Raw genomic sequence first — 56,754 nt, 5'->3', positions numbered from 1 at the left:
GGTGCCGTAGATCGGCACCAGCGCGCCATAGACGTCCGCGGGTGGATCCCACTCTGCGGTCCACAGGAAGCGCAGGCCGAAGGCCTCGATCGAAGGCCAGGCGCTGATTGCAAGCGACACGATGATGCCGCCAAGCAGCAGCAAGGTCACGATGGCGGCGCCGCGCGTCAGGCCACCAAACAGGATGTCACCGGTACGGCTAGGCGGCCGTACTGCGGATAGATCGGATGTAGTCGCCATGATGTGGTATTGGAGTTCGTTTAATAGGCGGCTGGCTGGCCGCGCCGACCGCTCGGGCCAATAGGCCCTTGCATTGCGTCGCGCTTGCCCGCGCGGGTTGCCGCGTTTGCTGCGCTGCTTCTACTGCTGCTTCTACTGCCTTGCTGTCTTCAATGCTGCCGGTCCGGCGCCCTTGGGGCGCCGGACCGGCACGGCGCGGCTGCCGTGGCGGCCCGCCGATCAGTTGTACAACGCCTTGCCCGAGCCGTCCTTGACCGAGTTCTTCCAGGTCGCGCGGATCTGGTTCACCACGGCGTCCGGCAGCGGTACGTAGTCAAGTTCGCTGGCCATGTTGCCACCGCTCTTGTACGCCCAGTCGAAGAACTTCAGCACTTCGGCGCCCTGCGCTGCCTTTTCCTGGTTCTTGTGCACCAGGATGAAGGTCGCGCCGGCGATCGGCCATGCCGTCTTGCCCGGTTCGTTGGTCAGGATCTGATAGTAGGTCTTGCTCCAGTCGGCGCCTGCTGCCGCTGCCTTGAAGCCGTCGTCACCAGGCTGAACCACTGCACCGGCAGCGTTCTTCATGTTCAGGTGGGTCATCTTGTTCTGCTTGGCGTAGGCGTACTCAACGTAGCCGATGGCGCCGTTCAGGCGTTGCACGAAAGCGGCCACGCCTTCGTTACCCTTGCCGCCAGTGCCACCGCCCGGCCAGTTGACCGTGGTGCCCTCGCCCACCGAGCTCTTCCAGTCGGTGCTGACCTTGGACAGATAGTTGGTGAAGATGAAGGTGGTGCCCGAACCATCAGCGCGGCGCACCGGCAGGATGTCCTGGCTCGGCAGCTTGGCGTGCGGGTTCAGTGCCTTGATGGCGGGATCGTCCCACTTCTTGATCTTGCCCAGGTAGATGTTCGCCAGCACGTCGCCGGTGATGGTCAGTTCGCCCGGCTTGATGCCTTGCAGGTTGATCACCGGCACCACGCCGCCGATCACTGTGGGAAACTGCACCAAGCCTTGCTTGGCCAGTTCTTCATCCTTCAGGGGCGCGTCGGAAGCACCGAAGTCGACAGTCTTGGCGCCGATCTGCTTGATGCCGCCAGACGAGCCGATGGATTGATAGTTGACCTTGTTACCCGTTGCCTTTTGGTATGCATCGGCCCACTTGGAATACACGGGCGCCGGGAAAGAAGCGCCAGCACCGGTAATTTCCGCCGCGAACGCAGTGCCCGCTACCACCAACGACACAATGCCTGCAACGGCAGTCTTGACCAGCTTCATATGTCCTCCAGAGACATGGTTGGGGAATGACAATTTTTTGACAAGTCGAACTTTAAGCTCCGACTATGACAATTCAATGACATCACGAGATCTTCTTCAAAGTCAGCGGAAGCAGCCTCCCACATCACATTGATCCACTCGTCGGCAACGCCCTCCCCGGCCCGCATCCCGCGGCAGACAAGCCTAAAACTTGCGGCTAATTGCCTTCCAACAAAAAATAACGCCGGGCGAAAAGCCCGGCGTTTTGGCAACAACTGGCGGCGATGACGCGGTTTCAGGCCCGCAAGGCGTCCGCCAGCGTCTGCGCTGCCTGCTCCGCGGTCTCGACCTTCTCCGCTTCGACCATCACGCGCACCACCGGCTCGGTCCCCGATGCTCGGATCAATACCCGGCCCCGGCCCTCGAGTTGCGGCTCGATCACGGCACGCGCCGCGCTCAGGCCCGCGTGGGACTGCCAATCAAAGCCCTTTTCGACGCGCACATTGATCAGCGTTTGCGGGAACAGCGAAACACCTTCCAGCAATTGCGACAGGGTCTTGCCGCTACGGCGCAACGCGGCCAGCACCTGCAGCGCGGAGACAATGCCGTCGCCGGTGGTGTGGCGGTCCAGGCAGAGCAGATGACCCGAGCCCTCGCCGCCCAGCGTCCACTTGCGCTTGTTCAGCTCTTCCAGCACATAGCGATCGCCCACCTTGGCGCGCACGAACTCCACGCCCTGGCGCTTGAGCGCGAGCTCCACCGCCATATTGGTCATCAGCGTGCCCACCGCGCCCTCCACGGCCTGGCCCGCCTGCAGGCGGTCCTGGACGATCAGGTACAGCAGTTCATCCCCGTTGAACAGGCGTCCATCGCGGTCCACCACCTGCAGGCGGTCCGCGTCGCCGTCGAAGGCCAAGCCGAGATCAGCGCCATTGGCCTTGACCGCTTCGATCAGTTTTTCCGGGGCCGTCGCGCCGTAGCCGGCGTTGATGTTGCGGCCATCCGGCTGGTTGCCGATCGAGATCACGTCAGCGCCAAGCTCATGGAAGACGTGCGGAGCAATGTGGTAAGCGGCGCCATGCGCACAGTCCACCACCAGCTTGAGCTTGTGCAGGTCCTGCTCGTAGGGGAACGTGCTCTTGCAGAATTCGATGTAGCGGCCCGCGGCGTCCTCGATGCGGCGCGCGCGGCCGAGATCGTCCGAGCGCACGCAGACCATCGGCTCTTCCAGCGCTTGCTCGATCGCCATTTCCACGGCGTCCGGCAGCTTGTCGCCATCGGCGGAGAAGAACTTGATGCCGTTGTCGTAGTACGGGTTGTGGCTGGCGGAGATCACCACGCCTGCCGACAAGCGCAGCGCACGCGTGAGATAGGCCACGCCCGGCGTCGGCAGCGGCCCGGTCAGCAGCACGTTGACGCCTGCCGAGGTAAAGCCGGCCTCTAGCGCAGCCTCCAGCATATAGCCGGAAATGCGCGTGTCCTTGCCGATCAGGACGGTCGGACGCGCCTGATCTTGCTGCTTCGCGCCATGGGCGAGCACCATGCCCGCCGCATAGCCCAGGCGCATCACGAAGTCGGGCGTGATCGGCGCCTCGCCAACCCTGCCACGAATCCCATCCGTGCCGAAATACTTGCGTGTCATATGATCATTCTCCCGTTGTTCGATGTTGCGGATGCCGAATGCTAAAGGCTAAGCGCGCAATGCTGGATGCCCGCAATCAAAACAAATGTTAACAGGCAATAGTTTCATGACGGATGGCCCACCAGATCTTGAGGGCATCCACAGTTTGTTCCACATCGTGCACACGCACGATATACGCACCCCGTTCCGCGGCGCATACCGCCGCTGCCAGGCTGGCGGCGATCCGCTGCTGCGGCGGCCGCCCGCCCAGGATCGCGCCGAGCGTCGACTTGCGCGACAGGCCAACCAGCAAGGGCAGGCCATCCACCGCCAGTTGCGGCAACTGGCCCAGCAGCCGCAGATTATGATCCGGCGCCTTGCCAAAGCCAAAGCCCGGATCGAGCGTGATGCGGCTTTCAGCCACGCCGGCGGCGCGCAGCGCGCCCACCCGCTCGCGCAGGAAACCAGCCACCTCTTGCACCACATCCTCGTACTGGGGTTGCTCCTGCATGGTCTGCGGATCGCGCTGCATATGCATCACGCATAGTCCGGCCTGCCCCGCCTGCGCCTCACTCACCGCCTCGACGGCGCCAGGCATGCGAAAGCCCCAGATGTCATTGATCAGGTCCGCCCCGGCAGCCAGCGCCGCACGCATGACTTCCGGCTTGTAGGTATCGATGGACAGCGGCCGGCCACAGTCGCGCAGCGCCTCGACCATCGGCACCACACGCGCCAGCTCCTCATCCAGCGGCAATGCCGCCGACCCCGGCCGGCTGGACTCGCCGCCGATATCGATGATGTCCACGCCTTCGGCAATCATGCGCTCGGCATGGCGCAAGGCGGCATCGCGGCCAGCATGCTGGCCGCCATCGGAAAAGGAATCGGGGGTGACGTTCAGGATGCCCATCACCAGCGGACGGCGGTCGCGCGCGAAGCGGTAGCGGCCGCACTGGAAACTCGAATCGGTTGAGATCGACGGCAAGATACGAAAGGACGAAAGCCAGGAAAGTGGAAAACCGCAGCGCGACGTACGCGCCTGCAATGAAAAAGCCGGCGCACAAGGCGCCGGCTTCAGGCTTGGTGAACGACCGCTACAACCACGACAACCGCGCCGGCGCGATCCGGATTACCGGAACGCCGACGACACTATCGTGCCGGCCATCCGCTCAGGCCGTGGCCGGAGCGTTGGTCGGGGCCACCGGCGAGCCGCCCGACGGCGTGTTGCCACCACCGTTCTGGCTGGACGCGCCACGCGGCGGCCGCGGCGGCTTGCCCGCCATGATGTCGTTGACCTGGTCCGCATCGATGGTTTCCCATTCCATGAGGGCCGCAGTCATGGCTTCGACCTTGTCGCGGTTTTCTTCGAGCAGGCGCTTGGCCAGGCCATATTGCTCGTCGACGATGCGGCGGATTTCCGCATCGACCTTGACCTGGGTAGCTTCCGACACCGTCTTGGACGACATCTTGCCGAACATGCCATCTTGCTCGGTATCCACGTACACCATGGTGCCCAGGGTGTCGCTCATGCCGAAGCGGGTGACCATGTCGCGAGCCGTCTTGGTGGCGCGCTCGAAGTCATTGGAAGCACCAGTGCTCATGGCGTTGAGGAAGACCTCTTCCGCCGCGCGGCCGCCAAACAGGATGGCGATCTCGTCAAGCATGTTGTCCTTGTACTTCGAGTACTTGTCGTGCTCCGGCAGCTGCCAGGTCACGCCCAGTGCCCAGCCGCGCGGCATGATGGTGACCTTGTGCACCGGATCCGCCTTGGGCAGCAGCTTGGCCACCACCGCATGGCCGGACTCGTGGTACGCGGTTGCGCGGCGTTCTTCCTCACGCATGACCGTGGACTTGCGCTCCGGGCCCATGTAGATCTTGTCCTTGGCGTCCTCGAAGTCCTGCATGTCGACCACGCGCTTGCTGCGGCGGGCGGCGAACAGTGCGGCTTCGTTGACCAGGTTGGCCAGGTCGGCGCCGGAGAAGCCCGGGGTACCACGTGCAATCACCGAGGCGTCGACGTCGTTGCCGATCGGCACCTTGCGCATGTGGACCTTGAGGATCTGCTCGCGGCCGCGGATGTCGGGCAGGCCGACATACACCTGGCGGTCGAAACGGCCCGGGCGCAGCAGCGCCTTGTCCAGGACGTCCGAACGGTTGGTCGCGGCGATCACGATCACGCCCGAGTTCGCCTCGAAACCGTCCATCTCGACCAGCATCTGGTTGAGGGTCTGCTCGCGCTCGTCGTTGCCGCCGCCCATGCCGGCGCCACGGTGACGGCCAACCGCATCGATTTCATCGATGAAGACGATGCAGGGAGCCTGCTTCTTGGCATTCTCGAACATGTCGCGGACACGGGCCGCGCCCACGCCGACGAACATTTCAACGAAGTCCGAGCCGGAGATGCTGAAGAACGGCACCTTGGCTTCGCCGGCGATGGCACGCGCCAGCAGCGTCTTGCCGGTGCCCGGAGGGCCGACCAGCAGCACGCCGCGCGGGATACGGCCGCCCAGCTTCTGGAATTTCTGCGGATCCTTGAGGAAGTCCACCAGTTCGATCACTTCTTCCTTGGATTCATCGCAACCGGCGACGTCCTGGAAAGTGACTGCATTCTGGTTTTCATCGATCAGGCGCGCGCGCGACTTGCCAAAGGAGAAGGCACCGCCTTTCCCGCCGCCCTGCATCTGCCGCATCATGTAGAACCAGAACACGATGATCAGCAGGGTGGGTCCGAGGTAATACAGGGCCTGCACCAGCATGTTGGGCTCGTCGTCTGCCTTGCCGGTGACCTGGACGCCGAACTTCATCAGGTCGCCAACCATCCAGATGTCGCCCGGCGAAATGATGGTGTACTTTTGCCCTTCCTTGGGCGTCACCACCAGATTGCGGCCTTGCACGTCAACCCGGCCCACCTTGCCGGCCTTGGCATCATCCATGAACTGCGAATAGGTGACGCCTTCCTGCGTGCGGGGCTTGTCGAACTGCTTGAAGACGGTAAACAACACCAGCGCGATCACGAGCCAGATTGCCGCCTTTTGAAACAGGTTGTTATTCAAGGCCAAACTCCTTTACGAACGCCTTGCCAACGGGATAGCTGCATTGTAATGCAGCGCCCGGCGTCGGGGTAAAAAGCAAATTCATCGAAGCGATAGGCACCGCTTCACCCCGCCGACTTGAGGAAACGCCCAAGAATGAAGGTCTCGGAAGACTTATCGCGTGACGCCTTGGGCTTGCGTTTCGCGACCACCTTGAACTGGCGCTTGAACTTCTCCACGATCTGGCTGTAACCGCTGCCATGGAAACACTTTACCAGCAATGAGCCCTCCGGCTTCAGATGGGCCTGGGCAAATTCCAGCGCCAGGTCACATAAGTAATCGATACGGGCCGCATCGGCAAAGGCTACACCGGACAAATTGGGGGCCATGTCCGACAAAACAAGATCAATCTTCGCGCCGCCGGACGCTTGCAGCACGATTTCCTCCAATTGGCGAAATACGTCCTCCTCGCGGAAGTCACCCTGGATAAATGTGACGTCGGCGACAGCCTCCATCGGCAACAGGTCGATGGCAATTACCGCGCCGTCGATGCCGCCGTCCTTGGCGCGCGAAGACGCCGCCAGCTTGTTGCGGGCGTACTGGCTCCAGCTGCCGGGGGCCGCGCCGAGGTCGACAATGACCTGGCCGGGGCGGATCAGCTTGTCCTGCTCGTCGATCTCCTTCAGCTTATACGCTGCGCGGGCCCGATAGCCCTCGCGCTGCGCCAATTTGACGTAGGGATCGTTGATATGGTCGTGCAACCACGCCTGATTGAATTTGTTCTTGGCCATTCCGGATACATCTGTATGGAGAAAAACGCCGCCGGCCCGCGGCCGCCCGTGCGTTTTTCACTCGTTTTGCTGTTTTTGCAGCCTGACCGCGCCAGTTTGACGGATAATACGCGCCGATTCGCTTTTTCGGCACTTCGGTGCCTTGGTTTGCGCACCACTTGCGCGCCCATTTGCGCCCTCGCCTGCGCTTTACTTATGCCCGCTCTTCAACTTATTCCCGCCCAGCGTTCAGAACTCCGCTCCCGTGCCCATGGCCTCAATCCGGTCGTGATGATCGGCGGCGAGGGTCTGACGCGTCCCGTCCTGGCCGAAATCGATCGTAGCCTGGCCTCTCACGACCTGATCAAAATCCGCGTATTCGGCGACGACCGCGAAAGCCGCATCGCCATGTACGAAACCATCTGCGAAGATCTGGACGCCGCTCCGATCCAGCATATCGGCAAGCTGCTGGTGGTATGGCGCCCGGGCCCGGCCGTCCTGAAGGAAAATCGTCCGCAGGAACTGGGCCGCCTGGCCCCGCGGGGCGGCGCCGCCCCGCGCACTGTCACGGTCAAGAAGCCTAGCGCCGCGCCCAATCGGCGCCCCAAGCGCTCGCAAGTGACGGTGCTGGGCAATGAACGCGTCACCGCCGGCGGCAACGTCAAGCGCGCGCGCGTCCGCCCGACCAGCCAGAAGAAGAAAGCGCTCGACTAATGTCGAAGCCATGCCAGCGCGCCCGCCTGGGCCGCTGGCATGGCAAGGGACGGCCACCTGGGCTCGCCCCTTCGGTCTCACTCGCCAGCCGAGCGCGGCGCCGCTGCGCGCCACACGGTGACCAGCGCCAGCACGCTGTGCACCAGGTAGAACACGCTGGACACCCCATGCAGCATGCCGAATTGCCCCTTATAGGGCGAGTCGGACACGCCCACGCCAAGCGCCGTCGCCTTCTCCTTCAGGTTTTCCATGAAGGGCTGGATACCGAAATACCCCGCCAGCACGCACAGCAGCATGCCCAGCACAAGCCAGCGCAGGCCGCGATAGCGTCCCGCGCCACGGCGGATCATCAGGTTGCACAGCGCCAGCTGCAGCACACCGACCACCACGCCGAGGATGGCCTCGGTCCGGAACAGCTGCCCGGCGATCAAGCCTGCCGTCTCGCGGCTGGGCAGCACGGAAAACAACGTCGGGGCCACCATGTAGCCCACTGTCCACAGACTGCCGGCCCAGACTACGGTCAGCAGGAGGAAGATCCGATGCGGCAGCGGCGGCAGGCTCGAATAGGAGGAAGAGAACACGCAGCCTCGTTCAGACGTAGCGAACCGTGATGACTTCGTATTCGCGCTCGCCGCCAGGGGCCAGCACGATCGCCACATCGCCCTCGAACTTGCCGATCAGTGCACGCGCGATCGGCGAGCTGACGGAAATCTTGCCGCTATCCAGGTCGGCCTCGTCGTCGCCGACGATCTGGTAGCTCACGGGCTTGCCCGATTCCAGGTCTTCGAGGTCGACGGTAGCGCCAAACACGATCCGGCCGTCGGTATCGAGCTGGGTCGGGTCGATGACCTGCGCCGCCGACAGCTTGGACTCCACCTCGATGATCCGGCCTTCGATAAAGGCCTGCTTTTCCTTGGCGGCGTCGTACTCGGCGTTCTCGGAGAGGTCGCCTTGCGCACGCGCTTCGGAAATGGCGTTGATCACGGCGGGACGTTCGACGGCCTTCAGGCGCTGCAGTTCCTCTTTCAGCAGCTCGGCACCGCGCTTGGTAATCGGAATGCTCATGTCTTCGTTCAACAAAAAAATGAGCCGCAGCGGAGCAGGAACCATGCGCCGGCATCACTGCCCGGGGCACTTCCGCTCAACCGCGGCTTTGAGGTTGTCAGGTTGTATCGACGGTTAGATCGACGAAATTGCTGTTAGTTTAGGCCAAGACGGCCGCCCGCAGCAACTGCGGGCGGCCCGGAGGCCTTCAGCCGTCCACTCTACCGTCTATCGGTCTTCGCGCTTCAGGCCAGCGAGGCGTGCAGGCTTTGCAGGTCATAGACCTCCAGGCTCTGCATGTGCTTGAGGCCCTCCACCGCGGCGCGCGCGCCGGCGATGGTGGTGTAGTAAGGCACCCGGCTGGCCAGCGCCGAGATACGAATCGAGCGCGAGTCGGCGATGGCGGTACGGGTTTCGTCCACGGTGGTGAACACCAGCGCCAGCTCGCCATTCTTGAGCATGTCGACGATGTGCGGACGGCCGTCCTTCACCTTGTTGACGACGCGCACCGGGATGCCGGCGGCTTCGATGGCCGACGCGGTGCCGCGGGTGGCGACAATCGGGTAACCCATGTCGTGCAGCATGCGCGCCACGCCAACCGCGTGCGGCTTGTCGCTGTCCTTGACGGTCAGCAACACGGTGCCCTTCTCCGGCAGGCGCGAGCCCGCGGCCAGCTGGCTCTTGAAGAGGGCTTCGCCGAAGGTCTTGCCCACGCCCATCACCTCGCCGGTGGAGCGCATCTCTGGTCCGAGCACCGGGTCGACGCCGGGGAACTTGTTGAAGGGGAACACCGCTTCCTTGACGCTGAAGTACGGGGGCACCACTTCATCGAACACGCCTTGCGAGTCGAGCGTCTGGCCCGCCATGCAGCGCGCGGCGATCTTGGCCAGCGACAGGCCGGTGGCCTTGGACACATAAGGCACGGTACGCGAGGCGCGCGGGTTCACTTCCAGCACGTAGACGATATCCTCGCCATTGACTTGCTGGATGGCGAACTGCACGTTCATCAGGCCGATCACATTGAGGGCCTTGGCCATCGCCGCGGTCTGGCGCTTGAGCTCGTCCACGGTGGCTTGCGCCAGCGAGTACGGGGGCAGCGAGCAGGCGGAGTCGCCCGAGTGCACGCCGGCTTGCTCGATATGCTCCATCACGCCGCCGATAAACACGCGCTGGCCGTCGCACAGGGCATCGACGTCGCACTCGATGGCGTCGTTCAGGAAGCGGTCCAGCAGCACCGGGGAGTCATGCGAGACCTTGACGGCCTCGCGCATGTAGCGCTCCAGGTCGCGCGGCTCATGCACGATTTCCATCGCGCGGCCGCCCAGCACGTACGACGGGCGCACCACCAGCGGATAGCCGATCTCGGTGGCCAGGCGCAGCGCTTCGTCCTCGGCACGGGCGGTGCGGTTGGGCGGCTGGCGCAGGCCCAGTTCATGCAGCAGCTTCTGGAAACGCTCGCGGTCTTCGGCGGCATCGATCATGTCGGGGCTGGTGCCGATGATGGGCACGCCGTTGGCTTCCAGGTCCAGCGCCAGCTTCAGCGGGGTCTGGCCGCCATACTGCACGATCACGCCGACGGGCTTTTCGCGGTCGACGATTTCCAGCACGTCTTCGAGCGTCAGCGGCTCGAAGTAGAGGCGGTCCGAGGTGTCGTAGTCGGTCGACACGGTTTCCGGGTTGCAGTTGACCATGATGGTCTCGTACCCGTCTTCGCGCAGCGCCAGCGCGGCGTGCACGCAGCAGTAGTCGAACTCGATGCCCTGGCCGATCCGGTTCGGGCCGCCGCCCAGCACCATGATCTTTCGATTGGTGGTGGGGTCGGCTTCGCACTCGCCGTGTTCGGCTTCATACGTGCCGTACATGTAGGCGGTGTTGGTGGCGAACTCGGCGGCGCAGGTGTCCACGCGCTTGTACACCGGGCGCACGCCGGCGGCATGGCGCGCAGCGCGCACGGCTGCAGGCTCGGCGCCCATCAGCTTGGCCAGGCGGCGGTCCGAGAACCCCTTCTGCTTCAGGTGACGCAGCTCGGCGGCCGACAGGCTGTCCAGCTTGCGTGCCTTGACCAGGGTCTCGGTCTTGACGATGTCTTCGATCTGGGCAAGGAACCACGGGTCGATGTCGGTCTCGGCGTGCACTTCTTCCAGCGACATGCCGATACGGAAGGCGTCGCCCACGTACCAGATGCGGTCCGGGCCGGCTTCGCCGATTTCTTCGACGATCTCGTCGCGGTCGGTGGACTTGTCATCCAGGCCGTCCACGCCCACTTCCAGGCCGCGCAGGGCCTTCTGGAAAGATTCCTGGAAGGTACGGCCCATGGCCATCACTTCACCCACGGACTTCATCTGCGTGGTCAGGTGGCTGTCGGCCTGCGGGAATTTCTCGAACGCGAAACGCGGCACCTTGGTGACCACGTAGTCGATCGACGGCTCGAACGAGGCCGGGGTCGCGCCGCCGGTGATCTCGTTCTTCAGCTCGTCCAGCGTGTAGCCCACCGCCAGCTTGGCGGCAACCTTGGCGATCGGGAAGCCGGTGGCCTTGGAGGCCAGCGCCGACGAACGCGATACGCGCGGGTTCATCTCAATCACGATCATGCGGCCATCGGCCGGGTTGATCGAGAACTGCACGTTGGAGCCGCCGGTATCGACGCCGATCTCGCGCAGCACCGCCAGCGAGGCGTTACGCAGGATCTGGTATTCCTTGTCGGTCAGGGTCTGGGCGGGCGCCACCGTGATGGAGTCGCCGGTGTGGATGCCCATCGGGTCCAGGTTCTCGATCGAGCAGATGATGATGCAGTTGTCCTTTTTGTCGCGGACCACTTCCATCTCATACTCTTTCCAGCCCAGCAGCGACTCTTCGATCAGCAGTTCGCGGGTCGGCGAGAGATCCAGGCCGCGCTTGCAGATTTCCTCGAATTCTTCGCGGTTGTAGGCAATGCCGCCGCCGGAGCCGCCCAGCGTGAAGGACGGGCGGATCACGATCGGGTAGCCGCCGGTCGCGGTTTCCTTGGCGATCTGCGTCTGCACGGCCAGCGCTTCTTCCATCGAGTGGGCGATGCCGGACTTGGCCGAGCCCAGGCCGATCTTGGTCATCGCTTCCTTGAACTTCTGGCGGTCCTCGGCCTTGTCGATGGCTTCCGGCGACGCGCCGATCAACTCGACGTTGTACTTTGCCAGCACGCCATGGCGATGCAGGTCCAGCGCGCAGTTCAGCGCGGTCTGGCCGCCCATGGTCGGCAGGATGGCGTCGGGACGCTCTTTTTCAATGATGCGCTCGACCACTTCCCAGGTAATCGGCTCAATGTAGGTCACATCGGCCGTGTTGGGATCGGTCATGATCGTGGCCGGGTTCGAATTCACCAGCACGACCTTGAAACCTTCCTCGCGCAGCGCCTTGCAGGCCTGGGCGCCGGAATAGTCGAACTCGCACGCCTGCCCGATGATGATGGGGCCGGCGCCGATGATCAGGATGCTCTTTATGTCTGTGCGCTTTGGCATTGCACGCTCTCATTATTGGCCGGCCCGCACCATCGCGCGGGCCGCACCGGATATCAGGATTCGATTCAGTTCAGGGTGGCCGTCGCCAGCTTGGCGCCGAAGCCGATGAACATGGCGCCTACCCCGCTCGCCATGCCCGCCGACAGGCGTCGTCGGCGGCGAAATGCTTCGGCCAGCCTGGCGCCCACGAAGATGATCGCGGTCAGGTAGGCGAAGCTGCACAACTGGCACACCAGCCCCAGCGCGACAAACGACAGCGCCGGGTAGCCGAACTGCGGATCGACGAACTGGATGAAGAAGGAGATGAAGAACAGGATGGCCTTGGGGTTGAGCAGGCTCACCACCAGTGCCTTGCGGAACGGGCTGACCGCGCGGTCCACAGGCGTTTGAACCTGCGCCGCCGTCCCGCCATCGCTGCCACGGCTCAACCATGCGCGCACGGCACCGCGCAGCATCTGGAAACCGATCCAGCCCAGATAAGCGGCACCGATGGTCTTCACCACGTAGAACAAGGCGGGGCTGGCCTTGAGCAGCGAGGCCACGCCCGCCGCCGACAGCACCATCAGGATGGCGTCCCCCAGGAACACCCCGCAGGCACCCTTGTAGCCTTCGCGCACGCCGCGTTGCGCCGCAACGGATAGCACATACATCGAGTTCGGCCCCGGCAGCAGCACGATAAAGATCGTGCCGAGCACAAAGGTCCAGAAATCGGTAATGCCCAGCGCGGTATGCATGAAGGCGTTCATCGGGTCGTCCTGCGGTCTGCTTGTCTACGTAACGTCTCGTCTTGGCTTGAACGTGCTTACTGGCGTGCGTCCGCCATCATCTTGGTGAAGCGGTCGAACAGGTAAGCCACGTCGTGCGGGCCCGGCGAGGCTTCCGGGTGGCCCTGGAAGCAGAATGCCGGCTTGTCGGTCAGCGCGAAGCCCTGCAGCGAGCCGTCGAACAGCGACACGTGGGTGGCGCGCACGTTGGCGGGCAGGGTGTCGGCGTCCACCGCAAAACCGTGGTTCTGCGAGGTGATCACCACGCGGCCGTCGTCGAGGTCCTTCACCGGATGGTTCGCGCCATGGTGGCCGAACTTCATCTTCAGCGTCTTGGCGCCGGCGGCCAGGGCCATGATCTGGTGGCCCAGGCAGATGCCGAACGTCGGGATGCCGCGGGCGATGAACTCACGGGTGGCACGGATCGCGTAGTCGCAGGGCTCGGGATCGCCTGGGCCGTTCGACAGGAATACGCCGTCCGGGTTGAGCGCCAGGGCATCTTCCGCGCTGGCTTGCGCCGGCAGCACGGTCACCTTGCAGCCGCGTGCGGCCAGCATGCGCAGGATGTTGAACTTCACGCCGTAGTCAAAGGCCACCACGTGGAAACGCGGCGACTCCAGCTTGCCGTAGCCCTGGCCCAGCACCCATTCGGTCTGGTTCCATTCGTACGGTTCCTTGACCGACACCACCTTGGCCAGGTCCATGCCGGCCAGGCCGGGGAAGGAACGCGCCAGGTCGATGGCCTTTTGCACATTGTCCTCGCCAGCGAGGATGCAGCCGTTCTGCGCACCCTTCTCGCGCAGGATACGGGTCAGCTTGCGGGTATCGATGCCGGCAATCGCCACCACCTTTTCCTGCTTCAGGTAATGGCCGAGGGAATGTTCCTTGCGGAAGTTGGAGGCCAGGAGCGGCAGATCCTTGATGATCAGGCCGGCGGCATGGACTTTCGTGGCTTCGACATCCTCAGTATTGACCCCGACATTGCCGATATGCGGATACGTCAACGTGACGATCTGCCGGGAATAGCTGGGGTCGGTGAGGATTTCCTGGTAACCGGTCAGCGCGGTGTTGAACACCACTTCGCCGATGGTATGGCCGGAAGCGCCAATGGAATAGCCACGAAAGACCGTGCCGTCTGCAAGCGCGAGAATGGCGGACGGAAAAGACGGTAACACGGGTAGGCTCCTGCTGGATTCACCCCGTGACCGACCTGCTCAACGCCTCTTGCCCCGTTTGTCCGGCGGGGCGACAGGCAGCGCGCGGATTGTCGATTTCGTCGACTGGGCGCGATGCTTGTCGCCGGGGCCGTTCGCTCGGTGCTCGATACGCCACATAAAACAATGCGGCGGAGCCAGGGCGAAATGGGGGCGGCGGAAGGTGGAATTCGGTAGGCGCTAGGGTGAGGGGTTCTGAAAGCGAAACTTTTGGATTATACCCCGCGCCACCCATTTTCTCAAGTTATCAAGGACTTGCGGACGCCTCCACCCTCCTCAACGGGCCCGGCAGCCCGGCGGCATGCCGGGCCGATGGCGTCATTCGCCGGCCGGCACCACCGCTGTCACCTCGATCTCCACCTTGGCGCGCGCCTCCACCAGATCGGCCACTTCCACCGCCGTCATGGCCGGAAAATGACGCCCGATGGTGGCGCGATAGTGCTCGCCGATGGCGCGGTAGGCCGCCACATATTCCACCTTGTCCTTCACATACCAGGTCATGCGCACGATGTGCTCCGGACGCGCGCCGCCCGCCGCCAGCACCGCCACGATATTGCGCAGCGCCTGGCCAACCTGCTCGGCGAAGTCATCGGTCTCGAACTCGCACAGGCCGTTCCAGCCGATCTGTCCGCCGACGAAGAGCAGGCGGCTGCCCACCTGCATTTCGGTCATGGTGCCGTTCGAGTAGCCGCGTGGCGCGGCCCAGTCTGGTGGCTGGAGAATCTTCATGGTCGGTTTTCCGTAAGGTAAGAAGTGGTCAGGATCTAGGATTGGGATCTTGTTTTTTTGTTTGGCCGGCTTCGCCCTACGCCCCGGACGGGTACATCGGTGCGGCCGCCGGGGCATCGGGCGCCAGGAAGCGCTCCATGGCCGAGCGGACTTCCGGCGGCAGCGCGCGCGACGTCATCTGCGCGGTATCCACGCATACCAGCCGCTGCGCGATCTCCACCCGCACGTCCCCTGCCGGCCCGACAAAGCGCACCCGCAACGAAAAGCTGCTGCGACCCAGCTGCGTCACGCGCAGCTCCCGCGTCAACAATTCGCCCAGGCGACTGGGCGCGACAAAGCGGGTGGACAATTCCGCCGTCGGCACGCCGGCCCGCCCTGCGCCATGCATTTCGGCGAACGACCAGCCGAGCGCGTCGCGGAACCAGTCCTCGACCAAGTCGTTGAGCATCTCAAAGTAGCGCGGAAAGAACACGATGCCGGCAGCATCGCAATCCTTGAAGCGCACCCGCGCGCTGTTGCTGAAGAACGCGTTCACGGCTGCCTCGCACCCTCCGGTGCCCCGCCCTGCTCGGCCATCTGCCGCAGACGGAAACGCTGCAGCTTGCCGGTCTCGGTGCGCGGCAGCGCATCGACAAAAATCACCTTGCGCGGATACTTGTACGGTGCGATCTCGGCCTTGACGTAGGACTGCAGTGCCGCGCAAGTCTCGTCGCTTGCCGCCACGCCCGGGCGCAGCACCACATAGGCAGCAACAATCTGGCCGCGCTCGGGGTCGGGCATGCCGACCACGCCGCACTCGGCCACCGCCTCGTGGCGCATCAGCGCGCTCTCCACTTCCGGCCCGGCGATGTTGTAGCCGGCCGAGACGATCATGTCGTCGGAGCGTGCCTGGTAGTAGTAGTAGCCGTCGGCATCCGCCTTGAAGGTATCACCCGGCAGGTTCCAGCCGTCCTTTACATAGTTGGCCTGGCGCGGGTCGTCCAGGTAGCGGCATCCGGTGGGACCACGCACCGCCAGCTTGCCAACCGTGCCATGCGGCACGGGTTGCATCTGCTCGTCGACGATCTGCGCGATATAGCCGGGCACCACCTTGCCGATGGCACCGGGCCGCACGTCCGCGCCCGCGCTGGAAATAAAGATATGCATCATCTCGGTGCCGCCGATGCCGTCGGTCATCTCGATGCCCGTGGCCGCCTTCCAGCTCTGGCGCGTGGCGTCCGGCAGCGCCTCGCCTGCCGACACGCTCTTCTGCAGGCTGGACAGATCGTAGCCCGGTGCCAGCGCTGCCATCTGCCGATAGAAGGTCGGCGCGGTGAACACGATGGTGGCGCGCCAGGCCTGGATCAGCGCCAGCAGGCTTTCGGGCGTGAGCCGTTCGGCCAGCACGGTGGAAGCCCCGACCCGCAGCGGGAAGCACAGGATGCCGCCAAGGCCAAACGTAAAGGCCAGCGGCGGCGTGCCGCAGAAGATATCGTCCGGGCCGGGCTTGAGGACGTGACGCGGAAACAGGTCGCACATCGCGATCACGTCACGATGGAAATGCACCGTGCCCTTGGGCTGCCCCGTAGTGCCGCTGGTGAAGGCAATCAGGCAGATATCATCGGCCGCGGTATCGCAGGCTTCGAAGCGCTCGGGCTTGTTCGCCATCGCGGCTTCTACCGAACCGGCGCCGCTGCCGTTGAAGTACAGCGCCTGGGTCAGGCTCGGGCAATGGTGCTCGCCGCCTGGCTTGAGATTGGCCTCCAGCTCCTCGCGCAGGCGTTCGTCGCACAGCGCGGCGCTGACTGCCGCACGGTCGATCACCTGCTTGAGCTCCTTCGCGCGCAGCAGCGGCATGGTCGGCACTGCGATCAGGCCCGCCTTGACCACGGCCAGCCAGCACGCCGCCATCATCAGGTTGTTTGGGCCGCGCAGCAGCACCCGATTGCCCGGCACCAGCTTCATGTCGCCGGTCAGCACATGGGCAATGCGATTCGATAGCGCAGCCAGTTCGGCATAGCTGACGGTACGGTGCGCACCGTCTTGCTCGTAGCGGATTGCCACGCGCTCGCCGCGCCCCTCGCGCACGTGGCGCTCGACCAGTTCGAGCGCGCAGTTCATGCGCTCCGGATACCGGGTATCGGCGTTGAACAGGAACGCCGGCCACTGCTGCGGGGGCGGCAAGCGGTCCAGTGCATAGGTATCGAGGTGGGCTGTGCTCGCCATGGTTGTCTCCGCTTCCTTCATTCTGGTGATGCTGGTAAAGGTGGTGCGTTCTCGCTAAGCGCGGTGCTGCGCCAGCGTTTCGCGCGCGATGATCAGCTTCTGCACTTCGGTGGCGCCCTCGTAGATCCGCAAGGAACGGATCTCGCGATACAGGCTTTCCACGCGCGTGCCGACCTTGACGCCAAGGCCACCGAACATCTGCACCGCGCGATCAATCACCTGTTGCGCGTTCTCGGTGGCGACCATCTTGGCCATGGCAGCTTCGCGCGTGGTGCGCACGCCGGCCACATCGCGCAGCCACGCGGCGCGGTAGGTCAGCAGCGCCGCCGAATCGATGGCGGTGGCCATGTCGCCGATGGCGGCCTGCGTCAGTTGCAGGTCCGCCAGCACGCCGCCGAACATCGGCCGCGCGGTGGCACGGGCCAGTGCTTCGTCGAGCGCGGCGCGGCCAAAACCCAGCGAGGCGGCAGCCACCGACGCGCGGAAGATGTCCAGCGTCATCATGGCCACCTTGAAGCCCTGCCCTGCCTCGCCAAGCCTTGCGGTGACGGGCACCCGGCAGTTCTCGAAACGCAGCGTGGCAAGCGGGTGCGGCGCCATCACGTCGATGCGCTCGGCGATGGTCAGGCCGGGGGTGTGCGCATCCACGACAAAGGCGGAGATGCCGCGCGCACCCGGCGCCTCGCCGGTGCGGGCAAAGACGCAATAGAAGTCGGCGATGCCGCCGTTGGAGATCCAGGTCTTGACGCCATCGAGCACGTAGTGATCGCCATCCAGCACAGCACGGCATTGCATCGCGGCGACATCGGAACCGGCATCGGGCTCGGACAACGCGAACGCGGCAATCGCCTCGCCGCGCGCCACGCGCGGCAGGTAGCGTTCGCGCATGGCGTCGCTGCCGGCCAGCGTGATCGCGCCGCTGCCCAGGCCTTGCATGGCGAAGGCGAAGTCGGCCAGGCCATCATGGCGGGCCAGCGTTTCGCGCAGCAGGCACAGCGAGCGCGAGTCGAGCGTGTCGAGCGCGCCGCCGTAGGCGGCTGGCACGCAGTAGCGCAGCCAGCCGGCCGCGCCGAGCTGGCGCACCAGCGCTCGGCAGGCGGCATCGGTGTCGCTGTGGTCGACCTTGAGCGAGGCCGTGGCCCACGCATCGAGCCGTTGCTCTAGTTCACGGTGCGCGTCGTCGAAGAACGGCAGGCAGAGATAACCTTTGTCGGACATGGCTTGCTATTCCTTTCAGTCGCCTTCGAACACCGGGCGCGTCTTGGCCACGAACGCGTCGTAGGCGCGGCGGAAATCCCGGGTCTGCATGCAGATGGCCTGCGCCTCGGCCTCGGCCTCGATGGCTTCGTCCAGGCCCATATTCCATTCCTGGTGCAGCAGCTTCTTGGTCACGCCGTGGGCGAACGTCGGGCCAGCCGCAATCTGCGCGGCCAGTGCCTGCGCCTCGGCGAGCACAGCGTCCGGCGCATGCAGCGCATTGAAGAAGCCCCACTGCAGCCCTTCCGCCGCGGTCATCGCGCGGCCGGTGTAAAGCAGCTCGCTCGCACGGCCCTGCCCGATCACGCGCGGCAGCAGCGAGCAGGCGCCCATATCGGCGCCGGCCAGTCCGACCCGCACGAACAGGAAGGCGGTCTTGGCCTGCACCGTGCCCAGACGCATGTCCGAGGCCAGCGCCATCATCGCGCCGGCGCCAGCGCAGATGCCGTCGACGGCGCTGACGATGGGCTGCGGGCAAGCCCGCATGGCCTTGATCAGGTCGCCGGTCATGCGCGTGAATTCCAGCAGCTCCGGCATGGTCATGCGCGTGAGCGGGCCAATGATCTCGTGCACGTCGCCGCCGGAGCAGAAGTTGCCGCCGGCGCCGGTGATGACCACCGCCTTGATATCGGTGGCGTAGCACAGGCCGCGGAACAGGTCGCGCAGCTCGGCGTAGGAATCGAACGTGAGCGGGTTCTTGCGCTCGGGGCGGTTCAGCGTCACAGTGCCGACCTTGCCGTCGGCCGAGACCGACCACAGGAAGTGCCGCGGCTGGTAGCCGGCGAAGCTGCGCTTGTGGTGGCGCATGTCCAGTGCTATCTCACTCATCTCGTTTCTCGCTTGTTCGTTCTGATTCTGGTTGGCTTGCATGCGTTGGCGATCAACCCGCCATGACTTCGCCGCCGGCCACGGCGATCGACTGCCCGGTAATCGCGCTGGCCGATGGCTGGCACAGCCACGCCACGGCGTCCGCGACTTCGTCGGGCTGCACCAGCCGCCCCTGCGGATTGCCCTTGGCCAGTTCGGCGCGGGCCTGCGCCTCGGTACGGCCGGTCTTGCGCACGATGTTGGCGACCGCGTCGCGCACGATGTCGGTTTCCGTATAGCCGGGGCAGACCGCATTGACGGTGACACCACTGCTCGCCGTTTCCAGCGCCAGCGCGCGGGTCAGGCCAATCACGCCGTGCTTGGCCGCGCAATAGGCGCTCACATAACCATAGCCAACCAGCCCGGCCGTGCTGGCCACATTGATGATGCGGCCCCAGCCGTTGGCGAGCATGTGCGGCAGCGCGGCCTGCGTGCAGAGAAAGGTGCCGGTGAGGTTGACCTCGAGCATGGATTGCCATAGCGCAAGATCGGTCTTGCCGAACGGCGCGCTGCGCGCCTGGCCGGCATTGTTGATCAGCAGGTCGATGGGCCCGGCCTTGCCGGCGGCGTCGGCAAAGGCCGCTGCCACGCTGTCGGCCTGCGAGATATCCGCCGCCACAGTGCAAAGCATGGCGGGCGACACGACCGCCTCGGCCAGCGTATCGGCGGTGGCCGCCAGCGTAGCCGCGTCGCGGCCCAGCAGGGTTACGCTAGCGCCGTGCGAGAGCAGGCGGCGCGCGATGGCAGCGCCGATGCCGCGCCCGCCGCCCGTGACCAGCGCGTGCCGGCCCTGCAGGGAAAGATGCGCATTCATGCTCAGTGATCCTCCGGCTGGCGGGCTTGCTGGGCTTGACGGGCTAGTTGTGCCGCTCGCTCCAGATTGGTCTCGAGCTGGCGCTTGCCGGCCTGGTATTGCTTGGGCCAGGCCAGGTCGCGATGCCCCAGCCGCGCCGCCTCGTGAATGGTCCACGCGGGATCGGCCAGGTGCGGACGGGCAATCGCGCACAGGTCCGCGCGGCCGGCGGCGATGATGCTGTCGACGTGATCCGCCTCGAAGATCGCGCCAACAGCGATGGTGGCGATGCCGGCTTCGTTGCGGATGCGGTCGGCAAACGGCGTCTGGTACATGCGGCCGTACACCGGTGCCTGGTCCGGGCTCACCTGCCCGGACGAGCAGTCGATCATGTCGGCGCCCGCGGCCTTGAAGGCGCGCGCAATCTCGATCGCGTCGTCGGGCGTGATCCCGCCTTCGACCCAGTCGTGGGCCGAGATCCGCACGGACATCGGGCGCTCCTGCGGCCATACGGCACGCACGGCGGCAAAGACTTCCAGCGGGTAGCGCAGCCGCGCTTGCAGCGAGCCGCCGTATTCGTCGCTGCGCTGATTGGTCAGCGGCGAGATGAAGCTGGAGAGCAGGTAGCCGTGGGCGCAGTGCAGTTCCAACCAGTCGAACCCGGCTTGGGCAGCGCGCCGCGCGCTGGCCACGAAATCGTCGCGCACGGCGTCCATATCGGCGCGGCTCATCTCGCGCGGCACTTGCGAGATGCCCGGCATATACGGCAGCGGCGAAGCCGACAGCACGGGCCAGTTGCCTTCGGCGAGCGGATAGTCCATCTGCTCCCAGCCGAGTTGCGTGGAGCCCTTGCGCCCGGCGTGGCCGATCTGCATGGCGATACGTGCGTCGCTGTTGGCATGCACGAAATCGACAATGCGGCGCCAGGCATCGCGCTGCTCATCGTTCCACAAGCCCGGGCAGCCCGGGGTAATGCGCGCATCCGGCGAGGTGCAGGTCATTTCCGCCACCACCATGCCCGCGCCGCCGAGCGCGCGCGCGCCCAGGTGCGTCAGGTGGAAGTCGCCCGGCACGCCGTCCTCGCAGGAGTACATGGCCATCGGCGACACCACCACGCGGTTCTTCAAGGTGACATTGCGCACGCGGTACGGCGTGAACATCGGCGGCACGGCGCGAGCCTCGGCCGCCTGCCCGGTGCTGGTGGCCTTGGCGACGTTGGCAGCCGCCTGCCCCGCCAGCCAGCGCTCGAAACCCTCGACATAGCCGGGGTCTCGCACACGCAGGTTCTCGTGCGAGATGCGCTGCGAGCGCGTCAGCAGCGAATAGGCGAACTGCTCCGGCGCCAAGCCCGCGTAGCGCTCGACATTTTCGAACCACTCGGTGGAGTTGCGCGCGGCATTCTGGATCTTGAGCACTTCTACGCTGCGGGTGGCCTGGTAGCGCTCCAGCGCCTGCGGCAGCACGTCGGCGCCGCCCGCGCCGGCATCGCGGATATTGTTGGCCAGGTCGATGGCGTCTTCCAGCGCCAGCTTGGTGCCGGAGCCGATCGAGAAATGCGCGGTATGCGCGGCGTCGCCCATCAGCACCACCGGCACGCGGCGGCCATCGGCCAGCGTGTTCCAGCGCACCCAGGTGCCGCAGATCACGCGGGGGAAACGAATCCAGTTGGCGGAGCCGCGCAGGTGCGTGGCGTTGCTGATCAGCGCATTGCCATCGAGGTAGCGGGCGAACAGCCGTTCGCAATAGGCCACCCCCTCCTCCTGGCTCATCTGCTCGATGCCGGCGGCACGCCACACATCTTCGGGCGCTTCGACAATAAACGTCGACGTGTTGTCGTCGAAGCGGTAGGCATGGGCCTGGAACCAGCCGTGCTCGGTTTTTTCAAAGGCGAAGGTGAAGGCGTCAAACAGCTTGCGCGTGCCGAGCCAGACAAAGCGGCACAGCCGGGTATCGATATCGGGCTGAAAGGTCTCGGCATAGCGCCCGCGCACGCGGCTGTTGATGCCATCGGCGGCAATCACGATGTCGGCCTGGTATTGCCGCGCCAGTTCCTGGTCGTCCGTCACGTCGGTCTCGAACACCAGGTGCACGCCGAGCGCCTCGCAACGCGCCTGCAGGATGTTGAGCAAGCGCTTGCGACCGATGCCGATAAAGCCATGCCCGCCGGAGCGCAGGGTGCGCCCGCCGATATGGATATCGATATCGTCCCAGTGGTTGAACGCCGCGTTGATCTGCTCCGCGCTGACCGGGTCGGCCTGCTTGAGGTTGTCCATGGTGGCATCGGAGAACACCACGCCCCAGCCAAAGGTGTCATAGGGCCGGTTGCGCTCCACCACGTAGACCTCGTTGGATGGGTCCCGCAGCTTCATCAGCAAGCCGAAGTACAGGCCCGAGGGGCCACCGCCGATACAGAGCACTCGCATTTTTTCGTCTCCTGCGTGCCGGCGTGGCCCCTGGGATTCTGAGTTCCAGGAGAACCGTGCGGCACATGCGATGCGCCGGTAGCGCATCTAGATCATGCTTAAATATTTGATACTTAAAATATTAGTCGGCATGCGGCCCCCTGGCAAGGACAATCTTTTGCGCAGTGCAGCGCCAGCCGGAAGGCGGGCGCCCCTGCCTTCAGCCTTGCATCGCCGTGTGCAACTGCGCGAGTGCGGTGGGATCCTCAATCGTGGTCAGGTCGCCCGGGTCACGCCCTTCCGCCACCGCTTGCATGGCACGGCGCAGCAGCTTGCCGGAACGCGTCTTGGGCAGCGCGTTGACGAAGAACACGCGTGCCGGGCGCGCCACTGCCCCCAGTTGCTGGTCCACCGTCTTCATCACATCGGCCTCCAGCGCCAGCCGGTCTGGCTGGGTGGCGGTATGGCCCGCATCGCGCACGATCACAAAGGCCATCGCCACCTGGCCCTTGAGCGCATCGTGCACACCCACCACCGCTACCTCGGCCACTGCCGGGTGCGACGAAATGCTCTCCTCGATCTCGCGCGTGCCAAGACGGTGGCCCGCCACATTGATCACATCGTCGGTACGGCCGAGGATAAAGATATAACCATCCTCGTCCTGCACACCCCAGTCGAACGTGGAATAGCAGCGCCGTCCCGGCACGCCGGACCAATACGTCTTGACGAAGCGTTCGTCGTCGCCCCATACCGTGGTCATGCAGCCCGGCGGCAGCGGCCCGTCGATGGCGACCACGCCCTTTTGCCCCGGCGGGCATTCGGCCCCGGTGGCCTCGTCGACGATCTTCAGGTCGTAGCCGTACACCGGCACGCCCGGCGAGCCGAGCTTGGCCGGCAGCGGGTCAAGGCCGCGCTGGATCGCGATGATCGGCCAGCCCGTCTCGGTCTGCCAGTAGTTGTCCACCACCGGCTTGCCGATGCCCTGCTGGATCCAGCTCGCGGTGGGCTCATCCAACGGCTCGCCGGCCAGGAACAGCAGGCGCAGGCTGGACAGGTCGTAGCGCGTGAGCCAGGCCGGGTCCTGCTTCTTCAGCACGCGAATGGCGGTGGGCGCGCTGAACATGATGTTCACGCGGTACTGCTCCACCAGTTGCCACAGGATGCCGCCGTCCGGGCGGATCGGCGTGCCTTCGTACATGATCGTGGCCATGCCCGCCAGCAGCGGCCCGTAGACGATGTAGCTGTGCCCCACCACCCAGCCGATATCGGAACTGGAGAACATGGTGTCGCCAGCCTTGCCGCAGAAGATGTACTCCATCGAGGCCGCCAGCGCGACCGCGTAGCCGCCCGTATCGCGCTGCACGCCCTTGGGCTTGCCGGTGGTGCCGGACGTGTAAAGCACGTAGGACGGCTCGCTCGATTCGAGCCATACGCACGGCACGCGCGCCGTGCCAACGCGCTCGCGCCAGGCGCCATAGTCTTCATCGCGGCCAGGCGTGAGCGCCATCGGGGAAAGCTGGCGATCCACCAGCAGCACGCGCTCCGGCTTGTGCGTGGCCAGTTTCACCGCCTCGTCCAGCAACGGCTTGTAGGGCACTACCTTGCCGGCGCGCGAGCCGGCATCCGCACTGACGATCACGCGCGGCTGCGCATCGTCGATGCGCGCGGCCAGGCTCACCGAGGCAAAGCCGCCGAACACGACGGAATGAATGGCGCCAATGCGCGCGCAGGCCAGCATGGCAAACGCGGCCTCGGGAATCATCGGCATGTAGATCAGCACGCGGTCGCCCTTTACCACACCCAGCTGCTGCAGGATTGCGGCCATGCGGTTGACCTCGTCGTGCAATTCGGCATAGCTGCAGGTGCGGTGCAGGCCGGTTTCAGTCGATACGTAGATCAGCGCGGCCTGGTCCGCGCGCTCGGCCAGATGACGATCGACGGCGTTATGGCAAAGATTGGTGCGGCCACCGACGAACCACCGGGTGAATGGCGGGCAGCTGTCGTCCAGCACGGTGTCGAACGGGGTTTCCCAGTCGATGCGGCGAGCCTGTTCAGCCCAGAAGCCTTCGGGGTCGCTCAGCGAGCGGGCGTGCAAGGCACGGGTAGCCGTCATGGCTTGTCTCCTCCGCTTGGATGCGGGTTATTGGTTTGTTTGTGGGGTTGTTTGTTGGTTTATTGATTTGCTGTCGCTAGTTTGCCACCACCGGGGCGGCATGGCGCCTGGCATGCCGTGGCCGATCCGAGCCACTGGTTCCCGCAGTCTGCGCATGCCGCCTTACGCAAGGCTTACCCACAATGCGCCGCACCAGGCAAAAGGGCGTGCCATTGGCACGCCCTTGATCTGGCTCAAACCCACTACCGCTTTAGCGCGCGTGCGCCTTGGTCTTCGCCGGCCCCGCCGCTGATTTGCTGGCCGCCTTGGCACTGGCCGGCTTGGCGCTGGCCTTGGCTGCCGAAACGGTCGGCGCAGGCTTGGCCGATGACCTTGCCGTGGCCGCGGCGCCCTTGCGCGGCGCGGCCTCGACCGTCACGCGCTGGCGCGGCGCGGCGCGCCCCTTGGCCGTTCCCCGCGCCGGCTCGGCCCGCACCGGGACCAGCGCGGTAGCGGTGGGAGCCGGCTCGGGCGCGCTGACGAAGCGGGAGCGCGCCGGCACCATCAGCACCAGGCTCTGCCCCGCCACCAGCTTGGTGCCGGAGAGCTTGTTCCAGGACTGCACCTGGCCAGCCGACACGCCATAGCGATGCGCAAGCGTTGCCACCGTATCGCGCCGCCCGGCCCGCACCACCACGCGGCGTGCGTCCGGCACGTCTGGCTCCATGGCCATCGTGGCGCTTTCAGCCAGCGTGGCGCTGATGTCCTGGTTGTGATCCTCGGAGCGCGGCACCACCACCGTGGAGCCGGCCTTCAGCCGCATGCCTTTGGGAATGCGGTTGATCTCGCGAATCGTGTCCGCATCGATATTCAGCCGTGCCGCCAGTGCCTCGATGCGCTCGCGGTTATCCACCGTCACGGCCGTCCAGCTCGACAGGCCGCCACGGTAGGTGTTCAGGTTGTACTGGAAGCGCTCGGCGTTATCGAAGGGCAGCAGGATCTGCGGATTTGCCGCGCCCAGGATCACCGGCCGGTTGAAGGACGGATTGAGCGCCTTGAACTCGTCGAGCGGCAGGTTGGCGAGCTTGGCCGCCAGCTTGACGTCGATGTCGCGCGAGGTGGTCACCGTGACAAAGTACGGGTGATCCGGAATATCCGGCAGCTTCACCCCATACATCTGGGGATTGGCAATGATGTTCTTGACCGCCTGCAGCTTCGGCACGTAATAGCGCGTCTCGTTGGGCATGCTCAAGCTGGCGTAGTCGGTCGGCAGCCCGCGCGCCTGGTTGCGCGCGATGGCGCGCGACACCGCGCCCTCGCCCCAGTTATATGCCGCCAGCGCCAGTTGCCAGTCGCCGAACATGTCGTACAGCCGCTGCAGGTAGTCCAGCGCCGCGTCGGTCGAGGCCAGCACATCCCGCCGCTCGTCGCGGAACATGTTCTGCTTCAGGTTATAGCTCTTGCCGGTGCTGGGAATGAACTGCCACATGCCGGCCGCCTTGGCGGTGGACTCGGCCTGCGGGTTGAACGCGCTCTCCACGAACGGCAGCAGCGCCAGCTCCGTGGGCATTTTGCGGCGCTCCAACTCCTCGACAATGTGATAGAGGTAGCGGCTTGAGCGCCCCACCATCCGTTCCATGTATTCCGGGCGCTGCGCGTACCACTGCGTGCGATCGTCAACCAGCGTGCCTTCCAGGTCCGGCATGCCGAAGCCGCGGCGGATGCGGTCCCAGATGTCGCTCGACGGCCCGCGCAACCAGTCCAGGCTGTCGCGGTCCACGTTGATGACACCTGCGCTGTTGATCGAGTTGAGCGGATCAGGCTTGGAAATCGCGGGCCTGGAAGCGGAGGCGGTCGCTGTGGCGCCATCGGCGCCCTCGGGCGGAGTGGGCGTGCTGGCACACGCTGCAAGCAGCGCGGCACACGCAACTACCGCCAGTAATCGACCAATTTTCATTAAGTTCTCAAATCGTGACGCTAAAAATTTGCCTGATGCTAAGAAAAAGCGGCTTTCGCGTCAATGAAATTCTCCCTGCCGCGGCACTGGGCCGAGGCCGGCTGGGACGTATCGGGTACGTGAAAAACGCCGTCCCGGCCAAGCGCGCCCAAGGCTTGCGGGCGCACGGAAGGACGTAACGGCAAGCGGGGATCAGCGCAAATCAGCGGAAATTATCTTTCCAGCCACGCAGCGCGCCAAAGGCCGCTGCGTCATTGCCGGCCACCCCGCCGGCGTGGGCCGCCACCGCCTCGCGCACCGCGGGCACACGCGAGCGCAGGAAGGGATTGACCTCGCGCTCCTGCCCGATTGTGGTCGGCACGGTCGGTGTGCCGACCGCGCGCAACGCATCCACCCGTGCCTCCCAGGCTGCCAGCTCGGCATTATGCGGCTCCACCGCGCGGGCGAACCGCACATTGCTGCGGGTGTACTCGTGGGCGCAGTACACCCGGGTGGCGCCGGGCAGCGCCGCCAGCTTGTCCAGCGACGACAACATCTGCGCCGGCGAGCCCTCGAACAGGCGGCCGCAGCCGCTGGCAAACAGCGTATCGCCACAGAAGACCGAAGGCCCTGCGCCCGGCAGGTCCGCCACGTACGCGACATGGCCGGCGGTATGGCCCGGCACGTCGAGCACCTTGAGTTGCAGCGACGGGTGCACCACGTTCACGGTATCGCCCTCGCGCACCGCCACGGTACGTGCGCCGATGCGCTCGCCGGCCGGGCCAATGACCGGCAACGGGGCGCCATCCGGCGCGGTGGGATGCGCCGCCAGCAACCCGGCCACCCCGCCCTGGTGATCGCCATGGTGGTGGGTGATTACAATAGCGCCCAGCGTCAGCCCCTCGCGTGCCAGGAAGGCTTCGACCGGCGCGGCTTCGCCCGGGTCGACCACGGCGGCGCAGTGACCGTCGTGGATTGCCCAGATATAGTTATCCTGGAATGCGGGAATCGGCTCCACCTTCAACATGCGTGCTCCTATGTCCAAGCGTCCGATTATAAATTGGGAAGACTGGCTTGCCTCGCCTCCCGGGCAATACATGCTCGAGTGGGAGCAGGCGCAGTACGACCGGATCGTGGTGGATATCTTCGGCTACCACGCGGTGCAGCTCGGCCTGCCGCACATCGACACCCTGCGCGAGAACCGCATGCCGTTCTCCGCACTGGCCCTTGCCCCCGGCAACGGACCCCACGGCCCACGGGCACAGGCCGATTCGCGTCAGTTGCTGTGCCGCTTCGACGAACTGCCGTTCGAGACGCAAAGTATCGATCTGATCACCCTGCCCCACATCCTGGAGTTTTCGGAAGACCCGCACGAGGTGCTGCGCGAGGTGTCCCGCGTGCTGATGCCGGAAGGCCGGGTGGTGGTGACCTGCTTCAACCCCATGAGCCTGTGGGGCGCCCGCCAAGGCCTCAAACGGCTCGGCGCCGACCCCTTCCTGCCCAACGACAGCCAGTCCATCGGCTTCGTGCGCATCAAGGACTGGCTCAAACTCCTGGGTTTCGATATTATCCGCGGCCGGTTCGGCTGCTATTGCCCACCGTACCGCACCGAGCGCTGGCTGCAGCGCGCCGCCTTCATGGAGAAGGCCGGCGACCGCTGGTGGCCGATCTTCGGTTCAGTCTATATGATCTCGGCGGTCAAGCGCGTGCGCAATATCCGCCTGGTCGGCCCCGCCTGGAAGAGTCCCAAGGCTGCGCTGTCGCCAGTCGCCGCGCCGGTGGCAACCCCCACGGGCACCCACGGCAAGTCCCCCGGCGACGAGCATTAAGCGCCATCCAAGCGCTGCCGCCCCCCCAATCACCCCGGTTGGCCCCGCCTCATCGCGGTGCCACCCTTAGCTTAGCCAATACCCAATACCCAATGGAACCCAGCGAAATCGAAGACGTCATCATCTATTCGGACGGCGCCTGCAAAGGCAACCCCGGGCGCGGCGGCTGGGGCGCCGTGCTGGTGTCCGGCACCAACGAGAAAGAGCTGTTCGGCGGCGAAGCCCTCACCACCAACAACCGCATGGAAATGACGGCCGTGATCGAGGCCCTGCGCGCGCTCAAGCGCCGCTGCCGGATCAAGGTCTACACCGACTCCCAATACGTGCAGAAAGGCATCGGCGAATGGCTGCCGGGCTGGAAGGCCCGCGGCTGGAAGACCGCCGACAAGAAGCCGGTAAAGAATGCCGACCTCTGGCAGGAAATGGACAAGCTCGCGCAGCAGCACGACATCACCTGGCACTGGGTCCGCGGCCACAACGGCCACCCCGGCAACGAACGCGCCGATGCCCTTGCCAACCGTGGCGTCGACTCGCTCAAGGGATAAAGCCGGCCCCGTACCGCCTCATAGCGCCCCACACCGGCCCGACTTCCCCCGCCCCACCGGTTAGAATGCCCGCCATGCGACAGATCGTTCTCGACACAGAAACCACCGGCCTGAGCGCCGCCACCGGCGACCGCCTGATTGAAATCGGCTGCGTGGAGCTGCTCAACCGCCGCCTCACGGGCAGGCATCTGCACTTCTACGTCAACCCGGAACGCGATATCGACGAAGGCGCGATCGCGGTGCACGGCATCACCGTAGACTTCCTGGCCGACAAGCCCAAGTTCGCGGAAGTGGTCAACGAGATCCGGGACTTCGTCCAGGACGCCGAGCTGATCATCCACAACGCGCCCTTCGACCTTGGCTTCCTCGACATGGAGTTCAAGCTTGTCGGGCTGCCACCGTTTCGCGAGCACGCTGGCAATGTGATCGACACCCTGCGCGAAGCCCGCCAGATGTTCCCCGGCAAGCGCAACTCGCTGGACGCCCTGTGCGACCGCCTGGGCGTCAGCAACGCCCACCGTACCCTGCACGGCGCATTGCTCGATGCCGAGCTGCTGGCCGAGGTCTACCTCGCCATGACGCGCGGGCAGAACTCACTGGTGATCGACATGCTCGACGGCGGCGGCGCCGAGAGCGACGCAGTGGCCGCCACCGACCTCTCCCGCCTCGACCTGCCCGTGCTGATGGCCAGCGAAGATGAAGCCACCGCCCACCTGGCGGTGCTCAAACAGCTGGAAAAGGCGAGCGGTGGCAAAGTCGTATGGAAGGAAGCACCGCCGGCGAGCGAAGCCGCATAGACGGGGCAAGATTGCCGGCCGAAAGTAGCCAACGGATTTTTTGCAGAAATTTCCAGGAAGGGCTTTACAAGATACAACGGCGCTGACATAATCTTGTTTCTCTGCAGCACAGCAGTAACAGCGCAGCAGCAGGGGTGGTTAGCTCAGCGGTAGAGCACTGCCTTCACACGGCAGGGGTCACAGGTTCAATCCCTGTACCACCCACCAAATTAGTGGCTAGCAACTGCCTACGTTGCCGAAAAACCCAGACAGCGAAAGCTCTCTGGGTTTTTTGTTGCCCGGTATCGGCCAACGCGCCAGGCCGGGAGAGTCAGCTCGGCCAATCATTTGCCGAGCCCCTGCTGCTGACTCTGGTGCCGCTTACCCTGGTGCTGATTACGCTGCGTATCCGGGCAGGCCGACAGCCAGCTTGCCTTTTGCCAGCGTGATGCCTCGCCGGACCGCTGCGTGAAAGTCGGCGCTAAGGTCCTCGACGGCGATGGCGCGGCGAAAGAAGTCCGCCCACACGAACTCCGCAAAGGCGGTAGGCGTCTTGGTGTAGCCACCAGCGTCCCGGACATACCCGGCCAGCGACCGATATGGATCGTCGACCAGTTTCTCCAGGTGATGGGGAACCGCAGCGTAGCAGTGCCGCACGCCGTGTTCGTCCAGGGGATGAACCCATAGGCTCTTATCCATCTGCACCCAGAAATCGTCCTGCGCGCAAGCCGACAGATCGGCTTCCACGGTGAAAAATCCACTGGTGACGCCGGCCTCCAGGGCAGCCCGCCCGAGATGATGGTGATCGGTGATGTAAAGCTTGCCGCCCGGCCCGTTTACCGCCGGGATCGGATGGGCCTGCAGGAACTCGCGCTGCTCCGCAGGCTTTAGCGAGGCCAGGTGTTTCTTCTTGTCCTGCACTTCGATCATGCCCACCGTCAGTTGCGTCGGGTGGAGTTCGTGAATCAGGGATTCGCGGACCGCTGCCATGTTGCCCTCCTCTTCATTCTTCCGCACAGGTTCTGCACAAGGCAAGATTAGCAGGCATATCGCCAACGATCAGAACGAATAAGGGCTTGGGTGCGCGGGAGGCAGCCAAGCCGGATGCGGGTTTCGCTCGCCGTCAGGTGCGCCGGTAGTGCCGCCGGCAATGCCGGACAGGTCTTCCCCGCACCTTGGGTTCGCGATGAAAGATGGCCCGGATCGCGAACGCGTACACCCCGACGATCAGCAGGGCAGCGACAAGGAGGGGGAGAACCGGCATGACGGACTCCGATCGGGCCTGCTCCAACGCTCACCGGCCATGGCCGCCACCGTTATGACCACCGCCGCCATGACCACCGCCATGACCCTCCCCATGCCCCTCGCCGTGGCCGCCATGACCATGGTGACCATCACCGCCGTGGCCACCACCATGGAAGAACACGGCACCACCCCCATAAAACCCGGGCCACCAGAGCCGTAGTCATAGTAGGGGCCATAGGGGTAAGCGGGATAGTAAGCGCCGTAAGGATAAGTGCCTTCGGGCGGATAGCCGTAGCCATAGCCGTCATATGCAGGCACTGCCGCGCACCCGGCCAGCGTCATGGCCGCAACGATTGTGAGGATTTTGATACATGTGCCCATCGCCAATTCCTGACGCGTTCGTGTAGTTAGACACGAATTTCCAGTGCACATTCCAGGTCCCCGCCTGGCCCAATGCCGGATATGCGCGGCCAGGGGAAGTCGCGGTGCTTGCCCGTCACTACTAGCCGACAAGGCTGGCCGGCGCCCTACAAATTAACTACGGCTCCACCTTCCGACGGCCGATAGTCCAGCAACCGGGATAGCTCCCCCGCCGCACTCCTCACCTGTTCCACCATGCCATCGAGCCGCTCCGGATCGATCCGCGAAGCCGGGATGGTGGCGCCAAGCGCCGCCACTACCTTGCCGCTGCGGTCCCGCACCGGCGCGGCGATGGTCGAGATGCTGGTTTCGAAGAAGCCTTCCTGCAGCACGTAGCCGCGCTGGCGGTCGCGCTGGACCATGTCGAACAGGGCTTCGACGGTCTTGGGCGTGCTCTCCGAGAAAACTTCCAGCTGCGGCTCGGGATAGAGTTCACGCAGTTCCGCCAGCGTCAGGTCTTCAAGCAGCACGCGGCCAAGCACGGTGGCGTGCGCCGGCAGCCGGGTGCCGACGTTGACCGAGCTGGCGAACGGCGTAGGCGCCACGGACTTGGCCACGTAGACGATGGAGCGGCCGTCACGCACCACCAGGTTGCATGGGAAGTTGATCTCGTCGCGCAGGCGGTCCAGCAGTGGCCGGCCGAGTTCGGTCAGCTCCAGCGAGGCGAGGTAGTCAAAGCCAAGACGCAGTACCGCCATGCCGAGCCGGAATTCACGGCCGCCATCGGTGCGCTCGACAAAGCCCATCATCTCCAGCGTGGTCAGCAGGCGGAACACCGTGGAGCGCGGGACCTGCAGCCGGCGCGCCAGCTCGGCGGCAGACAGGGTCCGCTCGTTGCGGCTGAACTCGCCCAGCAGGCGCAGGCCGCGTTCCAGCCCCGGCACGATGTACTTGTCCTGGAGATCGGTAGGCTCGAGGGCATCTGTCATGGTGATATCTCTGCGAATGAGTACTTTGGCGTGCTATATGGTAACGGCTTTGGCTTCGGCCCTGCCCTGCCCTGCGGCCCGGCCGGTGCGGATGACGCACCTTGCATCCCGATGCGCCGCCCGCGACTGTCCGATATAACACGCCCTGCATCTATCCTCCAGCACTTCCATCACCGAAGCCGCGCATGCCTACTTCAGATAGTCCCGCAGCCAGGCGCCGCACTCGCCCGCGTGCTGTGCCGGCCAGCGCACGGTAATGGTCGCATTGGGCTGGCGCACTTCGATGCAGATATCCGTGAGCGGGCCCCTGTCCACGGCGGGCGCGGGCGAGAACAAGCGCGACCACCAGCCTGTGCTGCGATTGGGGCTGGCTTGCACGGTGTGAGCCGGGATGACGGCCGGGCGAGCGGGAATCCCCTCGATGGCGGAGGCGGGCGAGGCGGGCGAAGGGGCCTGCTCCTTCGCAACCGTTTGCGCCGCAGCCGGTGCTGCGGGCGCTGCGGACGCCGCAGCCGGCGCCGCCTCGGCAGGCGCCGCCAACCGCGCCGACAAATTCGTGCCGAACTCCTCCCACATCCGGTCCGCCTTCGTCTTCATCACGCTCAGGCCAAACGTGCCAAGGCGGCCCAGCACGTCCACGTTGATCTTCATGCGCAGTTCGGTCTTGCCGTCGGGCTGCCCGGTCAGGAAGATCTCGCTGGACTGCTTGAGCGAGCTGGCCACGGAGGCGTCCTCGCCTGTGCCTTCGCTACGCAGGTAGTTGGGCGCGCGCATCTCCACGATGGTGGTCTTGATCTTGAAACGCGCGCTGACAAAGGCGATCTTGACCTGGATGTGCGAGATGTACTCCACATCGCTGACCACCTCGATCGACTGCATGCCCGGCACGCAGCCGCCCATCACATTGGGATCGAGCAGCAGTGCCCACACTTGCGCCGGCGCTGCGCCGACGATCAGCCTTTTTTCAATTTCCACGCATCTTCTCCGCGGCGAACAGAATGGATTCGACGATGCCGACGTAACCGGTGCAGCGGCACAGGTTGCCGTTCAGGCCGGCACGGACTTCCTCTTCTGTCGGATTGGGGTTATGCGCCAACATGGCGCAGGAGGTCATCAGGAAGCCAGGGGTGCAGTAGCCGCACTGCAAGCCGCCGCACTCCATGAAACTTTGCTGCAGCGGGTGCAGTTCGCCGCCGGCGCCGAGGCCTTCGACGGTGGTCACGTCGCGCCCGCGTGCCTGCACGGCAAGCATCAGGCAGGACTTCATGACTTCGCCGTCCACCAGCACGGAGCAGGCGCCGCAGATGCCGGTCTCGCAGCCGCGCTTGGTGCCGGTCAGGTTGAGGTCGTCGCGCAGCAGGTCCGACAGCAGGCGCCGCGCGGGCACTTCCACGCTGTGGTCTTCGCCGTTGACAGTGAGTTCGATATGGATCTTTTGCATGGGGAATCCTTAGTCCGCCGCCAGCCCGAATAGCGCGGCGATGCTTCGCCGCGCCACGGTCCGTACCATCTCGCGGCGATAGTCCGCGTTGCCGCGCATATCGGAAACGGGGTCGATGCCCGCGGCGACGATATCCGCCGCTTCGGCGGCCACTTCGGGCGTGACGGCCTTGCCGGCCAGGAACGCCTCGGCATGCCGCATCCGCGCCGGAATCGGCGTCGATGCGCCGACAGCAAGGCGCGCCTCGATACATGTGGCGCCAGTCCGGCGAGCCAGCAGCGCGACGCTGGCCAGCGGCCGGTGCTCGGCGGCCGTGCGCAGGAAACGCGCGTAGTGGCCGAGCGCATCCGGCGCCGGCGCGGGAATGCGGATCTCGGTCACGATCTCGTCGGGCTCGAGCGCCGTGGTGTAGTAGTCGACCAGGAACGCCTCCATCTCCAGCACGCGCTCGCCGCTCCTGCCTGCGAGCACCACCTGCGCCCCCAGCGCCATCAGGCAACCCGGCGGATCGGTGGCGGGATCGGCATAGCAAAGGTTGCCGCCGATCGTGCCCTGGTTGCGCACCTGCGGATTGGCCACGCGCCCTGCCATGCTGGCCAGCATGGGGTAATGCGCCTGCACCAGCTTTGAGCGCGCCACCTGCGCATGCAAGGCCAGCGCGCCGATGCGCAAGCCGGTGCGCGGATCGAACTCTATCTTGCGCAGTGCATCGAGTTGGCCGAGCGATACCAGGTGCGTGGGCGTGAGCATGCGCTGGCGCATGCCGAGCATCAGCGCGGTGCCGCCGGCGATTACCCGACACTCGTCGCCCAGGTCGGCCAGCATGCGGCTGGCTTCCTGCACCGAGCCGGGCTCCAGAAATTCGAAATTACGCATGGCGCGCCTCCTTTTCCTTGCGCTCGCGCAGCGCGGCCAGCACCTTCTCCGGCGTGATGGGCAGCGATGCGATACGCACGCCGATGGCGTCATAGACCGCATTGGCAATGGCCGCCGCGCCTGGCAGGATCGCGGTTTCGCTGGCGCCCTTGGCGCCATAGGGCCCGTTGGGCTCAACGGATTCAACCACATCCGTGCGCAGCGCGGGCACCGCGTCAGCGGTCGGCATCGTGTAGTCGGCGAAGTTGCCGTTCAGGATGCGGCCATCCTCGACCTGCACATGCTCGTACAGCGTCCAGCCGATCGCCTGCACGGTGGCGCCGTGCGTCTGGCCGTGCACGGCCAGCGGGTTGATGGCCTTGCCGCAGTCGTCCGACACGAAGCTGTCGATCAACGTGACCTGCCCGGTGGCCATGTCCACTTCCACTTCGACGGCCTGCGCCGCAAACGAGTAGGCTGGCGCGATGTTGCCGTAGTAGTTGGCGTCGTGCATCACGGTGGGCGCATCGTAGGTGGCGCGCACCATCAGCCCTTCACCGCCGTGGCGGAAGATATGCAAGCGCGCGATCTCGGCGAGCGTGGCGCGCTTGCTGTCGTCATTGCGGGCGCGGATCACGCCGTCGAGCAGGTCCAGTTCGTCCTCTGGCACGCCGAGCTTCTCAGCGGCCACGGCCAGCAGTTTCTGCTTCGCCTCGCGCGCGGCCCGCATCACTGCGTTGCCGGAAATGATCGTGACGCGAGACGCCAGCGAGCCGAGGCAGAACGGCGCCACATCGGTATCCGGCGTGCTCACGGTGACATGCGACAGCGCAATGCCCAGCTCCTGGGCGCAGATCTGGCTGAGCATGGTGTTGGCGCCCTGCCCCATGTCGCACTCGCTGGTGAGCAGCATGACGCGCCCGTCCTCGTTGACCTTGAGCACGATGGTGGAGCCGTCCCAGTTGCCCAGCGTGCGGTTGCCGCTGACGTGCATGGCGGCCGCGATGCCGAGCCCGCGCCGGCGCGTGCCGGTTCGCCGCGAGGCATCGGCGCGGCGCGCATCCCACTGGATCGCTTCGCGCGCTTGCTCGAGGCATTCCACCAGGCCGCTGCTGCCGATCTTCCAGCCATGCACGCTGGTGTCCCCGGAGCGGATGGCATTGCGCTTGTGGATTTCGATGGGGTCCATGCCGAGCATTTCGGCCAGCATGGTGAGGTGGCTGTTCAGCGGGAACTGCATCTGCTGGCCGCCAAAGCCGCGGAACGCGCCGCGCGGCGGATTGTTGGTATAGGCGAGCACGGCGTTGGAGCGCACGTTCTCCAAGCGATGCATGTTGTCGCTGCGCATCGCGCTCACGTGCATCACGTCGCCAGCCAGGCCCGCATAAGCGCCGCACTCGGCCACGATATTGACGTCCTTGGCGACGATCATCCCTTGCGCGTCCAGGCCCATCTTCAGCCAGACCCGCGCCGGCACGCTGGAGCGCGCGCCGAGGAAATCCTCGAGCCGGTTGTTGACGAGGCGCACCGGGCGGTCGAGCCGCGTTGCCAGCAAGGCCGCGATCAGGCTGTTGCTCTCCTCCACGATCTTGGCGCCAAAGCCGCCACCGGTGACCGCCTGGATCACGCGGATAGTGGACACCGGCCGGTCCAGCGCTTCGGCCAGCCGCGCGCGCGCCAGGAATACGGACTGCGTCGAGGCCCAGACCGTGAGCCGGCCATTGCCATCCTGGGCGGCCACGGTAGCCATCGGCTCCAGGTAGCCGGGATACTGCGAGTGCATGTCGTACGTGGCCTCGTAGACCACCGCGGCCCGGGCGAAGCCGGCTTCGACGTCGCCACGCTCGATATGCATCTCATGGGCGATATTGCGCGTGCCCGGGTGCAGCTCCGCCGCGCCATCGACCAGCGCTGCATCGGCGCTGAAGATGGCGGGCAGTTCTTCGTACTCCACGCGGATCAGGTCCAGTGCATCGCGCGCGGTTTCCTCATCCACCGCGACCACCGCGGCGACCTCCTCACCCACGTGGCGGACCACGCCAGCGGCAAGAATGCGCTGCTCCTTGCGATGCGTGCCCCACAGCCGTGACGGCGTGTCCTCGCCGGTCAGGACCAGCTTGACGCCCCGCAGCGCGCGCGCCGCCGCGGTGTCGATGCGAACAATGCGGGCATGCGGATACGGGCTGCGCAGCACCTTGGCGTGCAGCATGCCGGCCTGCTTGATGTCGCCGGCATACACGGCCCTGCCCATCACCTTCTCCCGCGCCGTCACTTGCGGCGTGGCGCTTCCCACTGTCGACGTGCTCATGCCGACCTCCTGCTAGTCAGAAAACCACTGAAAACCATGAAGACGCCGGCGAGCGTTGCCGCCGGCGTCGCGTCACTCGGCGGTAATGCCGAAATCCTTGATGACCTTGCCCAGCCGCTCGTAGTCGGAAGCATTGATCTTTTCCAGCACGGCGGGCGCGCCGCCCACCGGCACCGCGCCAAAGGTGGCCATCTTCTCGGCGATGTCCGGCATCTTGACGATCTCGTTGAGCTGCTCATTGAGCAGCTTCACCACCTCGGCCGGCGTGCCCTTGGGCGCCATGACGCCGTGCCATGCGCCGACGATGACGTCCTTGTAGCCAAGCTCGGACAGCGTCGGCACATTGGGCAGCAGCGCAGAGCGCTTCGGATCGGTCACGGCCAGCGCGAGCAGCTTGCCCGTGTTGATGTACTGGGCCACCGGCCCCAGCGTCACGTAGGCGAAGTTGACGTGGCCCGCGACGACATCATTGACGGCGGGCGCAACGCCCCGGTACGGCACATGCTGGATCTTCACGCCAGCGGCGCGGTTCAGCCACTCGCCGGCGATATGCATGGGCGAACCCGCGCCGGGGGTGGCATACGTCAGCGGCTTGCCTGCCTTCGCCGCGGCCACCATTTCCTGCACGGTCTTGATGCCACCGCCCGGATACGCCACCAGCAGCACGGTCTGCGTGCCGGTCTGGATGACCGGGGTGAAGCCATGCAGCGCGTCGTAGCTGGCGCTGGCGGGGAGCTTGAGCACCATCGGCGCCGTCGTGAACGGGTTGGGCGTGAACAAGAGCGTGTAGCCGTCGGCCGGCGCGCGTCCAACCATGGCGTTGCCGACCACGCCGCCGGCGCCCGGCTTGTTCTCCACGATCACCGGCTGCTTGAGGCGCATCGACAGCTTCTCCGCGTACATGCGCGCCATGGAGTCCGTGTCGCCGCCCGGCGGATAGGCGACCACGATCGTGACCGGTTTGGCGGGATAGCCGAGTGCAAAGGCGCTGCCGCCTCCCAGGGCAATCGCGGCGAGCGCTGTGGCAAGGACGTGTCGGCGGGCAAGGTTCATCTACGGCTCCTGTGGGGGCGCTCCACTTCAGCGGGGAATGGCATGGTGGGGGCGGGGTTAGGCACGGCTAAGGGACGGGAACGCATTCGATGTGCGTTTTATTAGCGAAACATTAGTTCAGGAGAGGAACGTGTCATTCATACTAGAATGCTAATTTTGACCACTCAACTTACGTTAATCCCTAATTGACATATCTATTTTTTATAAACTCAGAAAGAGAGAATCATGACGAGAAGAAGGCGGCACATCGGATTCCCTATGAGACAATCGGCTCCGCCCTCCCCTGATCAGCCGCCGTCCGGCGGCATCTCCTGAAAGACATGGATCTGATGAAGCGCGCAGCCGGAACGACAACCGACACCGGTGACAAGGCAATGCCCCCGAAAACCGACTGCCCCTGGGCGCAACTGGACGAGCAAGGCAGCGGGCTCGATGTCGACGACTTCCTGACGACGATGCTTAGCCAGTTGGTCAACGCGCTGCGGCGCACCGTGACGCTGCCCTACGCCGAGCAGTTCGCGCTCACGGTGCCCGAATGGCGCCTGCTGGCCCTGCTGGCACACGCACGGCAGTTGCCTTTCGCAGAATTGGTGCTGCAATCCACATCGGACAAGGCGCTGGTGAGCCGCACGCTGCGGCTGCTCGAAGGCCGCGGGCTGGTGAAGCTGGATGCCGAGGGCAACACCCCGCGCAAGAAGCTGATCTGCAGCATCACGCCGGAAGGCCTGGCGCTGCATAAGCAAGTGATGCCGCTGGCCAGGAAAGGCCAGGCGGAGGTGATCCGGCTGCTTGAGCCGGAGGAGCGCCGCGCGATGTACCAGGCGCTGAGGAAGCTGCACGGCCTGTGCGTGACGCCCGGGCGCGGCGACGCCGGCGGGGGCGGGGGCGAGTAAGCGCGCACGAAAACGAACAAAGCCCGTGGCAGCTGGCGCTGCCACGGGCTTCATGTCGTGCGTCGCGGATCAGGCCTCGAGTTGCTCGAGCACCTTGCCCTTGGTCTCGATGCCAAGGAAGTGGATGGTGAGCGCCGCCACGAACGGCACCGTCGCCAGCGCGTAGAAAGCAGTGCTGAGATTGCCCGAGCCGATCGTGCTGGCCACCAGCGTCGGCGCGAAGATCGCCGCCAGCTTCAGCCACGCGCCCCCAAAGCCGCAGCCCATGGCGCGGATGCTGGTGGGATACAGCTCTGGCGTGTACACGTAGGCCGTGATAAAGCCACTGGCCAGGAAACCGAGCGAGAGCGCGCAGAGCCCGGCCACGACGTACACCGACTCCGCGTGGAACACGCCGGCCAGCGCCAGCGATATCGCGCACAGGATGAACGAGACGTTGATCACCGGCTTGCGGCCCACCTTATCGACGATCATCGCGCACACCAGCGAGCCGATCACCCCGAGCACCGATGCGCCCGCGGCCAGGTTCAGCGCCAACTGCAGCGGTGCGTGATACACCGTCTTGTAGATCGTCGGCAACCAGGTCGACAGCCCGTACTGGATAAAGCCGCAGGTCGCCCACAACATCCACACCGCCAGCGTGCGGCCAATATAGGCCTTGCTCAGCAGATCCCGGACACGCCGGCGCGGGTGCTTGCCGGTCATCGCGTCGTACGCGGATACATCGCCCAGCGGCGCCAGCGGCCCCTTGGCGCGGGACTCGAACGCCGCGAGCGCGCGGTCGGCCTCAGCCAGGCGGCCCTTCTCCGCCAGCCAGCGCGGCGACTCGGGAATGGCCCGACGCAGGATGAAGAACAGGATGACCGGGGCGCCGCCGATGAAGTACATCACGGTCCAGCCGAACCGCGGCACCAGCCACGCGCCGACCGCATTGGAGATCAGCAGGCCGATCGGGAACACCACCTCGTACAGCAGTACGAAGCGCCCGCGCCCGTGGGCACGCGTCACTTCGTTGATATAAGTGGCGGCCACCGGCAGCTCACCGCCCAGGCCCAGGCCCTGCACGATGCGCAGCAAGGCAAAGATCTCGAACGAGGGCGCAAAGCCGCAGGCGATGCTCATCAGCCCGATGATGCCCGCGCTCCAGCCAATCGAGTTAAGGCGGCCAAAGCGCTCGGCCAGCGCGGGAAACAGCAGCGCGCCGATCAGTTGCCCGACCGACGGCGCCGCGATCAGGAAGCCGATCTGCCCCGGCGTGAGCGACCACATGGAGATCAGCAGCGGCAGCGTGGCGGCGATGGCGATGACGTCGAAGCCATCGAAGAACGTGGCCAGGCCGATCAGCAGCCGCGCCCTGACATGCATGCCATTGCTGGGCAGGCGCTCGATGCGGGCGATGATCTCGCCCCGGGTGGTTGCCACGGGGGCGTCAATGGCGCGCGCGCCACCGCCTGCCGTGCTGGTGCTGGATGGGGTCGCCACACCCTCGGCGCTCGCGTTGGCGAGCGGGGCCTCTTGTCTCTGGATCAACACGGTGTTTCTCTTCTAAAGTATCCGAGGCAGGCAGCCGCCCCGCGCTGGCGCATTGCCGGACTTGCCCGGCAATGGCCACCACCGTTGGCGCCGCGATGGACGCGGCGCGCGGTGGCGCGCTTAGAGGTCCAGGACCAGGCGCTTGCCTTTGCAGCCTGACACGCAAACCATCATGGTCTGGTTCGACTCGCGCTCGCTCTTGCTGAGCACGCCGTCGCGGTGTTCGGGAATGCCTTCGAGCACGCGCGTCTCGCACGAGCCGCATACACCTTCCTTGCAGCTGTGCTCTACCGCAATGCCCGCTTCGAGCAAGGCATCCAGCAGGGACTTGCCTGCGGGCACTTTCAGCTCGCTGCCCGTGCTTGCCAGCGCCACGGTGTACTCGCCGTCCTGCACCGCCGCCACCGACGGGTCGGCGGCGAAGCGTTCGATATGGACTTCGGGATAGCCATGGCCGGCGCAGGCGGCTTCGAAGGCGTTCAGCATCGGGCCCGGGCCGCAGCAATAGAAGTGCGTGCTGGCAGCTTGCCCGGCCAGCAGCGTGGACAGGTCCGGCGGGCTGCCCGCCTCGTCGTCGAAGTGCATGCGCACCGCGTCGCCGTAGGCGGCCAGCTCGTCCGCGAAGGCGGCTTCCGCACGCGAGCGTGCGCAGTAAAGCAACGTAAAGGAACGCCCGAGCTCATGCAGCCGACGCGCCATGCACACGATCGGCGTCACGCCGATGCCGCCGGCCACCAGCACCGTGTGTGCCGCCCCCTCGTCCAGCGCGAAGTGGTTGCGCGGCGCAGCCACGGTGAGCGTGCTGCCCACCCGCAGTTGCTCATGCACATAGCGTGAGCCGCCACGGCTGCCGCGGTCGAGCAGCACGCCCACCACGTAGCGGTCGCGCACTTCCGGCGCGCCGCACAGCGAGTAGCTGCGCACCAGGCCATTGCCCAGATGCAGGTCGATATGCGCGCCTGGCGCGTACTCGGGCAACGCATGCCCGTGCGGATCGCGCAGTTCCACGCTGACGATGCCGCGCGCTTCGAAACGCATGGCCTGCACGCGCAGGCTCAGGGATTGGCTGGTACTCATGGCACTTCCTTCGGTTGCTTCGTGTTGCTTGTCTTGCTTGTCTTGCCTGCGTTGCTTGTGTTGCCCGCGTTGCCTGTGTTGCTACGCCGTGCTCAGCGCTTCTCCGTCAGGAACTTGCCCTGCGGGCCGCCTGCGTTCTTCTGCCTGCGCGTATTGCCATCCAGCCCGCCTTCCACCGCCCATTCGGCGAACATGGTCGGACCCGGCTCGAAATCGCGCGGCTCCCAGTCGGCATCCAACTGGTCTTCATCGGCGTAGTACTCGATGAGGCCGCCGGCCGGATTCTTGAAGTACCAGAAATACGCGGACGAAATCGGATGCCGGCCCGGGCCAAGCTGCGTATCCCAGCCGCTGCGCGACACATGCAGGCCGCCGCCGAACACCTCGTGGATGTCGCGCACGGTAAAGGCCACGTGGTTCAGCCCACTCTTGGCCTGCGGCAGCTGCAGCAGGAACAGGTCGTGGTGGCCGCCGTCCGGCGCGCAGCGCAGGAAGGCGCCACGGCCCGGATAGTGGTCCGACGGCACGAAGCCCAGCCTCTCGGTGTAGAAACGCTCGGTGGCGGCCACGTCCTTGACGAAGAAGACCACGTGCCCTACCTCGATCGGCGTGGCACGTTCGTAGATCGGGCTGCGCTGGTTCATGCGCGGCTTGTCGTTCCACGTGTTCATCGCGGCGCATTCCACCTCGACCTCGCGCTTGCGGGTCAGCTGGAAGCGCACGGCCAGGCCGTTCGGATCCGTGCAGCCAACGCGTTCGCCTTGCTCGCCCTGCACGCCGTGCTCGCCCGTGCTGACGAAACCCGGCTCGGCGCGGATGGCATCCGCGATCCGGTCCAGCGCGGCTTGCGTGTCCACGCCCCACACCACCTCGCGCAGCGTCGGGCCGTCTTCCATTGCCGCCGGCAGTGCCGGGTCGTCGGTGCGGCGCACCAGCACGCGGCAGCCGTTCAGCGTCTCGAAATCCAGCCCGGCCGCATCCTCGCGCACCAGCGTGAGGCCCCAGTCGGCGAAGAAGCGCCGGCAGGCGTCCAGGTCGTCGGCACCGTAGACGATTTCGTCGATGCCCAGAATCGTGTTCATTACCCTCTCCTGCTGTGTCGCTTTTGCAGCGTCCAATGTCGTCGCGCTCACTTAGTTAGCCCACGGCAGCGGTTGTTCATGCATGCCCCAATACACGCTCTTTTGTTCCATGTACTGCAGGATCCCCAGCCGCCCCTTCTCGCGCCCCAGCCCACTGTCGCGCCAGCCGCCGAACGGCGTCGAGATCGAGAACTGCTTGTACGTATTGATCCACACATTGCCGGCCTGCACCGCACGCGCAAAGCGCCACGCGCGCTTGTAGTCGCGCGTCCATACGCCCGCCGCCAGCGCGTACACGCTGTCGTTGGCTTGTGCGATCAGATCGTCCTCGTCGTCGAAGGCCATCGCCACCAGCACCGGCCCGAAGATTTCCTCCTGGCATACGCGGGCGCTGTTATCCAGCCCCTCGATGATGGTCGGCGTGTAGAAGTAGCCGTTCTCGCAGCCCGCCACCGTGGGGCGGATGCCTCCCGTACGCAGCTGGCCGCCTTCGGATACGCCAAGCGCCACATACGATTCGATCGAGTCACGATGGCGGTCGCTGATCAGCGGCCCCATCTGGGTGCGCTCGTCGGCCGGATCGCCCACTCGCAGGCGCGCCGCGCCCTCGGCCAGGCGGTCCATGAAAGGCTCATACAAGGAACGTGCCACGAACAGGCGCGAACCCGCGATGCACGATTCGCCCGAGGAACTGAAGATGCCGTACAGCACGCCGTTGACCGCGTGGTCCAGGTCCGCGTCCTCAAACACCATGGTGGGCGACTTGCCGCCCAGCTCCAGCGACACCGGCATCATCTTGTCGGCGGCAATGTGGGCGATATGGCGTCCCGTGGTGGTGCCACCGGTAAAGGACACGCGGCGCACCAGCGGGTGCTTGGTAATGGCATCACCGATCACCGAGCCCTTGCCCGGCAGCACGCTGATGAGGCCCTTGGGCACGCCGGCTTCCTCGCAGATGGCGGCGAGTTCCAGCGCCATCAGCGGCGTGATCTCAGCGGGCTTGATCACCACCGCGTTACCGGCGGCCAGCGCGGGCGCCAGCTTCTGCGCCTCGCTGGCGATGGGCGAATTCCACGGCGTGATCGCGGCCACCACGCCCATGGCTTCATGCACGCTCATGGTGAGGAAATCACCACGCGCGGGCGTGAGCGTCTCCTCCAGGGTTTCGCAGGCCGCCGCGAAGAACTGGAACGTGCCGGCGGCGCTGGCCACCAGCGCGCGCGTCTCGCTGATGGGCTTGCCGTTGTCCAGGCGCTGGCGCTGAGCCAGCGGCTCGGCGCGCGCGCGGATCAGGTCGGCCACGCGATGCAGCACGGCTGCGCGCTCGTGCGGCTTGCGCTGGGCCCAGCCGCTGGTGAGGAACGCGCGATGCGCGCCCTGCACGGCCTCTTCCACGTCGTCCAGGCTTGCCGCATTCAGTTCCGCGACGACTTCGCCGGTGGCCGGGTAGCGCGTGGCGTAGCGCTCGCCGCCGCCCACGCGCCACTCGCCTGCGATACAGATGGGGAGAATGTCTTGCTTCATGATGATTGCCTTGCTGCGCTGCTTAAATCGACATGGCGTGGGCACGGTTGCCCAGCGCACGCACCACGCTGAACACTGTCAGCGCCGAAGTCTTGGGGTTCGCCGCCAGCGGCTTGCCGCGCATGGTCAGCTCGAAACCGCCGAAGGCACCGCGCGCTTCCACGTGGTGCACGTTTTCATCCACGCCCGGATCCGCCAGCAGCTTGACCTGCGTGTGGTCCAGCCCGAGGCCGGCCATCGACAGCGTAGCCGCCACATTGGCGTTCTTCGGATAGAGCCGCGCGGCTTCGCGGGCGTTGCCCTCGAAGATCACCGTGGCTTCGGTCAACGCGTCGAGGTCGAACAGCGCCTCGGCCGGCGTGTCCTTCCACGCGCCGGGCGGCTTGCGCCCGGTGTAGACCACCGAGTCCAGCCCGCCCACGCGCGCTGCCGCCAGTGCGTCGATCGCACCGATGGCGCCGGAGAGTAGCTGCACCTGCGTGCCGCCGCGCCGTGCCGCGGCTTCCAGCCGCTCGGCCAGGCCCGGCTCGGAGAGCGCGCCCACCGACACCACCATGCAGGCGATGCCGCGCTCCAGCGCCGGCACGATGTGCTCCTCCAGCGCATGGTGGCCAGCGCACTCCACCAGCAGGTCAGGCCGTCCGTCGGCCTGGCTCAGGCAGGTGGCAACCCGTGCATGCGGGGCCAGCGCGGAGACGTCATGGCGGGCCTGGTCCATCTGCGCCTCGGGCACCACCACCACGTCGAACACCACGTCCGGATCGCTCTTGAGCAGCTCGAGCACACCGCGCCCGATCGCTCCGCATCCCACCATCGACACGTGCAGCATGTTGCGTCTCCCTCAGGCGGTCACAGTGCTGCGTTCGGCCGCGCGTGCGGTCTTCTCGGCGTCGGCATCCGCTTCCTTGTTGACCGGCGGGCCTGCGAACGCGGTCTTGAACGTGCCGATGGACAGCATGTCGATTTCCAGCAGGAACGGGCCGGATTCGATGGTGGCTTCTTCCAGCGCGGCACCCACGTCGGCCAGGTTGCTGACGCGGCGATGGCGCAGGGCCAGCGATTGCGACAGTTGCGCATAGTCCGGTGTATGCAGGTCCACGTAGTGGCGCCGTCCGCCGTATTGCGCGTCCTGGATGTTCTTGATCACGCCATAGCCCTTGTCATTCATCAGCACGAAGACCACGTCGGCGCGCTCCTGCACGGCGGTAGCCAGTTCACCCAGGTTCAGGATGAAGCCGCCGTCGCCGGCCAGGCAGAATGTCTTCTTGCCGGAAGCCGTCACTGCCGCGCCCACGGCGGCGCCGATGCCCATCGCCAGGCCCTGGCCGATGCCGCCGCCCAGCGCATGCACGCCGGCACGGGAGTCAAAAATGCGCAGCTGGCGATTGCCCCAGGTGCTGTTGGAGACGGTCACGTCGCGCACCCAGTTGAAATTGCGGCCCACCGCGCCTTGCAGCGCTTCCACCAGCGCCGAGTACGGGCCCAGGCCGTCGATCAGGCCACTCATGGCGAACTCGTGCGCGCTGCGCAGGTCAGCGGCAAAGTTCGGGTCCACCTTGAGCTTGCCTTCCAGGCGATCGGCCAGGCCATCGAGTGCCAGCGCTGCATCGCCGCTGGCGAAGTAGTCGCTCTGGTAGCAGCGGCCTTCGGCGGATGCATCGGCATCCACACGGAACAGCGGGCGCGGCAGCTTCAGTTCGTACTTCAGCGTTTCATTGCCGCGCAGGCGCGAGCCCACCACCAGCATGGCGTCGCAGGTTTGATAGAACTGCTCCACCGGCTTGTGCAGGTTGAACGCGCCCAGCGAGCGGGGATCGTCCTCGGCCACGATGCCGCGGCCTTGCGTGCTGGTGACCACGCCAAAGCCCAGCGCCATCAGGCGCTTGACCTGCGCGCCAGCGTGGCGTGCGCCGCCACCCAGCCACAGCAGCGGGCGCTTTGCCTTGGACAGGCGCTCGGCCAGTTCGTCCAGCGCGTGGGCGGACGGCACATGGGTGGGCACCGCCAGCGGGCGCAGGTCGGTCGGCATCGGGATCAGCGCGGCCTGGATATCGATGGGGATTTCCACGCTGACGGGGCCGGTCGGCGCGGTCAGCGCGGTTTGCACGGCGAGCTTGATGGTGCTCAGCGCGGTATCTGCGCTGCGGATGCGGAACGCGGCCTTGGAGATGGCCTTCAGCATGGTCAGCTGGTCCGGCGCCTCGTGAATGTAGGCCAGGCTCTGGTCCAGGTACGGCGTTTCGATCTGTCCGGTCAGGTGCAGCAGCGGCGTGCCGGCGGTCAGTGCTTCGACCATGGCGCCGGCGGCGTTGCCCGCAGCGGTGCCGGTGCTGGTCAGGCACACGCCCAGTCCACCGGTGGTGCGGGCGCAGGCGTCGGCCATATTGGTGCCGCCGGCTTCGCCGCGCGCGGGCACGAAGCGGATCTTGCCGCGCTCGCCCATCGCGTCGAGGATGGGCATGTTGTGGATCGAGATCACGCCGAACGCTGCCTTGACGCCGCATTGTTCGAGGAAGGCGGCGATGGCGTAGCCCACCGTGACTTGTTGCTGTTCGTTACGCATGACGGGAAAGTCCTCCGGAAATATCGATGTGGCTGCCCGTGGTGTACGAAGACAACGGCGAGGCAAGGAACAGGATCGCGCGTGCGGCTTCCTGCGGCAGGCCAAGACGGCCAAGTTGAATATGCTTTTGCTGCGCCAGGCGCGCGGTCCACGCGGCCCAGTCGAGGTCGCGCTCGGCATCCGGGCGCGCTTCGAAACGCCGGCGCCACTGGCCCGACTCGACCAGGCCGAGCAGGATGCCGTTGACGCGGATGCCCTTGGGGGCGAATTCGGTTGCCAGCGAGCGCACCAGGTTATGCACGCCGGCGCGCGCCGCGGACGTCGCCACCATATGCGGCTCGGGTTGCACGGCCAGCAGGGAGTTCACGCAGACGATGGCACCGCTGTCCGAGCGCTCCAGTTGCGCAAGGAACGCACGCGTGGCATGGATCACCGAGAAGAACTTGAGCTGCAGCTCTTCGAGCCAAGCCGCGTCCTCGGTGCTCGAGAACGTGGAGACGCGGCCCTGCCCGGCGTTATTGACCAGCATGTCGGCGGGGCCGAGCGCGGCCTCGCTGGCGGCGGCAAAGGCGGCCACCTGCGCGGGGTCCAGCACGTCGCAGGCGGCGGCGTACAGGCGGGCTTCGGGGAAGCGTGCGCGCAGTTGGCTTTCGGCTTCGCGCAGCCGCGCTTCGTTGCGGCCGCACAGCGCCACGGCGGCGCGCGCTTCCAGCAGTTGTTCGACGGTGGCCAGGCCGATGCCCGAGGATCCACCCGTGACGACGGCAACCTTGCCGTCGAGTTCAATCATGGACATCGTCCTCACTCCCGATACAGGTTGACCACCTTGCCGTGCTCGCGCGGGCGGTAGTCCAGCAGGCGAGACAGCTCACCCGCGGTGTCTCTGACTTTCTCTTCCATCATGTCCAGTTGCTCCGGATCGATGCGCGAGGCCGGGATGGTCACGCCCAGCGCCGCCACCACCTTGCAGGTACGATCCCGCACCGGTGCCGCGATGGTCGAGATGCTGGCCTCAAAGAACGCTTCCTGCAGCACCACGCCGCGCTCGCGGTCGCGCTGCACCATCTCGAACAGTGCTTCGACCGTACGCGGCGTGCTGGGCGTGAACACTTCCAGTTGCGGCTCCGGATAGAGCTGGCGCAACTCGGCCAGCGTCAGGTCTTCGAGCAGCACGCGCCCGAGCACGGTGGCGTGCGCCGGCAGGCGGGTCCCCACGGTGACCGAACTGCTGAATGGCGTGGGCGCCACCGACTTGGCCACATAGACGATCGAGCGGCCGTCACGCACTACCAGGTTGCACGGGTAACGAATGTCGTCGCGCAGGCGATCCAGCAGCGGGCGCCCCAGCTCGGTGAGTTCCAGCGAAGCCAGGTATTCGAAACCCAGGCGCAGCACCGCCATGCCGAGGCGGTAGTCGCGGCCGCCGTCGGTGCGTTCGACAAAGCCCATCATCTCGAGCGTGGCCAGCAGCCGGAACACCGTGGAGCGGGGCACCTTGAGCCGGCGCGCCAGGTCGGCCGCCGACAAGGTGCGGTCGCGGCGGCTGAACTCGGCCAGCAGGCGCAGGCCGCGTTCCAGTCCGGGCACGATGTACTTGTCCTGGGTGTCTTCCGACAGGCGTTCTTGAGTCATGAGATGGCTTGTGTTTCAACTGGGCCGGCACCCCGATTGGCGCGCCGGCCGCGCGCTGTTCAGCGCTTGACCTTGGTGAGCGGATGCTCGGGCGGGTACGTCGGCGTGATCGGCTTCTTGGCGCCGAGCATCACGCACATCAGCGCGTCTTCCTCGCCGATGTTGATTTCCTCGCGGTACACGCCGGGGGGCACCGAGACCAGGTCGCGGTCGGTCAGGATGGTTTCGAAACGCTCGCCGTCCTTTTCCAGGATCAGCTTGATCTTGCCGCGCATGACGAAGAAGACTTCTTCCACGTCCGTGTGCAGGTGCGACGGGCCTTCGTGGCCGGCCGGGATGATCATGGTCGAGAAGGTGAAATTCTCGGACGGCACGGTATTGGTGTCGGTGGCCACGCCGGTGCCGCCGGTGCCGAGGTAACGCATCTGCGCACGGCGGTACTTGGGATCGTAGTCAGCCTGGAACTTCAGCGCGTCCCAGTCGTAGCGGCGGGTGGAGAAACGCGCGACGCGGCTCTCCATCCACTGGTCGAAGGAAGCGCCGGACGGCTGCTCCCAGGAACGCTTGATATTGTCTTGTTGGGAAAGATCGCTCATTTGGATTCCTTCTAGCTCAGTGCATGACGAAGCCGCCGTTGACGGCCAGCGTCTGGCCCGTCACGAAGCGGGACAGGTCGGACAGGGCGAACAGCACGGCCCCGGAGACATCCTCGGGTAGCTGCTCGCGGGAAATCGCGCGTTGCTCGCGATAGAGGTCGCGCCGCTTCTGGGGCACGTATTCGGTTGCCTCCACCAGGGTCAGCCCCGGTGCGATGGCATTGACGGTGATCTGGTCGTCGCCCAGCTCGCGCGCCAGCGAACGGGTCATGCCGATGATGGCGCTCTTGCTGGCCACGTAGGCCAGCAGGTTGGGCGCGCCCCACAGCGGCGTGTCGGACGCCAGGTTGATGATGGCGCCGCGGCCCGAGGCGCGCAGCGCCGGCAGGCAGGCGGTGGTCATCAGCCAGGTGCCGCGCACGTTGATATTCATCACGCGGTCCCAGGTGGCGATGTCGATGGCGCTGGCGTCGCGGCCACCGGAATCGGTCACCGCGGCGTTGTTGACCAGGCCGTCCAGGCCACCCAGCCCGGCCGCCGCCGCGTTGGCGCAGGCCGTCACCGATTCGGGGTTGCCCAGGTCGAGCACAAACGGCAGCGCCTTCAGCCCGCGGGCCTGCAGCGCAGCCGCTTCCTCGTGCAGGCGGTCCGCGAGAATGTCCGCCATGGCGACGGCGGCGCCGGCTTCGGCAATCGCGGTGGCAAACGCCAGGCCAAGCCCGCGCGCGGCGCCGGTCACCAGCACGCGCCGGCCAGCCAGCAGGTTGTGGCGATCGATCTCAGGCATGGCTTGCCACCCCGCCAACCGGCTTCAACATGGCAACGGGCTCGTCGGCGACTTCCTGGTCGGCACGGCGGCGCAGCAGGCGGCGCACGCGGGTGATGCCGACATCGTGCTGGTACAGCGTTTCATGCTCGCGCGCGTTCGGCGCCATCATTTCCAGCACCACGCGGTCTTGCTCCAGCACGTCCCAGTGCAGGCCCTCCAGGCGGTTGCGGTACAGGAAGCGCCAGACATCGCGCTCCCAACCCTGCACGTGACGGGTGCGCCAGAAGAACACCATGCAGTGCTCCTCATCCACCGGCGTAGCGATGCCAACGATGCCGAAGGGACCGCCAGGGCCCACCTTGGCGCGATACGGGATGGCCAGGCGCAACCACATCGTGCCGGTTTCGCCGAACTCCACCCAGTCGAAGTTCACGCCGCGCTGGCCGGTCTTCTCGAACACCAGGCCGGTGTCGGTCTCGCGCACGGCCATCACAGCCTGCTTTTCGCCGCTGGCCATCGAGTGCGACACAGCGTGCAGGTAAGCGCCATGCATCGGGTCCATGACGTTGTCGATGGCGTAGCGGTAGTTGCAGTCCCAGTGCGCCACGCACAGGAAATTGGTGTGCTCGTCGCTTTCCAGTTCTTCCGGCAGGCGCAGCGCATCGGCTTGCCCGGGAGCACGTTCACCGAACCACAGGAAGATGGCACCGGCTTTTTCCTGCACGGGGTAGCTGCGCACGCAGGTCTTGCCTTCGAGCGGGCAGCTGTCCACGGCCGGCACGCTCTTGACCTGGCCATCGCCACCCACTTCCACGCCGTGGTACCAGCAGGCCACGCGGTCACCAAGGTTCCAGCCCATCGACAGGCGCGCGCCGCGGTGCGGGCAGCGATCTTCCAGCGCGTGCACCTGGCCATCGCCATCGCGCCACAGCACGATGTTCTGGCCCAGGCGCGTAATGCCGATCGGTGCATGCGTGACCGCCCATGCGGCCGATACCGGATACCAATAGTTGTGCAGGCCGGTGTTCAGGCGCGCCTCAGCACGCGCTTGCTTGTTCGATTCCATTGTTTGCTCTCTTGCGGGTACCGGATCGGATCGCTCTTTCGAGGGGCGCCTGATTGCACTGCCCTTCGTGACGCAATCGCTTTGATGTTCTTGAACTGCGTGGCGCCTCGCTCAGGCGCCTAGGCGGTGCATTTCGGCGAGGAAACGCGCTTCGGTCCAGGCCTGGCCATCCGCGCCCAGCAATCCCGCCTGGTTGAACGAACGCACGATGTCTTCCGGGCTTTTCGCACCGGCTTCGAAGGCGGCCTCCAGCGCATCGCCCAGCGCGTCTTCGTAGGCGGTGGGCATGGCGGCGCGGGTCTGCCACACGATGTTGGCCACCTTGCCGGGCTGCTCGATGTGGCCCTTGCCAGCGACATTGTTCGGAGCCGGACGCTCCCAGGGCGCCAGATTCGGGTTGTATGCGAGGTTTTCCATTGCGCTACTCCTTTCCCTTATTGCCAACCGGCTAACCGAGCGTTTTGTTTCACCTATAAAACGCTGATTTAAATATTGAACACAGACACCACTATAGACAACGAAACTTCAAAAATTGACTGGGGTTTACCCTTTTGATTTACCAATGCCACGAGAACGTGGCATCGGCATCGGCGCGGCGGCCTGAGGCGGGTGGGTACGAAGAAACAGGACGAGGAACAGAAAGTGGGAAGGCTAAGCCGCGGCAAGCCCGTGGCGAATCCAGCGCGCGACCCGGCTGGCCTGCTCCACGTAGCAGGCATGCCCTGCCTCCGGGATCAGCTCGAATGGCAAGGCAAAGCGCTCCGCCAGTGCCGCGCACCCGGGCGGCGGCGTCACGACATCCAGCGCGCCGCAGCCGACCCGCACCTTAACGCCCTGCCCCCGGCGCCCGAGGTAGTCGTCAATGGCATCGCCGCACAGCATCGCCACCGCCTGCCGGTAACCGTCCGGATCCAGCCGACGCATATTCCAGCGCACCCAGGCTTGCACATCGGCACTGGCCGCGGCGCTCAACAGGCGGCTGGGGCCCCGCTCGGCCAGGCCTTCCACGCCCACGGCCGCAAGCGCTTCGAGCCGCTGGCGCGCCACGTCCCTTGCCTTGTCCTCCTTGCCGGGGCCGCCGTATCCCTGCGCAGGGCTCAACAGCAGCAACTGCGCGGGCAGCAGCGCCGGGCTAGCCTCGGCCACATAGGCGGCCGCCATCAGCGCGCCGAGCGAGTGCCCCACGATCACATCAGGACGTACGTCCAGGGCGCGCATCAGGTCCTGCAGGCGCAGCGCGTAGTCGGCAGCCTTGGGCGCTGCGATGGGCAGGGCCGGCGAATTGCCATAGCCGGGCGCGTCCCACGCAATCACGCGCGCGTGCGCCGCCAGCAGGCTTGCGCACGACAGCCAGGAGGCCGCGCCGGAACTGATGCCATGCAGCAGCACCACCACAGGCCCGTGGCTGCCGCCGCACCGGTAAGCGAGCGGCGCGCCGTCGCGGCCGGCGGCTATGCGCCGCTCGCTGAAGCCGCTATCGAGTGCGCGGAGCAACGCTTCAGCCGGCTGGGGTGCCTGCACCAGATTGTTTTGTTCCATATATGAAACCATAGTTTTCTAATAAAACTTAAGAAATATAGACCGCCTGAATCTGGAAATTGATCCGGGTTAACCCCCTGCAAAAAAATTTCGTCAGGCCCGGCTCTCCGCCGACGTTGGAGCGCCCGCAAATCCCCTTTCTGGCGCAACGGCCTTGCATACCAATACGGGTGCGGCTCCCCGGCCTGGTGGCTGCGCGCCGCCCTCCTCGCTGTTGCGCAGCATGGTGCGCAACAGTGCCGTTCTGGTGCAGGCCACTCGTCGCTTCTCCGCATCACTAGGGATTACCCACCCATGTGTTTCCCGAAATGACCAGCTATATTTTGCTCGTTGTTTCTTATGTAATCCGATGTTTTACCTATAAAACAAAAGAAATGGGAAAGTGCTCCTGGCAGCAGGCACAAACCCAGCTCGAAGATGGCCTGACGAAGCGCTGCAACGCCAACCGATCGACACGGCGGAAAAGGAAAAGGAAGAGGAAACGAACGATGAAACTTGGACGGATTGCACTGGCTGCCCTTGCAGCCGCAGTACCCATGCTGGCCTCGGCCCAATCGACGGTGACGCTGTATGGCGTCGTCGATACCGGTATCGAGTATGTGAACAATGTTGGCGCGGCGAAGGACAACGTGGCCCGCGTGAACACGCTGACGGGCACGGTGCCATCGCGCTGGGGCATCCGCGGCACGGAGGATCTCGGCGGCGGGCTCAAGAGCCTGTTTGTGCTCGAATCCGGATTCGCCCCCGATTCCGGCACCTCCAACCAGGGCGCGCGCCTGTTCGGCCGGCAGGCATTGGTGGGACTTTCCGGCCCCTGGGGCCAGGTCGCCCTGGGCCGCCAGTACACCATGCTGTTCTGGGCCACGCTGGACCCGGACATCCTCGGCCCCAACGTGTACGGCTCGGGCTCGCTCGACAGCTATCTGCCGAACGCGCGCGCCGATAACGCCGTTTCCTACAAGGGCACGTTTGGCGGCTTCACGGTGGGTGCCACCTATAGCTTTGGCCGCGATACGGTGAACGCGGGCCCGAGCCCGGCCGGCACCAACTGCGCGGGCGAGAATGCGGCCGACAGCAAGCAATGCCGCGAATGGTCGGCCCTGCTCCAGTACGACAACAAGTGGTGGGGCGTGGCCGCGGCCTATGACTCGCTGCGTGGCGGGCCTGGCGCGTTTGGCGGCCTGACCAAGAGCAACCTGACGGACGACCGGCTCTCGCTCAACGGCTACGTGCTGCTGTCCAAGACCAAGATGGGCCTGGGCGTGATCCGCCGCGACAATGACGGTAGCCCCACGCCGCGCAGCGACCTCTGGTATGCGGGCCTGGCGTATGACATCACGCCGGCGTTCACGCTGGCCGGCCAGGTCTACTACCTCAAGTACCACAACAGCGACAACAAGGCGATGCTGTACGCGCTGCGTGGTACCTACGCCTTCTCCAAGCGCACCTCCGTGTACGCCACGGCTGGCTTCATCGACAACGGCGGCCAGCTCGCCCTGTCGGTCAGCGGTGCCCAGACGGGTTCCAACCCGAAGCCCGGCGGCAACCAACTGGGCACGATGATCGGCATCAAGCACACGTTCTAAGCGCCGGCGCGTCGCTGCGCGGCACTGGCTGGCATGCGGCGCGCAACGCGCTGCATGCCAGCACGAAGTCAATCTAGAGGCGTTTCCCCATGAAGCTCGCAACTCGCATTCTGTTTGCTGCCATCGCGGCCACGACGGCCATGATGGCAGGCGGCGCCGGAGCGCAGGCCTACCCCACCAAACCCATCACGCTGGTCGTTGCCTACCCGGCCGGCGGCGACACCGACGTACTGGCCCGCCTGCTCGCAGAGAAACTCTCGGCGCGCCTGCGCCAGTCGGTGGTGGTCGAGAACCGCACCGGCGCGGCCGGCACCATCGGCAGTTCGTACGTCGCCAAATCCGCCGCCGATGGCTACACCTTGCTGGTCGCGCCCAACACCGTTGCCATCGCGCCGCTGGTGCTCAAGAACGGCACGGGCGCCAGCTACGACGTGCGCGGCGATTTCACGCCGGTGGCCCAGCTTGGCGTGCAGTCGCTATTCGTGGTGGTCAACAAAGGCACCGGCATCACCAAGCTGCCCGAGCTGGTCGCGCGCGCCAAGGCGGGTACGGTGCAGACCTACGCCACGCCTGGCAACGGATCGCCCATGCACATCCTTGGCGAGCTGTTCAACAAGGCCGCGGGCGTGAACATCTCACAGGTGCCGTATCGCGGCACCGCGCCGGCGGTGGTCGACGTGCTCGGCGGGCAAGTGCCGATGACGTACTCCACGCTGGGCGCGGTGGCGCAATACATAGGGACGGGCGCCATCGTGCCGCTGGCCGTCGCGGACATGAAACGCTCGCCGTTCGCGCCGAATGTGCCGACGCTCGCGGAGCTGGGCTACAAGGATGTGGAGGTGGGCGCGTGGCAAGCGCTGCTGGCACCCAAGGGACTGCCGCCGGAGTTGGTGAAAATGCTGAATGCGCACGTCAACGACATCCTGAAAATGCCTGACGTGGTGGCACGCATGGCAACCATCGCCATCACGCCCGTTGGCGGCGAGCCCGCAACGCTAAGCAAACTGATCGCGTCGGACTCGACACGCTACGCCAAGATCGTCAAGGAGTTCGGCATCCAGGCCGATTGATGGATCGACTGGCTGAGCCTGTGCAAGGCGACGGCGTCCGGCTTCCCCCGCGGAATCCGGACGCCGTTTGCTTTCCGGCGCAGCCTAGCGCTGCCCGAAACTGGCATCAATGAACAGGTCCTTGTACTCGCGCGGCTGCGAGCGCCAGTATTGCTTTGGCGCATGCACCTGCGCGCCAAGCTTGGCCGCCGCATGCCACGCCCAGCGCGGATCGTAGAGCATGGCGCGCGCCAGCGACACCGCATCGGCTTCGCCATTGGCAATGATGGCTTCCGCTTGCTCGGGCTCGGTGATGAGCCCCACCGCGATGGTCGGCAAGCCCACCTCCGCCTTGACCCGCTGCGCGTAAGGCACCTGGTAGCCCGGCCCCAGCTTGATCGCCTGCGCCGGCGAAACGCCGCCGGTGGTCACATGGATGGCCGCGCAGCCACGTGCCTTGAGCGCGTTCGACAGCGCGATCGTGCCTTCGATATCCCACCCGCCCGGCACCCAGTCGGTGGCCGAGATGCGAGCCCAGACTGGCTTGTCCGCGGGAAAAGCCGCGCGCACGGCGTCGAACACCTCGATCGGGAACCGCATGCGGTTCTCCAGGCTGCCGCCGTATTCGTCATCACGCTTGTTCGCCAGCGGCGACAGGAACTGATGCAGCAGGTAGCCATGCGCCATGTGGAGCTCGATGCCATCGAGCCCAAGGCGGGCCGCGCGCCTGGCCGCGGCAACGAAATCGTCCCGCACCTTGTCCATGCCCGCGCGGTCGAGCGCCAACGGCGCATCCTCGCCCTCGGCGTGCGGCACGGCGGATGGCGCCAGTGTCTTCCAGCCTGACGGCTGGTCCGGCCGGATCTGGCTACCGCCTTCCCAGGGTGCGTGGCTCGATGCCTTGCGCCCGGCATGCGCCAGCTGTATCGCCAGCGCGATCGGCGAATGCGCCCTGACGGCCTTGATCACCTTGCCGAGCGCCGCCTCGTTTGCATCCGAGTACAGGCCGAGATCCCCCGGCGTAATGCGCCCCTCCGGCGACACGGCCGAGGCCTCGATGATCAGCATCGCGGCGCCCGACAGCGCGAGCTGGCCAAGGTGGATCATGTGCCAGTCGGCGGCCGAGCCTTCCTCGGCCGAGTACTGGCACATGGGCGCGATCACGATGCGGTTTTCCAGCCGTAGATTGCCAATCGAAAAGGGTTGGAACAACTGACTTTCACTCATGGGAGAGACTCCTTGCTGTCTGTAGCGCCGGCTTGCGGCAGGCATGGCATCTCATTCTAGAACGCCTGGTTTTTTTGCGTCGTCGCGCCATTTCAGTGCGCAGCCACCGCAAGCGGCGCGCGCCGCGTGACGAGATCGGCGACCAGCGCCAGGCCCAATGCCGCGGTGCCGCACAGGAAGATCAGCGCGTAATTGTTGTGGGACAGCGTGAACAGGTACGAGTAGCCGTAGCCGCCAAGCGCCTGGAACAGCGCGAAAGCGGTGGTGGCACGGCTCCACGCGGCGCGCTGCTCGGCGTGGTCATGCGGCACCATCTCGTGGATGCGTCCAAGCACGAGCGGCACGATGCCGGGCGTGAACAGGCCCAGGACCACGGTGGCGACGCCGACCAGCACCGGGCTACCCGACAACGCGAGCGTACCCACGGCGATCGCCTGCAACAGCAACGCGAGCCGATAGGCAGGGCCAAAGCCGATGCGGTCGGCCACGTTGCCGCACACCAGGGGGCCGGCGATGGCAGCAACACCATACAAGACCCAGTAGCCTGCGCCAATCTCCGCGCCTCGGCCGAGCCCGCGCGCCACGTAGTCGACCAGCAGCACCATGGCCGGCACAAGGCCCAGCGCGTTCGCGGCGTACTGGCCGTACAGCACGCGCATGGCGGTGCTCGCACGCCGAGCCGGCCTTGCGTTCACGCTGGACGCCGCTACCACCGGTGCCGCCGGTGTGGCGCCCGGCCAACCGAACCAGCTCACGGCGGTGAGGATAGCCGCGAACACGCCCAGGCCGATCCACGTGTCCTTCAAACCCAGG

At 65.8% G+C, this 56,754-nt stretch carries 51 protein-coding genes and 1 tRNA gene (2 of these 52 only partly in view); 8 read left to right on the top strand and 44 right to left on the bottom strand.

The window, feature by feature from the left end:
* The 6 genes from pstC to AC1RQK_RS11375 form a co-directional block, all read right to left on the bottom strand.
* Window positions 1-240 carry the 5' end (the start) of a phosphate ABC transporter permease PstC gene (gene pstC, locus AC1RQK_RS11400; RefSeq protein ID WP_174423342.1) on the bottom strand. The gene continues 726 nt to the left of window position 1, outside the view, so the window shows 240 of its 966 coding nt (coding positions 1-240); the start codon lies at window positions 238-240; its stop codon lies off the left edge, out of view.
* 219 nt (window positions 241-459) lie between these two features.
* Window positions 460-1,494, bottom strand: a complete 1,035-nt coding sequence (gene pstS / locus AC1RQK_RS11395; RefSeq protein WP_174423343.1) for a phosphate ABC transporter substrate-binding protein PstS — start codon at window positions 1,492-1,494, stop codon at window positions 460-462.
* A gap of 274 nt (window positions 1,495-1,768) precedes the next feature.
* Window positions 1,769-3,115, bottom strand: a complete 1,347-nt coding sequence (gene glmM, locus AC1RQK_RS11390; protein ID WP_183035037.1) for a phosphoglucosamine mutase — start codon at window positions 3,113-3,115, stop codon at window positions 1,769-1,771.
* 88 nt (window positions 3,116-3,203) lie between these two features.
* Entirely contained in the window at window positions 3,204-4,001 is a 798-nt protein-coding gene (folP, locus tag AC1RQK_RS11385; protein ID WP_492373907.1) for a dihydropteroate synthase, read from the bottom strand.
* 259 nt (window positions 4,002-4,260) lie between these two features.
* Entirely contained in the window at window positions 4,261-6,144 is a 1,884-nt protein-coding gene (ftsH, locus tag AC1RQK_RS11380; RefSeq protein ID WP_150983315.1) for an ATP-dependent zinc metalloprotease FtsH, read from the bottom strand.
* Between the two features lie 104 nt (window positions 6,145-6,248).
* Window positions 6,249-6,914, bottom strand: coding sequence for an RlmE family RNA methyltransferase (locus AC1RQK_RS11375; protein WP_043347605.1), 666 nt, complete (start codon window positions 6,912-6,914; stop codon window positions 6,249-6,251).
* Between the two features lie 195 nt (window positions 6,915-7,109).
* Between AC1RQK_RS11375 and AC1RQK_RS11370 the strand changes: the two genes are divergently transcribed.
* Window positions 7,110-7,607: a YhbY family RNA-binding protein gene (locus AC1RQK_RS11370; protein WP_043347609.1), complete on the top strand. Its 498-nt coding sequence runs from the start codon at window positions 7,110-7,112 to the stop codon at window positions 7,605-7,607.
* A 77-nt stretch (window positions 7,608-7,684) separates the two neighbouring features.
* Here the strand turns inward: AC1RQK_RS11370 and AC1RQK_RS11365 are convergent, their stop codons facing one another.
* The 15 genes from AC1RQK_RS11365 to gloB all read right to left on the bottom strand — a co-directional run bounded on the left by AC1RQK_RS11365 (window position 7,685) and on the right by gloB (window position 27,431).
* Window positions 7,685-8,188 (bottom strand): DUF4149 domain-containing protein, encoded by a 504-nt coding sequence (locus tag AC1RQK_RS11365; protein ID WP_492809154.1) that lies wholly within the window; start codon window positions 8,186-8,188, stop codon window positions 7,685-7,687.
* Between the two features lie 10 nt (window positions 8,189-8,198).
* The gene (gene greA, locus AC1RQK_RS11360) at window positions 8,199-8,672 is read right to left on the bottom strand and encodes a transcription elongation factor GreA (protein ID WP_043352072.1); all 474 of its coding nucleotides are present in this window, start codon (window positions 8,670-8,672) and stop codon (window positions 8,199-8,201) included.
* A 224-nt stretch (window positions 8,673-8,896) separates the two neighbouring features.
* Window positions 8,897-12,145 (bottom strand): carbamoyl-phosphate synthase large subunit, encoded by a 3,249-nt coding sequence (gene carB / locus AC1RQK_RS11355; protein WP_492373896.1) that lies wholly within the window; start codon window positions 12,143-12,145, stop codon window positions 8,897-8,899.
* A 65-nt stretch (window positions 12,146-12,210) separates the two neighbouring features.
* Window positions 12,211-12,891 (bottom strand): leucine efflux protein LeuE, encoded by a 681-nt coding sequence (gene leuE, locus AC1RQK_RS11350; protein WP_492373897.1) that lies wholly within the window; start codon window positions 12,889-12,891, stop codon window positions 12,211-12,213.
* Between the two features lie 56 nt (window positions 12,892-12,947).
* Window positions 12,948-14,084 (bottom strand): glutamine-hydrolyzing carbamoyl-phosphate synthase small subunit, encoded by a 1,137-nt coding sequence (carA, locus tag AC1RQK_RS11345; RefSeq protein WP_043347616.1) that lies wholly within the window; start codon window positions 14,082-14,084, stop codon window positions 12,948-12,950.
* A 357-nt stretch (window positions 14,085-14,441) separates the two neighbouring features.
* Window positions 14,442-14,852, bottom strand: a complete 411-nt coding sequence (locus tag AC1RQK_RS11340; protein ID WP_459371339.1) for a RidA family protein — start codon at window positions 14,850-14,852, stop codon at window positions 14,442-14,444.
* Between the two features lie 76 nt (window positions 14,853-14,928).
* Window positions 14,929-15,387: an acyl-CoA thioesterase gene (locus AC1RQK_RS11335; protein ID WP_492373898.1), complete on the bottom strand. Its 459-nt coding sequence runs from the start codon at window positions 15,385-15,387 to the stop codon at window positions 14,929-14,931.
* A complete protein-coding gene (locus AC1RQK_RS11330; RefSeq protein WP_492373899.1) occupies window positions 15,384-17,057 on the bottom strand; it encodes an AMP-binding protein in 1,674 nt (557 codons plus the stop codon). Before AC1RQK_RS11330 ends, AC1RQK_RS11335 begins: the two co-directional genes overlap by 4 nt.
* Window positions 17,058-17,111: 54 nt before the next feature.
* Entirely contained in the window at window positions 17,112-18,275 is a 1,164-nt protein-coding gene (locus AC1RQK_RS11325) for an acyl-CoA dehydrogenase family protein (protein WP_492809153.1), read from the bottom strand.
* A gap of 15 nt (window positions 18,276-18,290) precedes the next feature.
* Window positions 18,291-19,142, bottom strand: coding sequence for an enoyl-CoA hydratase family protein (locus tag AC1RQK_RS11320; RefSeq protein WP_492809152.1), 852 nt, complete (start codon window positions 19,140-19,142; stop codon window positions 18,291-18,293).
* A 52-nt stretch (window positions 19,143-19,194) separates the two neighbouring features.
* The gene (locus tag AC1RQK_RS11315; RefSeq protein ID WP_174423353.1) at window positions 19,195-19,995 is read right to left on the bottom strand and encodes an SDR family NAD(P)-dependent oxidoreductase; all 801 of its coding nucleotides are present in this window, start codon (window positions 19,993-19,995) and stop codon (window positions 19,195-19,197) included.
* Window positions 19,996-19,997: 2 nt separating this feature from the next.
* Window positions 19,998-22,397: a bifunctional salicylyl-CoA 5-hydroxylase/oxidoreductase gene (locus tag AC1RQK_RS11310; protein ID WP_492809151.1), complete on the bottom strand. Its 2,400-nt coding sequence runs from the start codon at window positions 22,395-22,397 to the stop codon at window positions 19,998-20,000.
* Between the two features lie 199 nt (window positions 22,398-22,596).
* The gene (locus tag AC1RQK_RS11305; RefSeq protein ID WP_492809150.1) at window positions 22,597-24,489 is read right to left on the bottom strand and encodes a propionate--CoA ligase; all 1,893 of its coding nucleotides are present in this window, start codon (window positions 24,487-24,489) and stop codon (window positions 22,597-22,599) included.
* 250 nt (window positions 24,490-24,739) lie between these two features.
* Window positions 24,740-26,425, bottom strand: coding sequence for a transglycosylase SLT domain-containing protein (locus tag AC1RQK_RS11300; protein WP_492809149.1), 1,686 nt, complete (start codon window positions 26,423-26,425; stop codon window positions 24,740-24,742).
* Between the two features lie 202 nt (window positions 26,426-26,627).
* Window positions 26,628-27,431, bottom strand: coding sequence for a hydroxyacylglutathione hydrolase (gloB, locus tag AC1RQK_RS11295; protein ID WP_492373905.1), 804 nt, complete (start codon window positions 27,429-27,431; stop codon window positions 26,628-26,630).
* A gap of 10 nt (window positions 27,432-27,441) precedes the next feature.
* Between gloB and AC1RQK_RS11290 the strand changes: the two genes are divergently transcribed.
* The 4 genes from AC1RQK_RS11290 to AC1RQK_RS11275 all read left to right on the top strand — a co-directional run bounded on the left by AC1RQK_RS11290 (window position 27,442) and on the right by AC1RQK_RS11275 (window position 29,782).
* On the top strand, window positions 27,442-28,233 hold the full coding sequence (locus tag AC1RQK_RS11290) for a class I SAM-dependent methyltransferase (protein WP_459371350.1): 792 nt from the start codon (window positions 27,442-27,444) through the stop codon (window positions 28,231-28,233).
* 107 nt (window positions 28,234-28,340) lie between these two features.
* Window positions 28,341-28,778 (top strand): ribonuclease HI, encoded by a 438-nt coding sequence (gene rnhA, locus AC1RQK_RS11285; RefSeq protein ID WP_150983353.1) that lies wholly within the window; start codon window positions 28,341-28,343, stop codon window positions 28,776-28,778.
* Window positions 28,779-28,852: 74 nt separating this feature from the next.
* The gene (gene dnaQ, locus AC1RQK_RS11280; protein WP_492375980.1) at window positions 28,853-29,575 is read left to right on the top strand and encodes a DNA polymerase III subunit epsilon; all 723 of its coding nucleotides are present in this window, start codon (window positions 28,853-28,855) and stop codon (window positions 29,573-29,575) included.
* 132 nt (window positions 29,576-29,707) lie between these two features.
* A tRNA-Val gene (locus AC1RQK_RS11275) sits at window positions 29,708-29,782 on the top strand.
* Window positions 29,783-29,950: 168 nt separating this feature from the next.
* Here the strand turns inward: AC1RQK_RS11275 and AC1RQK_RS11270 are convergent.
* The 8 genes from AC1RQK_RS11270 to AC1RQK_RS11235 all read right to left on the bottom strand — a co-directional run bounded on the left by AC1RQK_RS11270 (window position 29,951) and on the right by AC1RQK_RS11235 (window position 37,805).
* Window positions 29,951-30,544 carry a ParB-like protein gene (locus AC1RQK_RS11270; RefSeq protein ID WP_492375979.1) on the bottom strand — a complete coding sequence of 198 codons (594 nt, stop codon included), beginning with the start codon at window positions 30,542-30,544 and terminating at the stop codon, window positions 29,951-29,953.
* A gap of 237 nt (window positions 30,545-30,781) precedes the next feature.
* Entirely contained in the window at window positions 30,782-31,180 is a 399-nt protein-coding gene (locus tag AC1RQK_RS11265) for a hypothetical protein (protein ID WP_492809148.1), read from the bottom strand.
* A 146-nt stretch (window positions 31,181-31,326) separates the two neighbouring features.
* Complete coding sequence (locus AC1RQK_RS11260) at window positions 31,327-32,148, bottom strand: IclR family transcriptional regulator (RefSeq protein ID WP_459371356.1); 822 nt, start codon at window positions 32,146-32,148, stop codon at window positions 31,327-31,329.
* 189 nt (window positions 32,149-32,337) lie between these two features.
* Entirely contained in the window at window positions 32,338-33,123 is a 786-nt protein-coding gene (locus tag AC1RQK_RS11255; RefSeq protein ID WP_492375977.1) for an SRPBCC family protein, read from the bottom strand.
* Entirely contained in the window at window positions 33,113-33,589 is a 477-nt protein-coding gene (locus tag AC1RQK_RS11250) for a (2Fe-2S)-binding protein (RefSeq protein WP_492809147.1), read from the bottom strand. Before AC1RQK_RS11250 ends, AC1RQK_RS11255 begins: the two co-directional genes overlap by 11 nt.
* Window positions 33,590-33,598: 9 nt before the next feature.
* A complete protein-coding gene (locus AC1RQK_RS11245; protein WP_492809146.1) occupies window positions 33,599-34,465 on the bottom strand; it encodes an FAD binding domain-containing protein in 867 nt (288 codons plus the stop codon).
* Entirely contained in the window at window positions 34,458-36,752 is a 2,295-nt protein-coding gene (locus AC1RQK_RS11240) for a xanthine dehydrogenase family protein molybdopterin-binding subunit (protein WP_492809145.1), read from the bottom strand. The genes AC1RQK_RS11245 and AC1RQK_RS11240 overlap by 8 nt, the downstream gene beginning before the upstream one ends.
* 72 nt (window positions 36,753-36,824) lie before the next feature.
* Window positions 36,825-37,805 (bottom strand): Bug family tripartite tricarboxylate transporter substrate binding protein, encoded by a 981-nt coding sequence (locus tag AC1RQK_RS11235; protein WP_492375974.1) that lies wholly within the window; start codon window positions 37,803-37,805, stop codon window positions 36,825-36,827.
* A 374-nt stretch (window positions 37,806-38,179) separates the two neighbouring features.
* On the opposite strand from AC1RQK_RS11235, the gene AC1RQK_RS11230 reads away from it, so the two are divergent.
* A complete protein-coding gene (locus tag AC1RQK_RS11230; protein WP_492375973.1) occupies window positions 38,180-38,698 on the top strand; it encodes a MarR family winged helix-turn-helix transcriptional regulator in 519 nt (172 codons plus the stop codon).
* 69 nt (window positions 38,699-38,767) lie between these two features.
* Here the strand turns inward: AC1RQK_RS11230 and AC1RQK_RS11225 are convergent, their stop codons facing one another.
* The 13 genes from AC1RQK_RS11225 to AC1RQK_RS11165 all read right to left on the bottom strand — a co-directional run bounded on the left by AC1RQK_RS11225 (window position 38,768) and on the right by AC1RQK_RS11165 (window position 52,079).
* On the bottom strand, window positions 38,768-40,063 hold the full coding sequence (locus AC1RQK_RS11225; RefSeq protein ID WP_492375981.1) for an MFS transporter: 1,296 nt from the start codon (window positions 40,061-40,063) through the stop codon (window positions 38,768-38,770).
* Between the two features lie 288 nt (window positions 40,064-40,351).
* A complete protein-coding gene (locus tag AC1RQK_RS11220) occupies window positions 40,352-41,308 on the bottom strand; it encodes a PDR/VanB family oxidoreductase (RefSeq protein ID WP_492375972.1) in 957 nt (318 codons plus the stop codon).
* A 92-nt stretch (window positions 41,309-41,400) separates the two neighbouring features.
* Complete coding sequence (locus AC1RQK_RS11215) at window positions 41,401-42,390, bottom strand: VOC family protein (protein WP_174423386.1); 990 nt, start codon at window positions 42,388-42,390, stop codon at window positions 41,401-41,403.
* A 51-nt stretch (window positions 42,391-42,441) separates the two neighbouring features.
* Window positions 42,442-43,914 (bottom strand): aldehyde dehydrogenase, encoded by a 1,473-nt coding sequence (locus AC1RQK_RS11210; RefSeq protein WP_416049127.1) that lies wholly within the window; start codon window positions 43,912-43,914, stop codon window positions 42,442-42,444.
* A gap of 22 nt (window positions 43,915-43,936) precedes the next feature.
* Entirely contained in the window at window positions 43,937-44,743 is an 807-nt protein-coding gene (locus tag AC1RQK_RS11205; RefSeq protein WP_492375971.1) for an aspartate dehydrogenase, read from the bottom strand.
* Window positions 44,744-44,755: 12 nt separating this feature from the next.
* Entirely contained in the window at window positions 44,756-46,477 is a 1,722-nt protein-coding gene (locus AC1RQK_RS11200) for a thiamine pyrophosphate-binding protein (protein ID WP_492375970.1), read from the bottom strand.
* A complete protein-coding gene (locus AC1RQK_RS11195; protein WP_492809144.1) occupies window positions 46,470-47,273 on the bottom strand; it encodes an SDR family oxidoreductase in 804 nt (267 codons plus the stop codon). Before AC1RQK_RS11195 ends, AC1RQK_RS11200 begins: the two co-directional genes overlap by 8 nt.
* Before the next feature lie 5 nt (window positions 47,274-47,278).
* Window positions 47,279-48,109: an IclR family transcriptional regulator gene (locus AC1RQK_RS11190; RefSeq protein ID WP_174423390.1), complete on the bottom strand. Its 831-nt coding sequence runs from the start codon at window positions 48,107-48,109 to the stop codon at window positions 47,279-47,281.
* A 59-nt stretch (window positions 48,110-48,168) separates the two neighbouring features.
* Window positions 48,169-48,705, bottom strand: a complete 537-nt coding sequence (locus AC1RQK_RS11185; protein WP_006157660.1) for a cupin domain-containing protein — start codon at window positions 48,703-48,705, stop codon at window positions 48,169-48,171.
* Window positions 48,706-48,721: 16 nt separating this feature from the next.
* Window positions 48,722-49,492: an SDR family oxidoreductase gene (locus AC1RQK_RS11180; protein ID WP_492809143.1), complete on the bottom strand. Its 771-nt coding sequence runs from the start codon at window positions 49,490-49,492 to the stop codon at window positions 48,722-48,724.
* The gene (locus tag AC1RQK_RS11175) at window positions 49,485-50,540 is read right to left on the bottom strand and encodes a Rieske 2Fe-2S domain-containing protein (RefSeq protein WP_492375967.1); all 1,056 of its coding nucleotides are present in this window, start codon (window positions 50,538-50,540) and stop codon (window positions 49,485-49,487) included. The genes AC1RQK_RS11180 and AC1RQK_RS11175 overlap by 8 nt, the downstream gene beginning before the upstream one ends.
* Before the next feature lie 111 nt (window positions 50,541-50,651).
* Entirely contained in the window at window positions 50,652-50,957 is a 306-nt protein-coding gene (locus AC1RQK_RS11170) for a recombinase-like helix-turn-helix domain-containing protein (RefSeq protein WP_174423394.1), read from the bottom strand.
* 234 nt (window positions 50,958-51,191) lie between these two features.
* On the bottom strand, window positions 51,192-52,079 hold the full coding sequence (locus AC1RQK_RS11165; RefSeq protein ID WP_492375966.1) for an alpha/beta fold hydrolase: 888 nt from the start codon (window positions 52,077-52,079) through the stop codon (window positions 51,192-51,194).
* 488 nt (window positions 52,080-52,567) lie between these two features.
* Here AC1RQK_RS11165 and AC1RQK_RS11160 point away from each other — a divergent pair, with 488 nt between their 5' ends.
* Together AC1RQK_RS11160 and AC1RQK_RS11155 are read left to right on the top strand one after the other, a co-directional pair.
* On the top strand, window positions 52,568-53,665 hold the full coding sequence (locus AC1RQK_RS11160; RefSeq protein WP_492375965.1) for a porin: 1,098 nt from the start codon (window positions 52,568-52,570) through the stop codon (window positions 53,663-53,665).
* An 89-nt stretch (window positions 53,666-53,754) separates the two neighbouring features.
* On the top strand, window positions 53,755-54,735 hold the full coding sequence (locus tag AC1RQK_RS11155) for a Bug family tripartite tricarboxylate transporter substrate binding protein (protein WP_492375964.1): 981 nt from the start codon (window positions 53,755-53,757) through the stop codon (window positions 54,733-54,735).
* An 84-nt stretch (window positions 54,736-54,819) separates the two neighbouring features.
* Here AC1RQK_RS11155 and AC1RQK_RS11150 read toward each other — a convergent pair whose 3' ends face one another.
* Window positions 54,820-55,941, bottom strand: coding sequence for an NADH:flavin oxidoreductase/NADH oxidase (locus tag AC1RQK_RS11150; RefSeq protein ID WP_492387191.1), 1,122 nt, complete (start codon window positions 55,939-55,941; stop codon window positions 54,820-54,822).
* A 92-nt stretch (window positions 55,942-56,033) separates the two neighbouring features.
* Window positions 56,034-56,754 carry the 3' portion of a YbfB/YjiJ family MFS transporter gene (locus tag AC1RQK_RS11145; RefSeq protein WP_492809142.1) on the bottom strand. It continues 515 nt past the right edge of the window, so only the last 721 of its 1,236 coding nucleotides appear in the window; the start codon falls outside the window, past its right edge; the stop codon is at window positions 56,034-56,036.

This window comes from Cupriavidus sp. GW822-FHT02D05, from assembly GCF_058802485.1.
This window is presented reverse-complemented; position numbering and strand designations above follow the sequence as displayed.

What these genes read in the sequence shown, in the direction of transcription:
- AC1RQK_RS11290 (WP_459371350.1), top strand. Translation starts at nt 27,442, where the DNA reads ATGTCCAAGCGTCCGATTATAAATTGGGAAGACTGGCTTGCCTCGCCT.
- AC1RQK_RS11225 (WP_492375981.1), bottom strand. Translation starts at nt 40,063, where the DNA reads ATGCATGTCAGGGCGCGGCTGCTGATCGGCCTGGCCACGTTCTTCGAT.
- AC1RQK_RS11250 (WP_492809147.1), bottom strand. Translation starts at nt 33,589, where the DNA reads ATGCAAAAGATCCATATCGAACTCACTGTCAACGGCGAAGACCACAGC.
- greA (WP_043352072.1), bottom strand. Translation starts at nt 8,672, where the DNA reads ATGAGCATTCCGATTACCAAGCGCGGTGCCGAGCTGCTGAAAGAGGAA.
- AC1RQK_RS11240 (WP_492809145.1), bottom strand. Translation starts at nt 36,752, where the DNA reads ATGAGCACGTCGACAGTGGGAAGCGCCACGCCGCAAGTGACGGCGCGG.
- AC1RQK_RS11315 (WP_174423353.1), bottom strand. Translation starts at nt 19,995, where the DNA reads ATGAATGCGCATCTTTCCCTGCAGGGCCGGCACGCGCTGGTCACGGGC.
- AC1RQK_RS11375 (WP_043347605.1), bottom strand. Translation starts at nt 6,914, where the DNA reads ATGGCCAAGAACAAATTCAATCAGGCGTGGTTGCACGACCATATCAAC.
- AC1RQK_RS11170 (WP_174423394.1), bottom strand. Translation starts at nt 50,957, where the DNA reads ATGGAAAACCTCGCATACAACCCGAATCTGGCGCCCTGGGAGCGTCCG.
- AC1RQK_RS11175 (WP_492375967.1), bottom strand. Translation starts at nt 50,540, where the DNA reads ATGGAATCGAACAAGCAAGCGCGTGCTGAGGCGCGCCTGAACACCGGC.
- AC1RQK_RS11245 (WP_492809146.1), bottom strand. Translation starts at nt 34,465, where the DNA reads ATGCGTAATTTCGAATTTCTGGAGCCCGGCTCGGTGCAGGAAGCCAGC.
- AC1RQK_RS11265 (WP_492809148.1), bottom strand. Translation starts at nt 31,180, where the DNA reads ATGGGCACATGTATCAAAATCCTCACAATCGTTGCGGCCATGACGCTG.
- AC1RQK_RS11155 (WP_492375964.1), top strand. Translation starts at nt 53,755, where the DNA reads ATGAAGCTCGCAACTCGCATTCTGTTTGCTGCCATCGCGGCCACGACG.
- AC1RQK_RS11180 (WP_492809143.1), bottom strand. Translation starts at nt 49,492, where the DNA reads ATGCCTGAGATCGATCGCCACAACCTGCTGGCTGGCCGGCGCGTGCTG.
- AC1RQK_RS11235 (WP_492375974.1), bottom strand. Translation starts at nt 37,805, where the DNA reads ATGAACCTTGCCCGCCGACACGTCCTTGCCACAGCGCTCGCCGCGATT.
- AC1RQK_RS11305 (WP_492809150.1), bottom strand. Translation starts at nt 24,489, where the DNA reads ATGACGGCTACCCGTGCCTTGCACGCCCGCTCGCTGAGCGACCCCGAA.
- AC1RQK_RS11370 (WP_043347609.1), top strand. Translation starts at nt 7,110, where the DNA reads ATGCCCGCTCTTCAACTTATTCCCGCCCAGCGTTCAGAACTCCGCTCC.
- AC1RQK_RS11160 (WP_492375965.1), top strand. Translation starts at nt 52,568, where the DNA reads ATGAAACTTGGACGGATTGCACTGGCTGCCCTTGCAGCCGCAGTACCC.
- AC1RQK_RS11340 (WP_459371339.1), bottom strand. Translation starts at nt 14,852, where the DNA reads ATGAAGATTCTCCAGCCACCAGACTGGGCCGCGCCACGCGGCTACTCG.
- AC1RQK_RS11165 (WP_492375966.1), bottom strand. Translation starts at nt 52,079, where the DNA reads ATGGAACAAAACAATCTGGTGCAGGCACCCCAGCCGGCTGAAGCGTTG.
- AC1RQK_RS11310 (WP_492809151.1), bottom strand. Translation starts at nt 22,397, where the DNA reads ATGCGAGTGCTCTGTATCGGCGGTGGCCCCTCGGGCCTGTACTTCGGC.
- AC1RQK_RS11210 (WP_416049127.1), bottom strand. Translation starts at nt 43,914, where the DNA reads ATGAAGCAAGACATTCTCCCCATCTGTATCGCAGGCGAGTGGCGCGTG.
- AC1RQK_RS11300 (WP_492809149.1), bottom strand. Translation starts at nt 26,425, where the DNA reads ATGAAAATTGGTCGATTACTGGCGGTAGTTGCGTGTGCCGCGCTGCTT.
- AC1RQK_RS11185 (WP_006157660.1), bottom strand. Translation starts at nt 48,705, where the DNA reads ATGAGCGATCTTTCCCAACAAGACAATATCAAGCGTTCCTGGGAGCAG.
- AC1RQK_RS11215 (WP_174423386.1), bottom strand. Translation starts at nt 42,390, where the DNA reads ATGAACACGATTCTGGGCATCGACGAAATCGTCTACGGTGCCGACGAC.
- AC1RQK_RS11150 (WP_492387191.1), bottom strand. Translation starts at nt 55,941, where the DNA reads ATGAGTGAAAGTCAGTTGTTCCAACCCTTTTCGATTGGCAATCTACGG.
- AC1RQK_RS11260 (WP_459371356.1), bottom strand. Translation starts at nt 32,148, where the DNA reads ATGACAGATGCCCTCGAGCCTACCGATCTCCAGGACAAGTACATCGTG.
- carB (WP_492373896.1), bottom strand. Translation starts at nt 12,145, where the DNA reads ATGCCAAAGCGCACAGACATAAAGAGCATCCTGATCATCGGCGCCGGC.
- AC1RQK_RS11270 (WP_492375979.1), bottom strand. Translation starts at nt 30,544, where the DNA reads ATGGCAGCGGTCCGCGAATCCCTGATTCACGAACTCCACCCGACGCAA.
- dnaQ (WP_492375980.1), top strand. Translation starts at nt 28,853, where the DNA reads ATGCGACAGATCGTTCTCGACACAGAAACCACCGGCCTGAGCGCCGCC.
- leuE (WP_492373897.1), bottom strand. Translation starts at nt 12,891, where the DNA reads ATGAACGCCTTCATGCATACCGCGCTGGGCATTACCGATTTCTGGACC.
- AC1RQK_RS11195 (WP_492809144.1), bottom strand. Translation starts at nt 47,273, where the DNA reads ATGTCCATGATTGAACTCGACGGCAAGGTTGCCGTCGTCACGGGTGGA.
- AC1RQK_RS11220 (WP_492375972.1), bottom strand. Translation starts at nt 41,308, where the DNA reads ATGAGTACCAGCCAATCCCTGAGCCTGCGCGTGCAGGCCATGCGTTTC.
- folP (WP_492373907.1), bottom strand. Translation starts at nt 4,001, where the DNA reads ATGGGCATCCTGAACGTCACCCCCGATTCCTTTTCCGATGGCGGCCAG.
- AC1RQK_RS11230 (WP_492375973.1), top strand. Translation starts at nt 38,180, where the DNA reads ATGCCCCCGAAAACCGACTGCCCCTGGGCGCAACTGGACGAGCAAGGC.
- AC1RQK_RS11320 (WP_492809152.1), bottom strand. Translation starts at nt 19,142, where the DNA reads ATGAGTGAGATAGCACTGGACATGCGCCACCACAAGCGCAGCTTCGCC.
- AC1RQK_RS11200 (WP_492375970.1), bottom strand. Translation starts at nt 46,477, where the DNA reads ATGCGTAACGAACAGCAACAAGTCACGGTGGGCTACGCCATCGCCGCC.
- AC1RQK_RS11325 (WP_492809153.1), bottom strand. Translation starts at nt 18,275, where the DNA reads ATGTCCGACAAAGGTTATCTCTGCCTGCCGTTCTTCGACGACGCGCAC.
- gloB (WP_492373905.1), bottom strand. Translation starts at nt 27,431, where the DNA reads ATGTTGAAGGTGGAGCCGATTCCCGCATTCCAGGATAACTATATCTGG.
- AC1RQK_RS11330 (WP_492373899.1), bottom strand. Translation starts at nt 17,057, where the DNA reads ATGGCGAGCACAGCCCACCTCGATACCTATGCACTGGACCGCTTGCCG.
- AC1RQK_RS11205 (WP_492375971.1), bottom strand. Translation starts at nt 44,743, where the DNA reads ATGCTGCACGTGTCGATGGTGGGATGCGGAGCGATCGGGCGCGGTGTG.
- glmM (WP_183035037.1), bottom strand. Translation starts at nt 3,115, where the DNA reads ATGACACGCAAGTATTTCGGCACGGATGGGATTCGTGGCAGGGTTGGC.
- AC1RQK_RS11190 (WP_174423390.1), bottom strand. Translation starts at nt 48,109, where the DNA reads ATGACTCAAGAACGCCTGTCGGAAGACACCCAGGACAAGTACATCGTG.
- pstS (WP_174423343.1), bottom strand. Translation starts at nt 1,494, where the DNA reads ATGAAGCTGGTCAAGACTGCCGTTGCAGGCATTGTGTCGTTGGTGGTA.